This window comes from Staphylococcus sp. URHA0057 (genome assembly GCF_000620265.1).
Classification (GTDB): Bacteria; Bacillota; Bacilli; order Staphylococcales; family Staphylococcaceae; genus Staphylococcus; species Staphylococcus pasteuri.
The window spans coordinates 1-49,470 of sequence record NZ_JHVS01000012.1; the positions used below are offsets into that span (position 1 = coordinate 1).

A 49,470-nucleotide genomic window follows, 5' to 3' on the forward strand; every position below is an offset into this window, starting at 1 on the left:
GAGTGGTGCTTTTGAATCCGGACTTCTCGCGTTGACTCAAAAGACAAAAGGGAGAGAATTTCTTTTAATCTTCTTTGTTTCTATATTAATGGTACTTGGTGGAACACTATGTGGTATAGAAGAAGAAGCTGTAGCCTTCTACCCTATTCTTGTCCCTATATTTATCGCAATGGGATATGATTCTATTGTTTGTGTAGGAGCTATCTTTTTGGCGAGTTCTATGGGATCAACATTCTCAACAATCAATCCATTTTCAGTGGTTATCGCTTCTAATGCAGCTGGCACAACTTTTGCTGAAGGATTGTACTGGCGTGTTGCCGGTTGTATTATCGGAGCCATGTTTGTTATAGGTTACCTCTATTGGTACTGTAAAAAGATTAAAAAGAACCCTGAGGCCTCATATAGTTATGAAGATAAAGATACATTTAATCAACAATGGTCTGTCATGGAGCATGATACTCAGCAACAAACATTTACTACACGTAAGAAATTAATTTTATTACTATTTGTCATACCCTTCCCTGTGATGGTTTGGGGCGTCATGTCTCAAGGTTGGTGGTTCCCAACTATGGCTTCAGCATTTCTAATATTTACCATTATTATTATGTTCTTAGCTGCGACAGGTCCAAAAGGATTGGGAGAACAAGGTGTTGTAGATGAATTTGTTAAAGGGGCATCAAGTTTAGTAGGTGTCTCACTTATTATAGGGTTAGCACGTGGTATCAATTTAGTATTAAATAACGGAAGAATATCAGATACGATTTTACATTTTTCTTCATCACTTGTTGAAAATATTCAAGGTCCATTATTTGTTATCGCATTACTATTTATCTTTTTCTTCCTAGGATTTATTATTCCATCATCATCTGGACTAGCTGTATTAGCGATGCCTATTTTTGCACCATTAGCCGATACGGTGGGTATTCCTAGATATACGATTGTTACGGCGTATCAATTTGGTCAATATGCAATGTTATTCTTAGCCCCAACCGGTTTAGTCATGGCTACATTACAAATGCTTAACATGCGTTATTCTCATTGGTTCCGTTTCGTTTGGCCAGTGGTTGTCTTTGTACTTGTGTTCGGTGGTGGCATGTTAGTAACTCAAGTTTTATTACATTAACTCTATTTTATGAAAAGGGATAATACATCGCCATTGATGTATTATCCCTTTAACTCTATTTATTAATTTCACGTGTTAACCACTCAACAATTTCCCGGAAAATATTTTTATTATATGATGACTCATTAAATATTTCATGTTGAAGGCCGTCATAAATGTGTATTGATTTATGTTTAGAACCAATTTCATTATACAATTCTAGTGAATCTTGATAACTTACTAATCCATCATCTTTGCCATGCAAGATCAATATCGGTTCAGTAAAATATGCTGCATTTTCTTTCAATATCTTAACACCATCTAATAAAGTATAAATTAAACCCATTGATATATCTTCAGCAATTAAATCATCCGTCTCATATATTTGAACTACTTCTTCATCAGAACATAAGCCTTCTCCTAATTCATTAGGTATATACATATCATAAGGGTGATTACTATCAAGGTCTCCAAACAAATTTAAATGATTCCTCGTTAACGCTCCAGAAGTAATAATACCATCAACAAGCCCAGGATGCTTCGTTCCATATAGAGTAACTGCATAACCACCCATACTATGACCAATCAAATAAATGTTACCTGGACAATTTTCCATCACACATTGTACGGTTGCATCCAAATCTTCAATAATTTCATTTTCATTATTATAATATACAGGTTTTCCTTCTGAACGACCATGCCCTCGTTGATCATAACGAATAACATTAAATTGATTATCGTTCAAAAAAGCCGCCAACTCATCATATCTATCAAGATACTCTGCTAAACCATGTACTATAATGACATTAGCTTTTGAGTTATTAACCGTGTTAATTTTACCGTACAAATTTGTACCATCTGCTGATTGTATATATTTTATAAAATTCATGGTCATCGACCCCTTTATATTATTAATACCCCTTTTTCGAACAATCATAACTCATCACTTAATTTCGTTCGGAATGTAAGCTTCTGTTTCACTATCAGGAGGATAATAATATCCGTTAGGAATCGTTTGTAATTCAATTAAACTGCCCCATGGTGTTTTGATATAAACTGTTTGATTATCGTTCGTATCTTCATAACGTGTATTTAAATGTGGTTCTGAAATTGGCTCGCCACCAGCAGATTTAACTTGTTCTACAGCATGCTCAAAGTCATCTACATAAAAAGATATGTGCGTATAGCCAATATCTTGCAATGTCTCTGTTTGACGTTGTGTCGCATCTTTAAACTCAAATAGTTCAATATTAGGCCCATTTCCAAATACCATCATTCTTTTTTTAATAATTTTGGCACCTTGTTGTAGTCCTAAGACACGTTCAACAAATTCTCCTTCTCTAGGGTTGTCGTATTTTGTTTGGCTATCATAAGCAATTTTTCCATCTAAACCTTCTTTAAAAAACTGTGTTGCTTCTTCAATATCAGGAACAGTAAGTCCAATATGATTAATACCTCTTGAAATTGTCATATTTAAACACCTCTTTACTTTTATTTTTCCCGTATTTTAATTTTTCTACTTTTTTATTCTTATCATTTGACACTTTTTGTTAATAAATATACTTTTAAAGTAGAAAAAAACCTAAAACTTTTAGATATTTAAGCATTAAAAAGTTTGCTTTTCTAAAAATAGTGTAGTATATTATTTATATCAAGTACAAATGATATATTAAAAAGAAAACGGAGGAGTTAATTATGACTCAATTTACATTCGATAGCGTACACAGTTCTTTAGAATTCCAAATCAAACACTTAATGGTATCAAAAGTTAAAGGAACATTTGATCAATTTGACGTAAATGTTGAAGGCGACATTAACGACTTAAGTTCTTTAAAAGCAACAGTAACAATCGATCCAAAATCAATCAATACTGCTAATGAAGATCGCGACAATCACTTAAAATCAGGAGATTTCTTCGGTACTGACGAATTCGACAAAATCACTTTCGTAACTAAAGAAATCAGCGAAAACAGTGTTGTTGGTGACTTAACTATTAAAGGTGAAACTCATGAAGAAAAATTCGACGTTGAATTCAATGGCGTAAGTAAAAACCCTATGAACGGCGAACAAGTTACTGGTTTCATCGTAACTGGTAAAATTAACAGAGAACAATACGGCATCAACTTCAACCAAGCATTAGAAACTGGTGGCGTAATGTTAGGTAAAGACGTTAAATTCGAAGCTTCAGCAGAATTCAGCGTACAAGACTAATTTAAATATATTTTTTTAAAACGTCTGGGTATAAACCTAGACGTTTTTTTATTTTATAACTAAAAAGGTTTGCACACTTAAATTAGTATACAAACCTTAATACTTATTTTTCTTAATTATCTACCTTTGGCTTTTTAACAAATAATGAACAAATTAAACCAATGAATGCTAAGACTACTAAATACCAGAATGCTTTTTCTGCTCCATGTTCTATTAATATTGTTTCTGATATTTTTTCATGAGTTTCTGAAAAATGTTTCATTGCAATAGTATATATTGTAATAGCAATTGTGGTACCAGCTGAACCAGCCACTTGTATTAATGTAGTAATCGTTGCAGAACCATCCGGGTATAATTCTTTTGGTAACTGATTTAGTGCATTTGTTTGAGCAGGCATCATAATCATTGTTATTCCTATAAACATTAACATGAAATTACAGATAATCACCCAAACTGGTGTATGCGCTGATATGGTAAAAGCGAAGATTAACATAGAAATAAATAAAATAACAAAACCAAATATACCAAATATTTTCGCCCCAAATTTATCAAATAATTGACCTATTATAGGGGACAAAATTAAATTCATAATATTGCCTGGTAATAAGATAAGGCCCGCCATAATAGCGCTAAACATTAACGATCCCTTGATATATATCGGTAGAATAATACCTGATCCTAGAATACATAATATAACAAGAAAAACCATAAGAGCCCCTAAATTAAACATGCCATATTTAAATACTCTTAAATTTAACATTGGAGATTTAAGTGTAAATTGACGTCTAACAAAGACTATTAATGCAAGAATACCAATCAACAACGGTCCCCAAACAACTATATTCATGAATGGTTGTTCTGCCATCATATTTAATCCAAAAATTATTCCAGAAAATCCAATTGTCGATAAAATAATAGATAATATATCAATTTTCGGTTTCGTAATTTCTGAAACATTCTCTACTTTATTGATAGCTATAATTAAAATAACGACATATAATACTGCACTAATCCAAAAAATATAGTGCCAACTAAGAGATGAAATGATGATACCAGCAATAGTTGGTCCTAAAGCTGGTCCTGCAGTCATTACAAGTCCCATAATCCCCATAACTACCCCTCTTTTTTCAATGGGGAATATAAGCATTAACACTGTAACCATTAACGGCAGAATAATTCCAGTACCTAACGCTTGGACAATACGACCTAATAGTAAAAAGGAAAATGCAGGTGCTATTGCAGCAATTACAACCCCTGTGAGAGATAATATAATACCTGATGTTATCAATTTTTTTGTGCTAAACCATTTAGTTAAATAGACAGATACGGGTACCATACATGCCATCGTTAATAAATATCCTGTAGTCAACCATTGGGCTAAAACAGCACTAACATGGTAATCGCTCATTACATTTGTTAATGCCATGTTTAATGCTGTTTCACTAAACATTCCCATAAATCCACCTATCATTAATACAAAAGCAAACATTTTGGGACTTTTTACTTTTACTTGAGTCGTCATTCTATACCTCTTCCCTTATAACATTCTTTTTTTCAAAGCATTAGCACTAACTTTAGCAAATGCGCCTTATTTTTGTCAACTTAGTTGACAAAAACAAGACGTAAAATAACTGTTGAACTACAATCTGTGTAAATTCAACAGTTTAATTAACAAAAGATATATTCAGTTATTTTTAAACTCCTTTAAGTTCCAATCTTCACTTAAAAGTTTCTTTAAGGTTTTCATATTTTCAGTACCAAGTTGTTTTTCAATATGCGATTCTAATTGTTGATTAATTTTTAAATACTGTTCATAACATTTTTCTCCATATTTAGTGAGCTGTACACTTTTCTCTTTTTTATTACCTTCTACATCTTTTATAACAGCTATTTCTTTATCTTGTAATTTATTTACAACTTTATGAATGGCTTGACGTGATAAATTCACTGATTGATTTAATTCTACAAAACTTAATTGCTTTTTATAAATTCTAAAAATAACGTACCACTCAGAACTTGATAATTTTCTATCTGGTATTTCTTGGTTCGTTAAGTCTTCAACTATCCCTCTTAAATGGCTATGGCGTTCACTCATTAAATCTACAAAATCCAATTTTTCATAGTCTTCATACATATTTTTCACCCGTTAACTTAATCTATTTTCTTATTGAAATTGATAACTGTCATGGCCTTTTGCGAATCCATTAACTGTATACAACATAGAACCGCCACCCATTTCTATATCATTCGCACATATGATTAATTGATTTGTACCAGGGATAAATTGAGGGTGTGTAGAACGTAACATATGACCTTCATCTCGACCTGGCATTAATATTTGTCCAATCGGATAGCCTTTTTTATTAAATACTAATACTCTACCTTGCCCATACATTGCTACATATAAATTATCATCACTATCTATACAACATGAGTCTGGTCCTTCATGACCTGTGAAATAATATGGAATCGTCGCGCCAAATGGTGCAATCGTCACTCCATCTTCTTCTAAGTCTATTCGATGTAGACGATTAGTAGTTGTTTCAGTTACCCAAAGAGTGCGCTCGTCAGTACTTAAAGCAATACCATTAGCAACACTAATATTTTGTATCACAGGTGTTACATGTTGAAAATCTGGTGATACGTAATATACACCGCCTTGAGGATTAGTTGAATACCCTCTAAAATCTGTAAAATAAAATCCACCTTTACTATCAAACACCATATCATCAATACAATATTCAGTAGTTAATTCAGCAATACTTTCTTCAAACTGTTCCCCTTTTTCAGTAGTAGCAAATATTCCGCCAGTTGATTTGAAATCACCTAAATAACAAATAAACAAGCGACCATCTTTATGAATTTTAATTGCTGCTGGATTGTCTTTTTCTGATTGGAATGGACGTGTTACTTCTTTAGATTCGGGATTTACTTTAAAAATATTACCTTTAAAAACATCTAGTAAAAATAATTGACCATCACGATCAAACTGTAGTCCTTCAAGTTGTAGTCCTTTATCGGAAATTTCTACCCATGGTTCAGCCGTAATTGTTTGAAGTTCACTTTCAGAAACAATCGGTGCGACACTTGCTGATTTTCCTTCATATTTTAATGTTGGTAATCCATTTTGTTCCATATCCATACCCCTTCTTTCTTTAATATTAATCACTCCTATTTTATCTGAAATTATTTTTAAAGTCATTGAATGGCTAACTCATTTTAAAATTTAATATATAAAATAATACATAATCATTTTTAATTTATAAGCTGAGATATTGAATCATTTGCTAATTTTGGTACAATATTATAATGGTATAAAAAAATGCACAGACATTAACGAAACAAATGATAAATAATCATATATGATGTAGAAATAATTAGATTAATATTTAGAGGAGAATAAGAATGGATTATAGAGTACTTTTATATTATAAATATACAACTATTGATGACCCCGAAACTTTTGCAGCTGAACATTTAGAGTTTTGTAAAAACAATAACTTAAAAGGTCGTATTTTAGTATCTACAGAAGGTATTAACGGTACATTATCAGGTACAAAAGAAGATACTGATAAATATATGGAACATATGCATGCAGACGAACGTTTTAAAGATATGACATTCAAAGTTGATGAAGCTGAAGGTCATGCTTTCAAAAAAATGCACGTACGTCCTAGAAAAGAAATCGTTGCACTTGATTTAGAAGACGATGTAGATCCACGTGAAACAACTGGTAAATATTACTCACCTAAAGAATTTAAAGAAGCACTTGAAGATGAAAATACAGTCATCTTAGATGCTAGAAATGACTATGAATTTGATTTAGGACACTTCCGTGGTGCAGTACGTCCAGATATTACACGTTTCAGAGACTTACCAGATTGGATTCGTGAAAACAAAGATCAATTAGATGGTAAAAACATCGTGACATATTGTACTGGTGGTATTCGTTGCGAAAAATTCTCTGGTTGGTTAGTTAAAGAAGGCTTTGAAAACGTAGGTCAATTACATGGCGGTATCGCTACTTACGGTAAAGATCCTGAAACTAAAGGCCAATATTGGGATGGCAAAATGTACGTTTTCGATGAACGTATTAGTGTAGATGTTAACCAAGTTGAAAAAACGGTTGTCGGTAAAGAACATTTTGATGGCACACCTTGTGAACGTTACATTAATTGTGCAAATCCAGAATGTAATAAACAAATTCTTGTTTCAGAAGAAAACGAAGAAAAATATTTAGGCGCTTGTTCATATGATTGCGCTAAACATGAACGTAACCGTTATGTAGCAACTCATGACATTAGTGATGAAGAATGGAATCGTCGTTTAGAAAACTTTAAAGACGTACCAGAACACGCTCACGCATAAATAATTATTGATTGGACCCATTTAAAAAAATGTGGTCCTTTTTTATTTTGCAAGTTCATTGAATTAAATGTTTATCAAGAATATAATTGATAATAGTTATCAATTAAAAGATGTGGAGGTTTGCTTAATGTGTACTGGTTTTACGTTTCAGTCTTATCAAAATGAGACTATTTTAGGTCGAACAATGGATTATGATTGGCCTTTAACAGGTCATCCAGCAATACTGCCTCGTCATTATACTTGGGAGTCTCGCGCTGATTATCAAGGTACTACTTTATATGGTTTTGTCGGCATAGGAAGTGACATGGAAGGCTTTATGTTTGGTGATGGCATGAATGAACATGGTCTTGCTATTTCTACACAATACGACAGAGATTATTGCACCTACGCTTCAGAAATACTAGACGATTATATTAATATTTCTCAAAATGATGTATTAATTTGGGTACTTGGATATCATCAAACGATTGAAGAACTCATTCAACATACAAGCAAAGTTAATGTCGTCGCCGTAACACTTAATGATATTAATGACGTCCCACCGCTTCATTATCATGTATCCGACGCAACTGGACGTTCTGCAGAAATCACTTTTGAAGACGGACGTATGGTAGTTCGTGATAATCCAATTGGCGTATTAACGAATCATCCAGACTTAAATTGGCATTATGAGAATCTCAAACAATATATTAATATCACACCTTATCAACCACAATCTCAATTAACCAATGGAGCTACATTACAACCTTTAGGAGCAGAAAGCGGTACACACGGCTTACCTGGTGGTTATACATCAACTGAAAGATTTGTCCGTGCTGCTTATTTAACACGTCATCTTAAACCATCACCAAACGATAATCCTATCTTAGATGCTTTTAGAATTTTAGACACAGTGAGCATTCCAAAAGGAGCTGTGCGTCCTATAGGCAGTGACTTTTACTATACGCTATATCAAACTGTATTTAATTTAAGTACTAAAACGATGTACGTCAAATACTATCAATCTAATCAAATTTTAGAATTACAGCTCAATGAAGATCTTTTAAATCAACATGATTTAATTATTTATGAACCCATACAAGGCATTTCAACAACGTCTTTAAATTAATATATAGCATATATAAAGGCAGTACTGATACGTTTTAATTTGTATCAATACTGCCTAATTTAATATTATTTGTTATTATGCTTTTACATTTTTTGGAATAAGTATGAACGCAGAAATAACACCTAATACCATCATAACTGCACCTGTTAAGAATGAAATCGATGCAGCAGTGGCAACTGGATAAAATTGCGAACAAACAGTAAAGATTGTGGTGTTAATTGCAACACCAAATGCCATACCAAGCGTTGCTCCCATTTTATATAAACCAGTGGCAAAACTTACTTTATCATCAGGCATATTAAATACTGCAACAGTTAGACCAGGTGTAGCAACTAAGCCGTTACCAATGGCACATATCACAAACGCTACCACTACTACTCCAACATACCAATGTGGCACAAAGAACGTCATACTAATTAAAATGATTCCTAATGTTGGGAATAGTGGACCGGCAATTAACATACTTTTACCACCGAAACGTTTAATCGCAAGCTCACCGAAACGAATCATCAGTATCGCCATAATTGTATAAGGTACGATGACTAATCCCGTTTGTGCTTCGTTTAAGCCAAGTTGTTGTTGAGCATAGCTGTTAAATACAACTGTTGTACCTGTACCAGTATTAACAACAAAGTTATTAATCGTTGCTCCTAAAAATGATTTATTTTTTATAATTGAAAAGTCAATAAACGGTACTGTCTTTTTCTTTTCATAAAAATAAAATATTAATAATGCAATGACAATAATAACGACAAGTGTGATTGTGAATTTCCCAATGCCGTATGTATATCCTTGAGTCATTAGAATCATCAATGCCGCGATAAATATGCCAAACAACACCATACCAACATAATCAAATGGTTGATGATTACGTTCTTCTCGAGGTGCTTCTTGTTTATTTCGTAATATTATTAAAGCAATGATTGATAACACGATAGAAACTATAAATATAGATTGCCAGCCTAAGTGACCAGATAACCATCCACCCACATATGATGTAAGTCCTATACCACCTACCGTTGCAATCATTAAATAGCTATATGCTTTACGTAATTGTTGTCCTTTAAAATGATCTGTAACTAACCCTATCGTCGACGGTAATAAAATCGCCGCTGATAAACCTTGAAATGCACGTCCAATAATTAAAAACGCAGTAATATGCGTACTAATCAGACTTAAACAACCAATAATACTAAATAATAGGCCTAATTTCGTCATTCTTAAGTTTCCTATTTTATCGGCAACATCCCCTGCACAAACCATAAATATACCAGTTACAAAGCCTACTAGACTGATAGATAAGTTTTTAGTTGCATCCGTTGTATCAAATGTTTGTTGCACACTAGAACCTATATTGATAAACGATTGTGCGAACATCCAATATGTTAACACTGCAAAGCACGCAGCTAATACGAGACTGCCATCAAATTTATTTACCTTGATAGACACATTTGTCACTCCTTATATTTTAAATGAGAATTATTATCAATTAAGACATAAGTTATTATAGCATGCTTCACTCTCATTAAACATATCTTTTTTATCATTTTTAAAGGTATAAATAACTTGATTACGATATTTATACCTTTTCATCTCATCATGTAAGATTATTCATCATAGTTTTGTTCTAATTTGCGAAGCTCATCGCGAGTTTGTTTTTTTAATCCTTCTCCATAATCCATCATTTTCACTATATCTTTGAATGCAGCATGTGGTATCGCTAATGCATCGAATTCTTCCGGTTGTACGTGTAAATTGATTTGTTCAGGGTGACCTTCTTTTAACTTACTAACAAAATCTGGCTCAGTCACAAATGGTGATGACATACCTACCATATCTGCATTTTGTAATGCGTCTAAAGCTGTTTCAACGGAATTAATACCACCACTAGCAATCATAGGAATTCTACCATTTAAATGTTCATAGACAACTTGATTCACACGTCGTCCAAAGTTCTCGCCAGGTGTACGTGTCGTATTTTGATATATATGACGTCCCCAACTTGCGATAGCTAAATATTGTATATCAGCAACTTCCATTACCCAGTCTAGATGTTGATTAAATTCATCTACCGTGTAGCCTAAGTCACTACCGCGTGTTTCTTCAGGTGTAGCACGATAACCTAATATAAAACCTTCAGGCGCTTCTTCATCTATTACTTGTTGCACAGCTGACATCACTTCTAAACAAAATCGTGTACGGTTTTCCAGTGAATCTACACCATATTTATCATGACGTTGATTGGAAAAGGTAGAAAGGAATGTTTGTAGTAACAATCGTTGTGCTATAGAAATTTCAACACCATCAAAGCCCGCTTGAATAGCTCTTGAAGTCGCATCTGCATATTGTTGAATGACCTCTTGAATTTTTTCTTGTGACATTTCTAATACTTCATGTTTGATGGGTGAATGTAATGTCATAGGGCTTGGACCATATACTTGTCCGTAATTAAGAATAGCTTGATTCGAAAAACGTCCTGCATGAGCTAACTGTATAATTGCTTTGTTGCCTTCTCGTTTCATTGCTTGAGCAACTTTTTTCAAACCTGGAATACACGCATCATCCTGAATGTTAAATTCATATTCAAATAGTTGACCATAAGGTTCGATGTACGCAGCACCCGTCACTTGTAATGCTGCTGAATGTGCACGTCTTTCAGCATATCGTAAGTCTTCATCGGTGATATGTCCTTCTTTCGTTGATGAATTAGTTGTCATCGGTGATAAAACAAATCGATTGTTAAGTTGTAAACCATTAGGTAATTGAATAGGTTGTAACAATGCTGAGTAATCTTCCATGTCGTATCCTCTTCTTTCGTTCACATTTATTAAACTCAACGTATCACTAACATGCCCAATAATCAATTTAAGAAATTGTGTCACCCATTAATATGATTTTTATATTTTAACTATGGCGCTTTTAGTACGAATATACTTTAACAATTATTTTTTATTTTTTAATCCAAAAATTTAACAAATTAGGGCAATGACAGTTACAATAAGGATGGGTATATAAAACGGAAGTAAGATGGAGATGAGTCTTTGGTGGAACTAAGTATTCTTGATTATGCAATGATTGATGAAGGAAAAAATGCACAACAAGCTTTAGATGATACAGTCCGATTAGCTAAACTGGCTGATAAATTAAATTACAAACGTTTTTGGATTACAGAACATCACAATGTGCCTGCCTTTGCATGTAGTAGTCCAGAACTATTAATCATGCAATTGTTAGGACAAACATCACATATTAAGTTAGGGTCTGGTGGCGTAATGCTTCCACACTATAGTCCTTATAAAGTGGCCGAAAACTTTCGTATGTTAGAAAATTTTTATCCTAATCGTGTCGACTTAGGTATTGGTAATAATGTGGGGACGCCTATAGTCAAACGTGCTATGGATGAAGATAAAGCTGATTATCTAGATTATCAACAAAGCATTATCGATATCAGACAATATATAACGGATCAAACAGCGGAACAGCGTTTTCCATCTATTGTTGCACAACCACAAATTACACATCATTCAGATATGTGGTTACTAGCTATGAGTCAACGTTCAGCTAAGATGGCAGCAGAACAAGGTATGGGCTTTGTCTTAGGTACATTTTTATTACCTAACGAAGCTGCTATTCAATCAAGTAAGTTAAGTATTCAAACGTACCATAATCACTTTCAAACAACATCATTACAAATGGAACCAAGAGTCATCATCACTGTTTTCACTATCGTTACTGATACAGAAGAACAAGCTTACAACTTACAACAAGCTTTAGATGTCTGGTTATTAGGAAAGGAAAACTTTTCAGAGTTCGATAAATTCCCTTCTCCTGAAACAGCAGCAGCATATCAATTATCCGACCGTGACCGAACACGAATACAAGATACACATGCTTCGATATTAGCTGGTACAATTGATACTGTTAAACCAAAACTAGATAAAATGGTTGAAGATTTTAATGCAGATGAAGTGTTAATTGTTCCACTTTTACCAGGTATTGATAATCGTTGCCGTACTATCGAATTACTAGCACAAGCATATTTATAAATATTGAAAGGAAGATGCAAAATGGCTAAATTAGCAAATTATATCAAAGTTGAAAAAGAAGGAAATCAATACGTGTACTATATGACTCCAGAATTACAAGATGACGTAGGTACTGTTGGTTATGTAGAATTCATGTCTCCAGATAAAGTCGAGAAAAATGATGAAATTGTAAGTATTGAAGCTTCTAAAACAGTATTAGATGTTCAATCACCTCTTGCAGGAACAATTGTTGAGCGTAACACTAAAGCAGAAGATGAACCTGCTATCTTAAATTCTGAAAAACCTGAAGACAATTGGTTAGTTAAATTAGAAGATGTTGACGAAGACGCATTCAATGCATTACCAGAGGCATAAATGATACAGACACAACAAGAGCGACTACACTATCTCATTCACTATCTGTGGCAAGAAGCACATGGTGATAAGCCTTTTAACATGCCATCTAATGAACAAGACCAATGGGAATTGTTTAGAGGATTAGTGAATGTACGATCACCTAAACCAATTGACGATGAATTTCTTAAAATACAAGATGCGTATTTAAGCACTTTAAATAATGAAAATCCGGTTAACATCAATGAATTATCACCTATTTTAGGAAACAATATTTATTTATGGCAAGGTGACATTACTCGTCTTAAGGTAGATGGTATTGTGAATGCTGCAAACAGTCGTTTATTAGGCTGTATGCAAGCAAATCATAACTGTATAGACAATATCATTCACACTAAAGCAGGTGTACAACTTCGTTTAGCATGTCATGATATTATCGAAGAACAAGGTCGTAAGGAAGGCATGGGCAAAGCCAAAATAACGTCTGCTTATAATCTTCCATCACAGTATGTCTTGCATACAGTTGGACCTCAAGTTCGTAAATTGCCTGTTTCTCAAATGAATAAAGATTTGTTGGCTAATAGTTATCTTAATTGTTTAAAATTAGCTGATAAATACGACATGAAACATATCGCTTTCTGTTGTATATCTACCGGTGTTTTTGGTTTTCCTCAACAGGAAGCGTGTAATATTGCTATTGAAACAGTTTTAGATTATTTAAAAGAATCTCAGTCATCGTTAAAAGTTGTATTCAACGTCTTTACTAATGAAGACCACGCATTATATAAGGAGGCGCTTAGTCATTATGAATCAAACTAATTGGAAAGCGCTCCAACTTGCTCAAAGCGAAGCATCACAATCAAGCATTTTAGCACAAGCCATCGATGAAGCCGATGCAGTGGTTATCGGTATCGGTGCGGGTATGTCCGCATCAGATGGTTTTACATATGTTGGAGAACGTTTCACGTCTAATTTTCCTGATTTTATCGAAAAATATAACTTCTTCGATATGCTTCAAGCCAGTTTATATCCATATGGTAGTTGGCAAGAATATTGGGCGTTTGAAAGTCGCTTTGTCAAACTCAATTATTTAGATCAACCAGTCGGCGCTTCTTATGTAGCACTTAAAAATATATTAAAAGATAAAGACTACCACATCATTACAACAAACGCTGATAATGCTTTTCTCGTAGCTAATTATGATTTAAATAAAGTATTTCATATTCAAGGTGAATATATTTTATGGCAATGTAGTCAACACTGCCATGCACAGACTTATCGTGATGATGATGCCATTCGTGAAATGGTAGCCAAACAAGAAGATATGAAAATTCCTTGGGAACTTATTCCTCATTGTCCTAAATGTGATGCCCCTATGGAAATTAATAAACGTAAAGCAGAAGTTGGCATGGTAGAAGATGCAGATTTCCATGCACAACTAGACCGTTATAATGCTTTCCTTGAAGCACATCAAACGGGTAAAGTATTGTATTTAGAAATTGGTATCGGCTATACGACACCTCAATTTGTGAAACATCCATTCCAACGCATGACACGTCAAAACCCAGACGCTATTTTTATGACTTTAAATAAAAAGGCTTATCGCATTCCAAATACAATTAAAGATAAAACAATTCATTTAACTGAAGATATTTCGACATTAATTACAGATGCACAACAAAAATTAACAACTTAGGAGCTAAAAATATGTATTTAATTGAACCTATTCGAAACGGCGAATACATTGCTGATGGCGCCGTAAATCTTGCGATGCAAGTATATGTAAACCAAAACATTTTCTTAGATGAAGACATTCTATTACCTTATTATTGCAAACCTAAAATAGAGATTGGACGTTTTCAAAATACTGCTGTTGAGTTAAACCAAGACTATGTTGATGATAATAATATTAAAGTCGTACGTAGAGATACTGGTGGTGGCGCTGTTTACGTAGATGAAGGCGCAGTGAATGTATGTTGTATTTTAGAACAAGACACATCTATCTATGGAGACTTTCAAAAATTTTACCGTCCAGCGATTGAAGCATTACATAATTTAGGTGCTACTGATGTTATTCAAAGTGGACGTAATGATTTAGCACTCAATGGTAAAAAAGTTTCTGGTGCGGCAATGACTGTTATTAACAAACGTATTTATGGTGGCTATTCATTACTATTAGATGTTGATTATGAAGCAATGGTTAAATCACTTAACCCTAATCGCAAAAAGATTGAATCAAAAGGTATTCAATCCGTACGCGCTCGTGTAGGTAACATAAGGGACTCACTTTCACCAGAATATCAAAATATCACGATTCAAGACTTTAAAGATCTTATTATTACGCAATTAATGGGTATAGATGATATCAAAGATTCTAAACGTTATGAATTAACAGATGAAGATTGGGCTGGTATTGATCAATTAGTAGCTGAAAAATATGATAATTGGGAATGGAACTATGGTCGTTCTCCACGTTATGAATATAATCGTAACGACCGCTTCGCATGTGGCACGATTGATATTTCTCTATCAATTGCCGGAAATCGTATAGAAGGATGCAGTATCTTTGGTGATTTCTTCGGTCAAGGTGATATTAAGGATGTAGAAGACCAATTGATTGGTACTCGCATGGTCAAAAGTGATTTACTCGATTGTCTTAACAATATTGATTTAAACTTCTATTTCGGTAAAGTAACCGCAGAAGAATTAGTCACATTAATATTGAGTTAGAATAAAAAATTTCGAATATATATCAAAAAATAAAAGCCAGTCAATGAATTTTTTTAATTCATTGACTGGCTTATTTATAATACTTCGTATTATTGGCTCCCATTCCCAGGGTACAGTTTCAGCCAGAAATACTGAACGGATAAATCCGTAAGTATTTCTAAGGTCTTCAACTAGTACTGTTCCCTCGGGAGTCTCGCCATAATACTACGTGTCAGCATGTGAATTAATATGAAAATCACTTTTTTCATTTTTTAAAAGTTGACTACTAAATTAGTTTCTTAAGATTGTTGTTCTAATTTTTTGTCTGACTTACTTTTAATAAATATAGCTAACTCATGTTATGATTTATTAAAATAACTACTTCGATTGGATGGGATATTTTTATGAAAATATTGGTCACTGGATTTGATCCGTTTGAGGGTAATGAAATGAATCCTTCTTGGGAGGCGGTCAACCAATTACCTTCGCAAATCGGGGAGCATGACATCACTAAAATAGAGATTCCTACTGTATTTCATAAAGCTATTGAGGTCATTGAGCAAAAATTAAACTCAGAGCACTATGATGCTGTCGTTGCTATTGGGCAAGCTGGAGGACGCGCAGAAATCACGCCTGAACGTGTTGGAATTAATATTGATGATGCGCGAATTGCAGATAACGATGGGAACCAACCTATAGATATACCTATACGAAAAAATGGAGCTGCCGCTTACTTCTCAAATTTACCTGTTAAGCGTATGACAGAAAGTATAAAAAATAATGGAGTTCCCGCTAAACTTTCGAATACTGCAGGAACATTTGTATGTAATCATATCTTGTATCAATTAGGATATTTAAATGCGACACAATACCCTAATTTATTATTTGGATTTATCCATGTCCCTTATTTACCAGAGCAGGTTACTAACAAACCCGGCACACCTTCCATGTCTTTAAATACAATTGTCCAAGGATTAACCGCTGCTATTAAATCCATCGACCATTCACCTGATTTAAAAATAGCTTTAGGCGAAACACATTAGTGTCACATATAAGAAAAAACCGGAAATGAAAAGCACATTCATTTCCGGTTTTGCTATTTTATATTGTAGGTGGTCCTAACAATGACCATGCTTTTTGACGTCTAACATGATTATCAGCAAAAATATGAAGCATAGCAATACATAATAAAGTATGTTCTTGGAAAAATGAATCTTTTCCCGCTCGAACTTCTGCATAGTCTCCTACTTGCTTCCAACTTGCAATATCTGTATCTAATTTCGCATCTTTAATATATGCATTTTGATTTTCATCGGCATAAATATTCAATATCCTATCATTGAGTTTAATAATGCCATACGTATCTTTACTTCCACTACTCTTTTTATCAAACAATACTTTTTGTTGCGTATTATCGTGATAGTAATCCAATGCAAAATGCTTACTATCTAGCATGGATTTAGCATTTGCTTTAATTATCACATTACCCTCATGATTACGAACTTCATATTTTCTAAAACGTAACGACAACGTTAAAATACTGATTAACCTTTGTATTGGATTATTATAAACTTTTCGAATATAAGCTATGTCTTGATTAGTTTCATCATATACAACAGATGCTTTGGTTGAAAAAGGATTCCTTTTTTTATACTTATACATCAAGTTACCACCTTATAATTCTATTTTAGCTACTTTTCTTAATATCATCTTACTATAAATATCCTACAACTGTACAAGCTTCTAATGCATACAACTTATTAATTACGGGTAAACATTACTGGAATGATAAGTATAATTTTTATACAAAGGAGAATAACTAATATGACTAACACAGTATATGATGTTATAGATACAGGAGTTCATTATTTATTAAATATGTACGAAGATTGGAAAATTGAAGACGTATTAGATAAAGATAGCGACGTATTCCCTAATAATTTACATTGGCAATTGGGTCATGTATTAACTGTTTTCGAAAATGCTTTATCTAAAGGTGACCAAAATGTCGTAGATTTAGATCTTTATAGAAAACTATTTGCGCCAGGTTCTAAACCTGCAGATTGGTCCAACATTGACGGTGACGTTCCTGATATAGAAAGTATCTTAAATGATATTAAAACAATTCCTGAACGTGCAAGAAAATTAACAGATGAACAATTATCTATAGAACTAGATCAACCGATTGCTGGTTTCTCAACTGTTGAAGGTTTATTAATGTTAAATGCCATCCATATTCCACTTCATGCTGGTAAAATGGAAGAAATGGCACGTGTATTAAAAAACAACTAAATTAGACTAAATTTAAGCTGATTTCACAACGGTGTGAAATCAGTTTTTAACGTTTTAGACATATATGCTATATCACTTACCGATTAAATTTAAAATCCCTCTGTACATTAATTTCAATTAGGATTATTCTGATGTTGTACATATGAATTCTCTACAGAAAGAAGGACACTTATTGTGGAAAACTCAATAAAATATAAAAAATTCATTTTACCAATTGTTGTTGGTTTACTGATTTGGGCTTTAACCCCTCTCAAGCCTGACTCATTAGATACACAAGCTTGGTATATGTTTGCGATATTTGTCGCTACGATTATCGCATGTATCACTCAACCTATGCCAATTGGTGCAGTATCAATCATTGGTTTTACATTAACTGTATTAGTTGGCGTAGTCGATATTAAGACGGCTGTGCAAGGCTTTGGGAATACGAGTATATGGCTGATTGCGATGGCTTTCTTCATTTCTAGAGGTTTTGTCAAAACTGGGTTAGGTCGTCGAATTGCACTACAATTCGTAAAATTATTTGGTAAAAAGACGCTTGGTCTAGCATATTCACTTGTAGGTGTTGATTTAATATTAGCTCCGGCAACTCCAAGTAATACTGCTCGTGCTGGTGGCATCATGTTCCCTATTATTAAATCCCTTTCAGAATCATTTGGCTCAACACCAAAAGATGGCACAGAAAGAAAAATGGGTGCTTTCCTGATTTTCACTGAATTCCAAGGAAATCTGATTACTGCTGCAATGTTCTTAACCGCAATGGCTGGGAATCCTCTTGCACAAAACTTAGCTGAAAAAACTGCTCATGTACATATAACATGGATGAATTGGTTTTTAGCAGCACTTGTTCCTGGATTAGTTTCACTCATTGTAGTGCCATTTATTATTTATAAAATGTACCCACCTACAGTCAAAGAAACACCAAATGCTAAAAATTGGGCAGAAAACGAACTAGCAAAAATGGGTTCAGTTTCTCTTGCTGAAAAATTTATGGCAGCTATCTTTGTCATTGCATTAGTGTTATGGATGATAGGAAGTTTTATTAATTTAGATGCTACATTAACAGCATTTATTGCTTTAGGCTTACTTTTACTTACAGGTGTCTTAACTTGGAAAGATGTATTAAATGAAACAGGGGCATGGAATACATTGGTTTGGTTCTCAGTACTTGTATTAATGGCTGATCAATTAAACCAACTTGGATTCATCCCATGGTTAAGTAAAGTAATTGCTCAAAGTTTACATGGCTTAAGTTGGCCAATTGTTATTGTGTTATTAATACTGTTCTTCTTCTACTCACATTATTTATTCGCAAGTTCAACTGCACATGTGAGTGCAATGTATGCAGCATTATTAGGTATTGCCGTAGCAGCCGGAGCGCCACCATTATTCAGTGCATTGATCCTTGGTTTCTTCGGTAACTTAATGGCTTCAACAACACATTATAGTAGTGGTCCTGCACCAATTCTTTTCGGTTCCGGTTACATTACACAAAAACGTTGGTGGACAATGAACATCGTATTAGGCTTTGTTTACTTCATTATATGGATTGGTTTAGGTTCATTATGGATGAAAGTTTTAGGTATATTTTAATCCTTTAAAATAAAGAAAAGTCATCACCTTACTCACTCGAAACAGTGTTAAGGTGATGACTTTTTTATTAAGTAATTGGTCTTCTTTTCATTTTTAAATATTGAGAGATACTATATAAAATAATACCTATCCATATAAAGACAAATGTAATGAGTTGATGAACATCAAATGGTTCATTAAACAAGAATATGCCTAGAACAAACATAATCGTTGGTCCAACATATTGTATAAATCCTGTTAAAGATAATGGGATACGTTTAGCTCCCGCAGAAAATAAAATTAAAGGGATTGCTGTAATGGCACCTGAAAACAGTAACCAGAATGAAGACATATTCATACCAAACGTTAATTGATGTTGTTGCCATAAATAACCTACATAAATTAGTACTGCAGGTGCAGTAACAATACACTCTACCGCAATACTACTAATCGCATCGATATGAACAACTTTTTTAAGTAGTCCATAAATACCAAATGAGAATGCTAACATGAGTGAAACAACTGGAAATTCTCCAACTTTCAATGTCATATAAAGTACGCCGATAAATGCGAATAAAATGGCTAGCCATTCAAATTTATTGAATCTCTCTTTTAAGAAAATCAATGCTAATAAAATACTCACTAACGGATTAATGTAATAGCCTAAACTAGACTGTAATACGTGGCCGTTTGTAACTGCCCATATAAATGTACCCCAGTTAACTGTAATAACGTAACCAGCAACAATAATTGCTAAAAGTTGTATCGGATGTGATACTAACTGATTCACATCTCTCATAAAGGACTGTCTTTGATGCTTTCCTACAATCAAAATTAAAACCATGAATATTGCAGAAAAGATAATTCTAAAAGCTAAAATTTCAAACGCACCGATTTGATCAATCAATTCCCAATAAATCGGTAAAATTCCCCATAATACATATGCGCCTAACGCGAAAAATATCCCTTTTTTATATTCGTTACTCATCAAAGTCCTCCCTTCACTCTTTTAAATAGTAATAATATCAGTCTACTAATAATCACCTAGAAAAAACAATAGTTTGTTTATATTAAAAAGCAGCGTGTATGAATATCATACACGCTACTCAAATATCATATTAAATTTACCCTGTACTTTAAATTTAACCAAAGAATAAATCAACGATATCCATTTTATTATTTTTAGTGTCTTTATAAAATTCAGTGTAACCACAGTTTTTACAAGTAATCGTTTTAAAATTATTATGCTGTAAATCAAATACTTTAGATAGACCTGAGCCTGTCGCAGAGAGTGTCCCTTCTTCTACTTCAGTATGACCACATTTAACACAACCATTTTGTTCAGTCATTTCTCATCTCTCCTTTATTTAAAATGTTTATCAATATTACAATACCTAACTCAATAGTTAGCTAAACGTATAGTCATAGATGTCATTTAATATGCACGATATTTAAAAAATTAATAAATTATATGTATTTTCTCCATAACAGTTTTGTTATACGAATCAATTTTTCTTTGAGGTTATCAATAATCAGAGTATGATTAATTAGCATATTTATTGGAAAGAGGGTATTATTTTGAAATTCATGAATCGACAATCATTAAGTTGGTTGCCATACATAAGTATTGTAATTGCACTTCATATCATTGGGTTTAGCTTTTTGTGGTTTGCAGGTAAAGACCACCATATTTTATTTGGCATGGGTATATTGGCATATACATTAGGTTTGCGTCATGCATTTGATGCTGATCACATTGCAGCAATTGATAATACCGTTAGAAAGTTAATTCAACAGAAACGTGATCCAGTAGGTGTTGGATTTTACTTCTCAATTGGACATTCAACTGTTGTATTTTTAATGGCAGTTTTACTAGGTATTTCCGTAAAATGGGCTAAAAGCGAGCTACCACATTTCCAAGAGATTGGTGGCACAATTGGTACTTTAGTATCAGGATTTTTCCTAGTTTTAATTGGCGTATTAAACCTTATAATTCTAGTGTCTTTAGTTCAACTGTTTATGAAATTGCGAAAACAAAAAGGAGTTAATGACGAAGAAATCAATGATTTATTAGAATCTCGAGGATTTATTACAAGATTTGTTGGTCCTTATTTTAAAGTCATTAGTCGAAGTTGGCATGTATTACCATTAGGATTTTTATTTGGTTTAGGCTTTGATACTGCTAGTGAGATTGCATTACTTGCTTTATCATCAGGTGCTTCTCAACAAGCTATTTCATTTATTGGTATTTTGTCATTACCGATTTTATTTGCAGCAGGAATGAGTTTATTAGACACATTAGACGGTGTCATTATGAAATCAGCGTATAATTGGGCATTTTTCAATCCTATTCGTAAAATTTATTACAATATTACGATTACGACTATTTCAGTAATTGCTGCCTTAATCATTGGTTTAATCGAATTATTACAAATAATGGCTGACAAATTTAAATTATCTGGAGGCTTCTGGTCATTTATTGAATCTATACAATTTGATTATTTAGGCTATATTTTAGTCGCATTATTCTTAATCACATGGTTAATTTCTACATTGATTTGGAAATTTGGTAAAGTTGAACAACGTTGGTCTTAAATCTTTGCGATTCTATCAATAACAAAGTAAACTAAGTTCAATTAAAAAATAGAAACTTGGGGTATTTATTCATGAATCAAAAAGTAGCATTAATTACTGGCGCATCAACTGGATTAGGATTTGAAACATCTATTTTATTAGCTAAAAATGGTTATAAAGTATATGCAACAATGCGTAATCTTGAAAAGCAAGAGGATTTAATTAACAAAGCACAAGAATTAAACTTAGATATATATACTAAACATTTAGATGTCACTAATGTAGACAATATTAATCGAGTTGTGAATGATATTGTTGAAACTGAAGGTCGCATTGATATTCTTGTAAATAATGCAGGTGCAGGTTTTGTCAAAACAACAGAACTCGCTACTGATGAAGAAATTATGTGGCAAGTGAATTTAAATTTAATGGGTGTTATTCGTATGACTAAAGCAGTATTACCTACTATGAGAAGTCAAAGAGATGGTCGTATTATTAACATTTCTTCTGTAGGTGGTTTAGTTGGGCAACCGTTTAATGAAATATACTGTGCAACGAAGTTCGGTGTAGAAGGATACACTGAATCTATGGCGAGTTATGTTCAACCTAAATTTAATATTAAGTTTACCGTTATTGAACCTGGTGGCATTCAATCAGAGTTCACGAATAATGTGATGTCACAACTTCAGTCTACGGGTGGTCTTAAAGACGACGAATACAAACCAATTCTTGATAAATATTTAGGTGGTTTGAAGGAAAATTATGGAACAGGATCTTCTCAGACATCTGAAGAGGTTGCAGAAGTTATCCTTAAAACATTAGAAATGAATGAGCCACCAATTCGTACACGTACTTCTGAATGGTCAGAAACATTTACTCAATTAAAAACAAAAGCCGATCCAGATGGTAAAGAACAACAACAACGTGTTGTTAAATTACTTGGGAAATAAAAAATAGAGAGCAAACATCAAAATGATGTCTGCTCTCTATTTTCTTTGTCTTAATTAAAATAAGTTATATTTCGCCATGCTATCTACTGCTTCTAGTACTGCATCTTCTTGTGAACCAATCGGACGCCAACCAAGAATAGATTTAGCTCGTTCATTACTTATATTTCTATTCATATTTAATAGTAATTTACCCTCTTTAGCTTCTTTGTTGAAATAAGCACCAATATTAATTGCAAAGTTAGGTAAAGTTTTAGTTGATACCTTTTCTGAAAGTTCAGGGCGTTTATTTTTCACTAATTTAGCTATTTCTGCTAAGGTAATTTGACCATCTGCAGAAGCAATAAATCGTTTACCATTAGCATCGTCTGATTTCATTGCTAGAACGTGTAAACGAGCAACGTCTCTGACATCAACTACATTTAAAGGTACATTTGGCACACGTTTCATTGATCCATTCATAATGTTTTTAATCATATCAAAGCTACCAGAGACATGGGAATCCATTGATTTCCCTAACACAGCAACTGGATTAATCGTCGCAAATTCAATTTGGTTGTCTTTATTATTAACAAAATCCCAAGCTGCTTTTTCAGCTAATAGTTTTGATTTTTCATAAGCAGAAAGACCTGGTTCATCTTGATTTGTCCAATTTTCTTCAGTTGTAATAGTTGATTTATCTTTGTTACTGAATCCTACTGCACCAAAGTTAGATGTCATAACTACTTTTTTAACATTTTCTTTTTCAGCTGCTCTTAAGATACGTTGAATACCTTCTATCGCTGGTCGAATGACTTCACTTTCATCTTCAGGAATTTCGAAAAATACTGGAGAAGCCACACTTAATACATATTTACATCCGCGCATTACTTCATTCCAATGTTCATCTTTAGAAAGATCTGCTTCAACAAATTCTAATTTATCAGTATTGATATGGTTATTTTGCAATGTTTTGATTACTTGTTGTTTTTTATCTAATTTACGTACAGTTGTACGTACTTCATAGCCGTCTTTTAATAATTCAGAAATGATACGCATACCTAAAAATCCAGTACCGCCTGTTACTAACACTTTATCATTCATAATTTAACCTCCTCAGGTTATCCAATTGAGATTTTATTATATCAGTTTTAACTATCAACTAACTAATTATATGGTTAATACCTGAATATCGATATTTTTAAATTTTTGTCATCATCTAAACTTATACTTCATTCTAAAAAATGGTATCTTTAAGAAATAAAGGTGATGGAACTAATGTTTAAAAGGAGGTTAAGTATGTATGTTCTTAGCTTGGAATGAAATTAAAAGAAATAAACTCAAATTCAGCTTAATTATCGGGATTCTAGTACTCATAAGTTATTTATTATTCTTACTATCTGGCTTAGCTAACGGTTTAATTAAGATGAATACAGAAGGCATTGAAAAGTGGCATGCAAATGCCATTATTTTGAACAAAGATGCTAATCAAACTGTTGAACAATCAGTATTTGATCGTTCTAAAATAAGTAATGAATTTAATGAAGCAACACCTTTAAAACAACAAGGTGTTATTGTTTCAAATGATAATAAAGAAGAAAATGCTTTACTCTTTGGTGTCACTTCAGATTCATTTTTAATACCCAAATTAGTTGATGGCCGTCAAGTTAATAAAGCAAATGAGGTAATCATAGATCAAACGCTTAAAGATAAAGGTTTTAAAATTGGTGATACATTGTCATTATCACAATCAGATGAAAAATTAAAAGTTGTTGGTGTCTCAGAAAGTGCGAAATATAATGCATCTCCTGTTATTTTTTCCAACAACAAAACTATAGAAGAGATTAATCCAGCTTTATCTAAAGATCAAACGAATGCTGTTGTAGTTAAAGATAAAAATTGGAAAAATCATAAGTTAGATAGTGACCTTGAAGGCGTTTCAATTGATCAATTCATTGAAAATCTACCGGGTTATAAAGCTCAGAATATGACACTTAATTTTATGATTTCTTTCTTATTTGTGATTTCAGCAACTGTGATCGGCGTCTTTTTATATGTTATGACGCTTCAAAAAACGCAGTTATTTGGCGTATTAAAAGCACAAGGGTTTACGAATGGATATTTGGCAAAGATGGTGCTTGCTCAAACATTTATATTATCAGTCATTGGTACTGCAATTGGACTCGTACTCACACTATTAACGAGTACTATTTTACCAGATGCTGTTCCTATACAATTTAATATGGGTACGTTATTAATTTTTGGCTTAGTACTTATCATTATTTCATTATTAGGAAGTCTATTTTCAGTATTATCTATTAGAAAAATCGACCCACTAAAAGCAATTGGATAGAAAGGAGTGTGTGCTATGTTAGAGTTCAAAGGCGTTACAAAGTCCTTCAAAGATGGTAATCATATTATTGAAGCAGTTAAACCGACTGATTTGAAATTTAACCAAGGTGAATTAATCGCAATTGTTGGGCCATCTGGTTCTGGTAAGAGTACGTTTTTAACTATGGCTGGCGCGTTACAAACACCAACATCTGGTGAGATATGGATTAACGATAACAATATTTCTAAATTAAACCAAAAAGCATTATCACGAATCAGAATTAAAGAAATTGGATTTATTTTACAATCGACTAATTTAGTACCTTTTTTAACGGTAAAGCAGCAATTTCAGTTATTAAAAAAATATAAAAGAGACACACTTAATAAAGAAGAATACCAAACATTGTTGGAACAATTGGGATTAGTTGAAATAGAAAATCAATTGCCGAGCGAAATATCAGGTGGACAAAAACAACGTGTTGCTATAGCTAAAGCGATATTTACAGACCCATCACTCATTTTAGCTGATGAGCCAACCGCTTTACTCGATACAGATAACGCTATGGCCGTCATGAAAATATTAGAAAACCAAACAAAACAACGAAACAAAACATGTATCATCGTTACACACGACGAACGTCTCACACAATTTTGCGATAAAGTTTATCATATGAAAGACGGCGTGTTAAAAGAGCAATGATTTAAATAAACCTGTTCCCAACAAATTGAAGTTGAGAACAGGTTTTATATATGGGATGATGATATGGATAAGGAGGGCTTACAATGCGTTACATCAGTTCTAAACATATCCCTACTGAAGAATTACAAAAATTATACAATGATGCCGGTTGGTTCAACTATACTTACGATTTAAATAAACTTAACCAAGCTTTTAGTCATTCACTATATGTGTTATCAGTGTGGGATGACACTGAACTTATAGGATTAATTCGACTAGTTGGTGACGGTATTTCAATCGTATTGATTCAAGATTTACTTGTTAAAACTAAATATCAAAATCAAGGTATTGGTTCTAGCCTGATAGATAAAGTATTAAAACGCTATAAAGATGTTATGCAAATAGTCTGTCTTACTGACAATCAAGAAAATACCAAATCATTTTATAAAAAACGGGGATTATCCCATGTTTCAAATTATAATGTTGTAGCTATGGCAGAAATCAAGCCTCATATTTAGGCAATTGAATAGTGATAGTGAATTCATTATTTAGATAATTGGCAGATATATTGCCCTGTTGTATTTCAACTAATCTTTTCACCATATATAAACCTAATCCTGTACTACCGTTATGTCTACTAAAATCAAGGGTGTGTGATCTTTTGAAAATATTAGTTTGTTCACCAATATTGAAAGACTCATCCGTGTCATTACTTATATCTATTTGAATCGTATTTTGTGCATCATAAACCTCGATTTTTACGTACGATTTACCATATTTAAGTATATTTGATATTAAATTAGTTGATATTCTTTCTAAACATACGTTATCTGCCTTTACGAAATAAGGATGACTTTCTTTAAATATTACATCGATAGATTGACTTTCAAATTGACTGAAATAAGTTAAAAATTGCTCTTTCAATAATTCATTAATATTGATTTCTTTTATATCTAAACTATAATCACCAGAATTTAATTTAGTCATTTCGTGAAATAAATTTATCATGGCAATAAGATTATTAGTTTTATTACTTATTATATTTAAATACTTCTTAATGTCTTCTTGTGAATCGGTATCTTGTAATAAATTAGTATACCCTTTGATGGCAGTTAATGGCGTTCTTAAATCATGAGAAATATTAGTAATTTCTTGATTTAACAGTAATTCATGTTGCTTATATGTAGTCACTTCATTTCTCATTGATGTCAAACTCTCATTAATTTCTTTTATGAGTTTTACAGAATCTTTATGATGCGTATTAGTTCGTACAGTTTGATTTGAAGTGATATGCTTTTTTAAATATTTTAACTGTTTTGTGAGCTGTGAAACATCATACTTTAACAATATATATTTATAAATGATGATGATAAGCGCTACAGCCAATATTATATTAATAATCATCTTCTTACATCCTTAATTTAATCTGTAAATTCTTTATTTTTATAAAATAAATAACCGATTGTTAAAAAAACTAATCCCAGTATTAAGCCGATTATCCAATAATGCATACCCAATTCAACAGACTCATTCACATAGTTTTTGAAATTAGTGTCTAATAGTTCTGTAGGAGAATTGTTATAAATAACATCGAATTTATCACTTGCAATAGTTAATAATTCTATAAACATTGAAGATTGATAGTAAAAAATACTTATAATAATAATAACAATCGCTAAGTTAACACGAAAACTATTTATTGCGTGCGCCAATGCAAGACCACCAAATACTACAGGTGCCATATTTATTAAAGACAACAAATAATTTGTTAGTGCTGTTTGATCATATTCAAAGAAAGCAATCCCTAATATTACAGTTACTATAGCACTAATGATCGTTAAAATAAGAAAAGTAATGATATAAACAACGAACTTTCCCCAATAAATTGATGAAACAGAAGTATCAAAAGAGATTGAAATCTTATTTAATGCTTTGTTCTGTTTACTATTTACTAACATATTCATAGAGGCACCAATAACCATAATAAGCAAACCAGCTGTAACGACGTTAACATAGAAAAATTTAGCATTTCCGTATGGGAAAGTAGGTTCAATTTTATCAAAATAAAATAAAATCACTGCTGCTAAAAGCATAAGTAAATTACAAACAATGATATAAATATAGATACCTTTGCTATGGAATACTCTATATAATTCACTTTTAATGTAATTAATCATTATCACTTCCCCCTTTGCTTAAGAAATAATCTTCTAAGTTTGTTGTTTCCATCTTAAACTCTTCAACTGCAACATCATTGTTAAGTAATAATTTATTAATATAACTACTTTCTACACGAGAGGGATCAATAGCAATTGTTTTATTATGTAGTACCTTATATTTAATATTATCGATATTCTGTTCTAATATTCGTACAGCATCATCAGGACTATCAACTTTTACTATAAGTTGTTGCTTACCTTTGTTAAGCAACTGTTCTTTACTAATATCTTCTATAATCTTTCCATCTTCTATAAATACAAATCTATAGGCAAGTTGTTGTAATTCATTCAGAATATGGCTAGAAATTAATATTGTAATCCCTTGTTCTTTGTTTAATTTTAAAATCAAATCACGAAATTCTTTAATACCTTCAGCGTCTAATCCATTAATGGGTTCATCTAACACTAACAAGTCAGGACCAGTTAACAACGCTAATGCTATACCTAGTCTTTGTTTCATACCCAATGAATATTGTCTTATCTTTTTAGTAACGTTCTTTAAACCTACTTGTGCCAATATATTTTCTATTTTTTCTTTATTCGTTACACCTCGTTGAATACTGAAATAATGTAAATTTTGATATGCATTAAAATTCGGAATAAAGTCAGGTGTTTCAATCATAAATCCTATTCGTTTTCTTCCTTGGCTATTAACTTTATTTCCATCTATGTTAAATAGCTTAATACACCCACCTGTAGGATGAATTTGATTTGCTAATAATTTGAATAAAGTCGATTTCCCTGCACCATTTTTACCAATAATCGCACAGATATCTCCCTCATAAAGTTTAAAATCAGTCGGGTATAATCCATAGTTATGTTTAAACTTTTTAGAAAGTTGATTTACTTCTATAACTGGATTCATGCACTCATCTCCTTCGCTATTTCTAAAATTAATATAACGAAATATGTCTTAAATTCCTTTAAGCAAAATATAAAGAAATCATAAAGATTTTATATGAGCATAAATCCTATTCCCCATACGGTTTGAATATATATATCATTTGTATATTGCGAAATTTTCTTTCTAATATTTGATATATGTACATTAATTGTATTATCGTCTCCTAAATATATCCCTTGTATAGCTTCGTATATTTGTTGTTTTGAAAATGCTTTTTCTGGATAACTCATTAACAATTTCAAAATTTCAAATTCAGAATTAGTAAGGTTGATTTCTATATTTTTATAAAATACTTGATATTTGGATGAATCGAGTGTTAAATCTTTCCATTTTAAATTTTCTTTTTTAGGAGTGTTTTCTAAATTCCTTAATTGTACAGAAACTCTTGCTGAGACTTCTTTAGCATCAAAAGGTTTAGTCATATAATCATCTGCGCCTAACTCTAACATTTTCACTTTTTCATCAACATCTGTTTTGGCTGATATTATAATAACTTTGCTATTTGTTTTTTCTTTAATAGAAGGCAATAAATCTTCGCCGCTCATTTCTGGAAGCATTAAATCTAAAATAACTAAATCATAGTCTTTATTTTGAATTGTTTGTAATGCCTCACTACCAGAATAGTTAATCGTTGTATGTATATCCATTTTTGTAAGAGTTAAAGATAAAATATGAGCTATATCAATATCGTCCTCAATTATTAATGCTGTATGTTTCATATCATTTCTCCTAACTATGTCATTTGATTAAAACATCATCATTGAAAATTTTTAGTAAGAACTACTTTTCAAAATCAACTATATAATAACATTAAAAAGTCTAGAGTTTCCCCTAGACCTTAATTTAATACTCGTTGATATTTTTCTTTTGCTTTTTGGAATAAATAATATTAATAACCAACCAAATTAATTGTACAATTAAAAATGGAAGTAACATAAATACACCTAAAATAGCTATGTTAATTAATTTTAATTGCACTGTTTGAACTGCTCCAGAGGCATCGATTTCTCTCATACATAAAAATGCTGATGCACCCGCAAAAAGAATAAGTTCAAATACTAATACTACCCACCATAGTATCCAGGACAATCTCATTAAATAGTCACTCCTTATAAAAGGTATACTGTATATAAACAATAATATTATAAATATTGTATTTTTACAAAAATCAATAATAATATAAGTGATATACTAAAAATGATTATTAATCCTATTCAATTTAAATTGTAGTTATAACAGGTTTTTGTTTTTATAAAATAGGTAATATTAAAATTAACGTTATATAGTAAATCAGGTGAATAAATGAAGAAAATATTAGCGATGAGTACAATTATTTTAGTTTTACTTGTTAGTTGTTTCTTAATTTATAATCATAATGTAAAACAACATTATGTCGATGTTCAGAAGAAACGAATTGAATTGTATCTTAATTATAATTTGAAGGGATTTAATTTTAAGCATATAACTATTACTAAAACATACTCAAATCCCATGGGAGCAAATATCATTAAAGGTTATATCAATTCTGATAAATCATTATATTTTACTGCATCAATATTCAGTGATACAGAATACCAATTTGACGGTGACATATCTTTAACTGAAAAATTAGATTCTTACTTTTTAAAAGAGGATAAATCTACAAATACTAACGATATTATTAAACAAAAGCATCTTGATAAAAAAGACTACGAAGCCAAACCACCAATGTTTTTTGCACTCTAATTCTTTAAATAGATTGATTGAAAACATTTGGAGAATCTCTATATTTAACTACACAGTTCATAATGATATTATAAGTTTAATGCTTATCGTTCGTTAAATATCCAAAAATCAATGGATTGTGAGGTTTTAATTATGTGGCGTAATTTAGAGATAATTGCTTGTACTATTGTATTTTTATTAGCATTATTTATGATTGTCTGGAACATATTTACTGGTTTTAGTATATCTGTTTCTCTACCAATGATTATCATAGCTTTAATTAGTATTTATTATTTGATTAGAGAATTAAAAGCTAAAAATGAAGAAAATTGATGTTAATATATTGGATTGTGAATTGTAGTTTTTTCTAACTACAATTCTTTTTTTATATACATAAAGAGTTTTTTGCTACAATCTACTTTTCACAATTCATTTTATAAATAAAATCAATAATTTTGTGATATTATTTTTATAATAAGTGACATAGTAAGGGGTGGTCATGTGAGAAGAGAGGAATTGAAACCTTTTCGGAATAAATCAGTGGTTGTTACTGGTAGGCTTGAATATATTGGATACAAAAATAAATTAGATCGTGATTTACCATATAAACGAAATGTACGAATTTTACTTAAAGATGTTCAAATTAATGGCATTTCAATAGATCATTTATGGCTTTTCGAGCGTCAAAAGTATTTTAAAATTGGTTTTTCACTTCTCTATAAAAGAGTAAAATTCAGAGCTATTGTTGTGCCCTATTTAAAACTTGGTGAACGGTTTTATATCGAAGATTATGGCATTCAAAGAAAAAGTTCACTCATGACAGAAGAAGAATATAATGAAAATAAACCATTCAAAAGATAATCAATCGATATACATAAATAATGCGCATGCTATCATAGTACATAACGTACAATCTGATACATGCGCATGTTGTTATTATTTCACATTCAACCCACGATATCGGTTTAATGTTCCTATAAGTTCTTGTTTACGAGGTAATGCTAAATTACCTGGATGACCTTGATGATGTGATATTGCTTCTAGACCTTTATGTTCAATAAGTTGATACACATCATCAACAATATCATTGATTATTTTGTTATTATCTAATTCATGTTGTTGGATATAATCGATCATCATCGCGAGTGTGTTAGTCTGACTATCATCTACTAATTGTTCTAAGCCATTAATATCAATCGTTTCTTTTCCATACATAACTGCATGTTGTCCTTTAGCTTTAAGTCGACTATCTTTTCCTTTTTTATTAAAACTATTTTTAAGAGGTATACGAGACGGAATTTCACCAAATGTCTTATGAGAAGTATCTTCACGTTCATATCCTGCTGTTTGAGCAATTTCCTTAGCTTCTTGAGTCACATCTTTCAATACATATTCATCCATCATTAATACTTGATCAGCAACTTCAAAGTAATCACCAGAACCTCCAACGATTAAAATTGTTGAAACATCATAATCATCATACAGAGGTTTCACTCGATTTGAAAATGGGGTAATCGGTTCTTTCTCAGATGCAATTAACTTCTGCATACGTCCATCGCGAATCATAAAATTCGTTGCCGATGTATCTTCATCAATTAATAATACTTTAGTACGTGCTTCTAATGCTTCCATTACATTGGTCGCTTGTGATGTACTACCACTTGCATTATCAGTTGAAAATTGACTAGTATCTTTCTTACCAGGTAAGTGATCAATAAATGGTCGAATATTCACTTTTTCTACACTTCTACCGTCTTCAGCACGTATTTTCATCGCACTATTATTTGTAATTACATACTCACGACCATCGCCATTGATATGATCATAAACACCTCGTTCGAGTGCTTGTAATAAGGTAGATTTACCATGATAGCCGCCACCAACGATTAAAGTAATACCTTTTGGAATTCCCATACCTACAACAGGCTTACCATATGGTACCTCCATTGTTATTTCACATGATTTTGGACTGGTAAATGCAATAGCTTGAGACATCGGCCAATCTGATACGCCATTTTTTCTAGGTAATATGGAATCATTAGCGACAAATGCGATTAAGTTTTGTTGATCTAGTTGTTGTCTAATATATGTTTGATTGAGTTTCAATTCAATTTGGTGTTTTAAAGCTTGTTGATCCATATGTTGGTATTTGAGCGCTTGATCAACGACTTGTGGTAACACTTGAGTCGTTGTTGATGCTGCAGCTTTCCCTAAAATTTTACGTCCTGTAGCAGGTAGACCTACCTCTAGACGTACCTCTATGACGTCATCATTAATAACTACAGATGTGCGTTGAAGCATCTCTTGACCACAACGATCGATAAAGATTTTATGTTGTCCTTTTGCTTTTGATAATATGCTTTTTAATTTTCGAGCTACATTTCTAGTTAAAAAGTCAGCAACTGCAATACGTTTATCTTTTGTATCTAAAAAGTAATCGGGTATGCCAACTACTTTTCTATCTATAATTAGTCTCATTTTTGAAGGCGGCGCAAAAGGGTCTACTTGGACATGGTCGATAGCTAATCGAAAGTCATCAAATTGATACATCCCTTTTGTACGTTTATAAGCACCATATTTTTGTCCATCTATTTGAATTAACATCTTTTTTAATTCTTGTGCTTGTTTCATTAATCATTCTCCTTAAGAACATGACATCTATCTGTAAACATTACCCGTTTAGCATTTTCAATTAAACGTTCAATCATCAATATAAAAAGCCATTTTTAGCTAATCTAAACTAAATGACCCTTAATCAAACTACATTAATACGTAAATTAAAAATCACTTTGCTATAAACTATAACAAAGTAATTTCTTTAATTAATTTTTAGTTATATGTAGGTTGATAACTTATACTATCTGAAAATTTAACTGTTTCCTTTTGATTGCGTATAAATTCAAACTCAATTGTTTTTACGTCACCAGATTCACCACTTAAATCACCAGAACCTTTTAATATTAATTTAGGTGCTTTATTTGTAGGAATATCATAAGTATCTCTTAATTTCTTAACATTATTGTTCCGATTTGTTAAATGATATTGTAATGAATAATTTGGTACTTCAGGATTAATCTCTATATTTCCATTTTTTAATTTTGATAAGTTTTTAAAATTCCCATATTGAGAAAAGAGTTTAAATTTTTTTATTTTTCTTTCTAAATTCTTATTATCTACTTTTTCGCTTAAATGAATTTTATTATTTTTAAGCTCTACAGGATATGTTTTTTCACTTTCATCATCTTCATAACTGTCAGGATTATTTTTATACCTATTTATAAAATAATAACCTTTTGTTTCTTTTTTATTTCTATTCACTTTCAATAGCATACCCTCTGATATTAAATCTTCATTTTTTCCTTGTGTTGCCATAGATGATTGTAGAATCCATTCACCTTTATCATCTTTATCAAATTCTTCATCTCGATATCCTTCTTTGTCATATAGGTCTTCTAAATTTTTGATTGGATACATGTTCAACGTTTTCGCAAAGCTATCTTTGATTTCATTTTCTTTTTTGAGTTTCCATGAATAATAAATCCCAACTATAATGAGGACAATTGCTAAAGGTATAATGATGACTAACAACCATTTTTTTGATATATTCATTTCTTCACATCTTTCTATAATGATAGTTTTTATCTATTAACAGTTACTATTAATTCGTCACTATAATCAAACTTATAATTTTAGCCCTTCGTCCTTAATGTCATTAATTAAAACAGCTAAATAAAAGAAAGATCTCCCTACTAATATATGTATACACATTAAAAAGATACACCCTACCCAAATGACTCTACCTTCTTCAGAATCTGCCGGAGCTATTATTGATACATAAATTAATCCAATTAAACTAGCTATAACTATTAAAATACCTATCAATTTTAAGAATGTATTTTGTTGATTTCCAAATATCTCAAATTCAGAATAACAAAATAAAAACAAACCTAGTAAAGAAATAAAGATAATAGCACCCAATAATAGCCAGTACTCAAACACACTATCCTTACTACCAGAATAAAAAAATACATATGCAGAACTCATCAAATAAGGAACATTATATCCTGCTAATATATTGATGATAAAATAAATAATTATTCTAGATTTATAGTTATATCTATTAAAATTCGCGAAAATTTTTCCTTTTTCTTGTAAATATAAAATTAACCACAATATTAATGAAATCATTAAGTAAACCTTCATATAAGTAGGAATATGTCCAGCAATTCCTACAACTTTATACATAAACAAATAAAACCCAAAGATAATAAAGTTAACTAATGCAAAACCAATTAAATATGAATTTTTTATGTTATTAATACTTAGAACTTGTAAGTTATCTTTACACATTATTATCTTTCTCCTAATTTAATATAGATTTTTCCATTTTTCCCTACTAGTAATCTGAGTTCAATCTACTATCTCAATAATGCGTATTAGAACAGTTATCTAATGACTATAAAAGCACTCTTTCATTCAATTGATAAATCTAAATCATTACTACTATGTACTTATTAAATCTAATAACTCGAACCTAATATAGTTAAAATTCAAATCAATATTACAATAGAAACAAAAATCCATACTGTTACAACCATAGGTATTAACGATTTAAAAAAGAAAATACCAAATTGTTTCTTTCTATATAAATCTAATATAAGCCAAATTAAAATGATAATAATTCCTATAGGTATAAAAATGGAAACCGTTGATAAACTATCTTCTTTTAAATCTGGAGTAATATAAATTTTAGTAAATACCAAAAGTAAAATAGCTACTGCACCATAATATTTTGACTTAGTTCGTGAAGTTTGTATGTCTAGCTTTTGATATTCTAAGTCTTCCTCTTCTTCTTGTAATTTTTTCCCTACCAAATATTTCACTAATTTAGGTTTAATCCAAAAATTTTTCACAGCATAATACATATAAATATATGATCCAATGAGCGTAAATGCTATGTAATTGCTCAAATCATTACCAGACAATTTCCTTCCGATAATATAAACTATTATTAACATTACAATTATAATAATATCTAGAATCACTGATAAAATCGAAATTCCTTCAGACTTCAATAAAGCATCGAATAGAACTAGATAAAATATAATAAACAATCCAATTAATACAAAATATACCAAGTTCCCAGCTCCTTAATCTTTTTCGAATATACTTCTTTGATTAGGTAAATATACTACATGTATGTTATGAATCGATTTGATAGATAATTGTTGAACACTTTTTTCTCTACTATTCTTCTCATTTTTCCTCTCCTTCAGTTTACTTTGATATCTTTATAATCAGCTTTATGTTCTTTAACATATGTTTCTGCGTCGAAGTTCTTCTTATAATAAATTTTGTCATCTTTAAACACATAAGGGATAAAAAACAGGTTACCACTATTTTTGAATGCTTTATAACCTATTATAATAAGTTTTCCATCATCATATACATAGGAATTCACTTTATCTTTATCAAATTCTGGTATAAATTCATCCTCCTTTTTAACCATTTCTTTATGTGTTTCTTGCTGAATTTCCATAATTTTATTTATTTTACTTTGATATTTGTTTTCCTCTTGATTATCACTACAACCACTATTCAATATACTTATCAATATAACTAAAACACCTAAAATAATTTTTTTCATTATCTTCTCCTTAAAAATCATATTTTTAAATTAATTGTACTAGGCAAATTGAAATTATATTTACAAAAAACAATAGAAAACTCGCTATTATATGTACTGAAATGAAAAACTTTAGATATTTATGTTTAATATATTTTAATGAAAAAGATAATATAAAACTGCCCAAGACAACAATTGCTGATGCAATAGGCGTCCAATATGGAAATAATCCCCAAACAAAAACAATCAACATACTACATACAGTTATCAGTATTACGAAACTGCTCATTATTGTTGATAGAATAGCAATAAGCATTAATATCTTCCGCTTAGTGATTCTTTTCATTTTGTTCACCTTCCGATTGTATTTTTCTTAAGGCATCATTAACAGAATTGGTATTTCTTTCTTTTAATATCTCCTTTACAGATTTTAAATTTCTATTTACTTTCTTCTTTTTTAGATTACCGTTTAAAATATAATCTTCTCCATTAAATTTTGGATTATAGTTACCACATTCAGCATCATAGCTTAATTCTTTATTTTTATCTCCATTAATACGGACGATAATATTGTAACTTCCTAGCGGTGAATCACTATTGCTCTTATATACTGTTGTGCTATTAATATTTTTAAAATTATATTTTAAAAACAATTCAATCCGTTTTTCTTCTTTTTGAATATATTGATGCTGAAAATATAAATGAGTACATAATGCACCTATAAAAATGATAATTTCAACGAGAATCAAAATAGCAAATATTCTCAGTATTAATGCGAACCTTTTCATATTTATCCCCCTGAAGTAATACCTCATAATTAGATATTCCCAAAATTTTTAAACCATTCTATCAATCAACTAAAGTCATTAATCTCATTAAATGATTCCCTTAATGAACGATCCTTTTATTCTATAAACTTTATCAAGCAATGACTCAATTTCATTAACCAAAATTGAATTTAATACTATTAGATACACTGTTTTTAAATTTAAAATAAAAATAATTATAATTTAAAATATAACTGATTATTTTAGTTTTATTCATTCAGGCTATCAATATATTTTAACGTAAATATTTTTAAAATAAAGTATTACTTTAGTAACAATTAAATGCTATACTAATTACCATAAATATTCGTTATTTTATTATTCATTTAATATTAATAAGTGAATATTTTCATTACATACTATTATTTTATAATATTGGGAGGTTTAATTATGAAAAAATTACTAGCGTTACTATTTGCGTCAGTATTAGTATTAGCCGCATGTGGTGGTAAGGATGATTCTTCTAAAGATTCATCAAGTAACGATTCTTCTAACAAATCATCAGAAAGTAAAAAGGATTCAAGTGATACAGATTCTGTAAAAGTTGATTCTTCTTCAGATGATAAAAAGAAATCTGATTCTTCTTTCAAAGATGATAAATTATCAAGTAAAAACTTTGATGTTGAAATTTTAGACACTCAAATTGTCGATGCAAGCAAATATGCAGACGATGATAAACCAAATATTGCTATTGTTTATGGTGTTAAAAAGAAAACTGACAAAGAAGATGTAACAGCATCATCAGCATTTGATATGAGTTTTGAAGCATATCAAGATTCTAAAGATGTTAAGAGAGAATTAAAAACTGGGGACGCTTACGATAGCGAATTAGATAGAAAATACGGTGAAAACGGTACTGATGAAATTAATAAAGGCGGTAAAGTTAAAGCTGTTAAGTTCTATAAATTAAAAGATACAAAAACACCTGTGACATTACAAGTTAAAGATCCAGATGACTACAGCAATGATAACCTTGCTAAAAAAGAAATCAAGTTAAAATAATACCAGTAAAGTGACTGAATAAATTGCTCGCAATTATTTGGTCACTTTTGCTAAATATAGCTATTTTTAATTGGGATAACGTACATTTTGGGAGGATATACAATGTCGAAAAAATTAAAAATCATTTTACCCATAGTAATTGGACTATTACTAGTACTAGGAATTGCTTGGGGTGTTTATGCTTTTATTACGAATACACCAAAAAATTCATATTTATTAAGCGAAAAGAAAACCGCTAAGAACTTAGATTCATATATTAATGATCGTTTCAAAAATGAAATGAAATTCCAAGAAAAATATAATGATAATTCTTTCTTATCTAAATTTGAAGTTACTGCAGATGCACCTAAAGATTACATAGAAGACTTAGGTTTGCCCAAATCCGTAGTCGATGGTTCAAAAATTAAAGGTACTGTCGGACACGATCCAGAAAGTAAAAAGAGTATCGTCAATATAGCACCTACTCTAGTTGATGAAGAAATTGGTAAGTTTCAAGCTAGTGCAGATGATAAAAATCAATATTATGAATCACCTTTCTTCAAAGGTGTTTATAGTGTTAAAAATAATGAAATCATTGATACTTTAGCTGAAATACAAGGAACAGACGCTTCTAAACTGAAAGAACAAGGTTATTCAAATGTAAACTTCAATTTGAATAATCAACTTGGTGTTCTACATACTCGTCAAGACGATATCGATAAAGTAACAAAACGGTATACTGATTTAATCACTGATAAATTAGATGATGATGATTTCAAAAAAGGTGATAAAGAAAAAGTGAAAATTGATGGGGAAACTAAGAAAATCAAACCAGTTACTTTATCAATTAGTAGAGAAAAAGCTAAGAAGATAACAGTAGCAGTTTTGAAAAAAGCAAAAGATGATAAAGAGTTATTGAGACTTTCAAATATGAATGAAAAAGAATACAACAAATCAATTAAAGATGCTTTGAAAGATGCTAAAGACGCACAAGATAAAGATTTCCCTAAAATTAAATCAACTATCTATCAGGAAAAACATCAAATTCTCAAACGTGATATCACAATTACTGATTCCGATGATAAAAAGATGAACATCAAAGGTACAAATAAAATTGATGATAACCTAAAAGTGAATTATAAAGTAACAGGAAATGATAATTCATTTGAAATTAAAGGCTCTTCTAAAAAGAAAGATGATAAGTACAAAGATCAATATACATTAACTAGTAGCATCGATTATGACCGCTATTCACTCGATATCGATAACAAAGAGACTCAAAATGACTCAAAACGTAAAGATGCTGGTACATTAACGATTGATGATGGTACAGATAATTATGATATCGACTATGAAAACAACTTAGACACAGACGCGAAGAACAACCAACAAAAACAAAAGTTAAATGTTGAATTCAAGCTAGATGGCGAACCAATTAATATTATTATTAATGCCAATACTAAACTTAAAGAAAAAATTAAGTTCAATACTGACGGTGCAAAAGACTTCAACGCATTATCTAAAAAAGACAAAGAAAAATTAAGTAAAGAAATGGAGAAAAAAGGTAAGGATACATTTAAAAAAGTAGAAAAAAAATTGGATGACTAATTTCAATTATTTTTGTGTATTTAATGTATTTTTAAATATGTTGGCTAATCGCCCCCTATCCATGTAAATATTCAAGGACAAATCAGCAAGCATAAGGGGTGGGACAGCTGTCCTACCCTCTTTATATTATTATTAGGAGTGGTTATTTGAATTCATTAAAGTTGTTTCATATTTACCACTCTTTTTTATTAAAAAAGTGGTACTTATTTGTGTATTTACTATTAATCATAATTGCACTTATTGTCACTTTAACTACTATTCAACATATCAATAAAAATGAATCTAAGTTTACTATTGGCATTGTAGATAAAGATCAATCCAAAGAAACACAACTTATTTTAGGATCTGTTGGTAAAGGTAGCAATTTAGGAAAGAATGTATCATTGAAAAAATATAATGAAAATGAAGCACATCAATTATTAAAACAACAAAAATTACAAGGTTATTTTGTCTTTGATAAGGGTATGACAAAAGCTTTTTATAAAAATGGTAGGCTTCCTATTTCAGTTTATACATATGACAAACAATCCACTAAAAGTGTAGTGATAAATCAACTCACCCATTCAGTATATGACCGTCTAATGCTATCTATGGGAGGAATACTAAGTTTTTCACATCTTGCTGACAAACCATCAGACCAAGATACATTAATGACTATGACAGACATGTTGTTTACCGGACTTAATCGTACTGGTTCCTTTGATTATGAATCTATCCATATTTATGACACTGGAAGTTATTATGTTGTTACTGGCTATCTACTTTCCATATTTGTTCTTTGTTTATCACTTTTCACCGTTTTGAAAATGAATCAAGAATCAGCACTTAAAGAACGTTTACAAATGTTTCATTTTTCTTTTGAAAAGTTAACACTTGTACGTGGATTCATCTCTTGGTTTTATACCTTGTTGTGGTCAGCAATAGGTTTTGTTTGGATTCAATCTGCTTTGCATAGTGCTTTCAGAACATATAATTGGCCTACGGTAGCCATCCAATTAGTATATTTGGTCACGATTTTGGTCTTATGTCTCATCATTATTGATTTAGTATCAAAATCTTGGTTGAATTTACTCCTAAAAGTTAGTCTAAGCATACTCATTATTGGATTTTCAGGGATTACTATTCCTACTATTTTCTTCCAACATATATTGAATGATGTTTTAATTAGCCAACCGTTTAGTTTAGTAACGAATCAAATGCTAGAAATTACTTTAAACAACTATATTTTAGATTCACATCCAGCGTTCTATTTTAGTTTAATTGTATTAATTTTAGCATTGCTAATCATACTTGCTTGGAGGTATCGTCGATGAAACCGTATATCCAACTCGTTATTAAAAAGCAATGGTTCGCTTATTTTATATTTATTTTGACGATTATGCTGGCATTAGGTGCATTATGGATCGCTCACAAATCTGCAAGTCAAACGTTTAAAATTCCAATTGCAGTCCAAGATATGAGTCACAGTAAAGCATCTAAACAACTGATTCATCAAATGGATTCAAGTCCATACGTAGAAATTCAATATTTATCTAAAGACGATTTTTATATTGATGACTTGGTTAAGAAAAAAGAAGTTATGGTAAGTCTGCAAATCCCCAAAGATTTCAATAGTAAACTAAAAAACAATAATTTAAAATCCTCAATCCCTTTGTATGGACGAGATGATTTTATTGGTAGTATAGCTGTCGAAATTGTGAGTCGTTCTTTATATGAACAACAGATACCATATATCATTCAAGAACACTTAGACGATATGAATCAAACAAAATCTCACTCAGATATCCAAAATCAATATTATAAAGATACACCTAAATCACAATTAACAACGCATTCTATAACTCAAAACGCAAATCAATCTATCTCCATTGGTGTTGTATTTGCATGTGTCATCATGGTTAGTGCCATTCAAATTTTATTACATCAGCGTCTCAAACAAAACGCACCATTACAGCGACTTTTCCTAACTAATCATAGTCAACTTAAACTTTATAGTACGTATGTCGTTACACATGTTTTTATTTTAATAATTATACTCATTGGCATTAGCTTAGTTATTCATCAACCATTAAGCATATTCTTTTATTTAAAATCATTAATCATATTAGTTATTTACGAATTAGGCATTGCTTTATTACTATTTAAAATTAATGTACTGAGTCATCGTATATTTATGGCTATTGTCTATGCCATTGTTATGAGTGTCATTTATCTATGGATTCAATTGTAAAGGAGTGTGAACTAGATGATAAACATTAATGACGTAAGTAAAAGTTATAGAAATAAACATATTTTCGATAAACTCAATATGCAAATTCAAGATAATCAAATTACTATTTTATTAGGAGAAAATGGTGCTGGGAAATCAACTTTATTACGTTTAATTGCTGGTATTGAAAAGGTAGATTCTGGTTCCATACAATATTTTAACCAAACACTAACTAAACGTCATATTAAAGATATGGTCGGTTATGTTCCACAAGATATCGCACTTTTTGAACATATGACAGTTAATGAAAATATTAACTTTTTCAAGTCACTGTGTAATAATCCTGTATCAGAAGAGACAATACAAGATTATTTATCACAGTTAAATTTTAAAGAAACTAAAGTTAAAGTTTCCAATTTATCAGGTGGTAATAAACGTAAAATTAATATTTTAATTGGATTGCTCAGTAATCCTCATATTTTAATACTTGATGAACCAACCGTTGGAATTGATCTTGAGTCAAGATATGATATACACCGCCTATTAGAGCAATTAAAATCACATTGTTTAATTATCATGACTACACATCATTTAGACGAAGTAGAAGTTTTAGCAGATGAAATTAAACTTATTGGACAAAACCCGTTTTATCAAGAAATGCTTGAAGATAAACATTGGCACTATGAAAAATATAATAATGCATTAACTTAAAACATAGTTAAAGGAGAACTTATTATGAAAAAATTAATTAGTGTATTTATTTTAGCCTTAGTATTATGTTTAGCAGGTTGTAGCAATAGTAATAATGATAAAGATTCACATAAAAATGAGGAGAAAAAATCAGAATCTAAAGCTAAAAGTAAAAGTGAACGTTTTAAAGAATACGATGACAATAGTGAAGCGTATGAAGAAGCTACGAAAAAATATAGTAAACAAAAACCAATCTCTATGCTTAATAAACTAGATCCAATTATGACAGATAAAACTTTCACTAATAAAAAAGGAATGCAAGGTTGGAAAGATTATAAGAAATTAATGGATAAAGTAAAGCTTGCTGATTATAAATATACTAAAGAATCTAAGGGTTCTTCATTAAGTGATGTTGATGCATTTTTCAAAGATAAAAAAGATGTAAAACGTCAAAAAATGGATGCTGGCGAAAATGGTATTAAGCAAGTTAATTATTGGTATGTCACTGGATCTGGCAAAAAAGTTGGCAACACAAATTACCCGGAATATTATACTGAAATCATGACTAAATATAAAGAAGGTAAACTTGTTTATGCTTCTGTTGAACCAGGTCTATACCATGTAAGTTTCAGCGATGCTGTAGAAAATAAAGATTTCACTAAAGTTAAAAATCTAAAGCAATTATTAAAACTTAACCAATCAAAACCTATACCATATAGTGTAGCTGAAATGAAATATGAAGCACTTCCAGTTACTAATGTGTCAGTATTAGTTAAAGGTGAAAAGGACAAAGACGAAAAATCCGCTTCTAACTATTTAGCTTATTTTAATTTCTCACCTGTTAAATATGATAAAGATAAAAATCATGAAGTAGTGAGTGTTAATGGCGCTCCGTTTGAAAGTGCACAAGCAGACTTTGGTAACTATGCTTATGTTGCTATGAAAGAGGCACTCAAAGAAGCATTATAAAAATAAAAATATCCTCAACTTGTTTTAACATAATCCCTTGTAACTAGTATGATTCACTAGTTTTGAGAGACTTGTTTTCGAGTTGAGGATTTTCTTTAATCATTAGAAATGTTTTCAAATTATGCTAACTTCGTTAAATCAATCACTTCATCGCATTGGGAAGCGATATTCATATCATGTGTTGCCATTATCAATATATTATTTTTATCTACCAAATTGAATAATAATTGTATAATCAATTTTCCAGTTTCAGGGTCTAAAGCACCTGTTGGTTCATCAGCTAATATAATCGCTGGCTCCTTCAACATCAATCTTATTAAAGCTACGCGTTGTTGTTCGCCACCACTCAAAGTATGAACCTTTCTCTTTTTATTTTCAGTCAGTCCAAATTGACTTAAATACTTCGACTTTAATGCTTCTTTTTCTTTTTTGGACAACTTTTTATAAGCGAGTCCTATGTCTAAATTTTCATCAATAGATAAGTTCTCTACTAAACCATAATTTTGAAATAAATAACCCAGTTGTTCTCTGTAAAATTTAGCATTAAACTTTTGTATTTGGCCATTAAATAATATTTGTTCTTTACCAACTTTTTCAATGCCAGCAATGATGTTTAACAATGTTGATTTACCACATCCGCTTGTTCCGATTAAAGCGTATGATTTTCCATATTCGAATGTTAGATTAACATCATCAAATATACGATAGTTATCTTTGTGAATTGATAGATGATTCAATTGTATTGTCATTGAGATTTAACCTCTTTTGGAACATTCGCTTCTTTAACATATGTGATTTTTCTTACGTATTGTCCTTTATGCATGACTTTCACATATTCTTTATCAGGGGCATATCCATTAAATGTAAGTTTATAATCCAATTTTTTACCATCTTTGTTGAACACGGAAATATTTTCATAATACTGCGTATCTTTAGGTACTTTAGCATAGTCGTCTTCCATTTTGAGTAATGGATTAACACGGTCAATAATTGGATGATGTACAAAAGTGAATACAAGGAATTAAGCGAAGTTTGTTGAGTTGGATTAAAGACATATATATCTTTATTTATCTTCTTATTTTGATAATTAGTAATCACTTTATATATTGCAATATGTTCTTTTTTAGCAAATTTTGTGATTGTATCAAAAATCTCTTTTTTATTATATTGATGATCCCAGTCAGTGACTTCAACTATATATTTACTACTAGGTAACAATTGTTCATTTTCTTTATATGTATATAAGAATAAAAGTGTTGATATTAATAGTAATACCGTGATGTCTAATATTATCTTAAACCATTTCATGTTGTACCTCTTATGCTGTATCGATGTCTATTTTCATTAATGATTTGCCTTCTTTTGATTATACTGAATATTCCGATAATAATAAACGATTTTTTTACGAAAAAAATGGCCTACCTTTAAGTAAGCCACTTTTTTATATTCTTATATTTCTCTCCATTAAAAAACGCTATCCTTAAATGACCTACCAATGATTGACCATTTCATATACATATTTGTTCTCTTTACATAGAAAGTCATAATAAATACATCATTTGAATACATTTTCAAATTCTTTAATAGATGATTGTCTTAATGGTTCGAAATCGAATTCTTTAATATCATATTGATTATATCTATGTTTGTATAATCCGTTATAAATACCTTTAGCATTATTATCAACAATAATAGCTTGATTTTCTTCTAAGTATTGTATCGTTTCTGGAAGATCTACAGTAATTACATCTGTTTTTAATGCTAATGCCTCATAAACGACTAACCCTAATCCTTCATAATTTGAGGATAAAACGAATGCATCACAATGTGATAATAGTGGGTATGGATTATTCATACCACCTAAAATAACAATGCATTCTCTGGCAGATGAGTTTCGTACTCTATTAATCGTTTTACTTTTTAATGGCCCGTGTGGACAAACTAAAACTAAAAATATATTTTGATTCACTTCATATAAATCTTCAAAGGCTTCGATTAACTTATCGTGTCCTTTTTGGTAGTCGTATCTTCCTATATTTATATACACTTTAACATCTTTATTATAAATAGCATTTAACAGTTTCACTTTAGATATTCTAAAATGATTGTAAAAATCAAATATCGGCTTTTTAGATAATTGATTTTCATTTTCTAATACATATTGATTAATATAATCATTTATTTTATCAAATTGTCCTTCAAACAAATCATTAAATTTAGTTGATAAATCTTTTTCTCTCTTTAACGTTTGATAACTATCTAAAATTAACTTTTTAGCATGAGAAGACAATTTGTGGTTCTGTTTATTCACTTCAATATCTTCCTCAGCTTCATCTTCTTCAATAGTACTTATTCTATATTGTTCTAATTTTTCATTTAAATCAGGAAAATCAAAGTGAAGTTCATCTTCTTTGTCTTTAAGCTTAGGTAGTATTTCTTTTTCAAATTCTTCAAAAGCTAGCTTATAAGCTAAATCTTCATTATCATTAAATATATTTTTCAAGTTATTAACTGATTGGTTAATCATTTCTATTTCTTTATTAACCACATGAGTTAAATAATCACTTACTTTATAATCCATACTTAATTCGACAATTTTATCTAATACCAATTGGAAGTTTATATTTTTTCTTATTTTTTACTTCATCTAACAATGTTTGGATATCCTCTTTAAATTGTTCTAGGTACATTTGATTCTTAGATTTATAGGCATTATCATTAAATGAATAATCTACTTTAACACCTTCTAACGAATTAAATAAGCCCTCATTTCCTAGATTACGTGTTCTGTTTTCACCTAAGAAATTATTTACTGTCGTAATTTTGTAGCTAATTCCTTTGATGTTTTTCACTAGATTTTCTTTTAAGTTATTATGCACTAAAACAATTTTATCCACATCTTTGTATGCACCAAATACAATTTTTCGACTGAAATTACTTTTAGCTTTATATTCTTCAAACATATCTGTATGTACCCAAATAGCTGTTTTAGCATCAATATGTCTCATCATTTCTGCCTCTTTACGTTCAAAGCCAGTATAATGAATCATCCAGTCAATTTTCACATCACCAAACAATCTCGTGAACTCTTCTTTATATATTCTTTTTAATTGTTTTTGACGGGCTTTGGCAGAGTATGTTTCATCCCATAAATATTTTTTAACTAATAAACGATCTTGTAAGTTTCCATTTAATTCACCAGTAGTTGGATAAAAAAGAACATTTTCTGGAAGATTTAATAATCTATAATAATGTTCAGGCTTTACTTTAGACTTCTCAAAGAAACATATGTAATTTCGTTTAGTTGTATCAATATTTTCTAAAGTGTTAATTAGAGCAGTAGTTACGCCATTATTCCAAAATCCACCACTTAAAATGGCAACAGTTTCTTTTCCATTATGGATATCGTATTCCAAAATTGAATCATCAGTATAACCATTTAATATATTTTTAGTTATTTTGAAAGAACCTGTGTGATGATCATATTTAGTAAATCTTTGTTTCATATTAGCATAATTAATCTCACTATCTACTTTATTAATAGCTCTTTCTAAATCTTCTAGAGTCTCAGTATTTACAAATGGATACTCAGTTAAATCTTCATACATTCCTCTTGTATTCGCATATTCCTCTAAATCATATGTATACAAAATTACCGGTTTATTTAAATTTAAATAATCATACATTACTGAAGAATAGTCTGTTATCAATGCATCAGTTGCTGTCAAAAATTCATATGTCTCATAATTGTCTGGGAAGAAACGTATATTCCTATAAGTATTCTTTATGCTATTTTTCTCAAAGTCGTGTAACTTAACGTATAATATAGTATTTTCATCTAAGAATTTATCTAAATAATTAAGCATTTTTTCTACTTCGGAAGATTTTCTAACTTTACCTACCGTTCCTCGCCATGTCGGCATATAGCTAATTACTTTTTTATTTACAAGTTCTAAATCTTCCCTAACCTTTTCTCTCAATGCTTTATCAAAAAACACACTATTTCTAGGTGATGGACCTACAACAACTTTACCTGGGTAAACATTTTTTAAATTATGTGATTCAACAAGAACATCTTTTGTATGTTCGTTACTAACAATAATTTTATCTGCCATATAAAAGTTTCTTTGTACATTAGCAACGTCTACCACTATTTCCATATCTTTTCCCATATTCTTCAATGGGGTTCCATGCCAAATTATGTAATATTTTTGATCTTTTCTCTTATTAAAAAATGGATAAAATGTTGTATCATTGATTAAATACTCTGCAACAGCTAATAATTCATAATATTCTTCAGACAAATGTTTAACAATTTGAATATTACTAAAACCTTTTTCTTCAAGGAATTTTTTATGTTTTTCTGGTTGTTTTGATACTACAAAAACTTTACATTTTTCAACTTGTCTTTGAATTTCCTTAATGAGATAAAAAATATGACCACCAACAGAGTCCCCGTGTGTTGACTCTAATACAAAATAATTTTTTTGTATTTTTTTCTTTCTTCTACTTTCTATATAAACAAATTCACCTTTATTTTTTTATAATTATCAACCTTAGTTTTAATATCTATCTTTTTCAATTTTGTTCTCCTAAATTTTATACATTCAATTCTCTAATATATTTTTTTAAATCGTCTTTCATGTCTTTATCTTTTAATGCATATTCGATCGTTGTTTTAACGAATCCTAATTTTTCACCAACGTCGTAACGATCTCCTTCGAAATCATATGCGTACACTTGGCTTTCTGTGTTCATACGTTCGATTGCGTCAGTTAATTGAATTTCATTTCCTGCGCCTTCTTCTTGTGTTTCAAGGTAGTCGAAGATTTCTGGTGTTAACACATAGCGACCCATTATAGCTAAGTTTGATGGTGCTGTACCTTGTTTAGGTTTTTCTACGAATTTTTTAACTTCATAACGTAATCCTGATTGTTCTAATGGATCAATGATACCGTAACGATGTGTATCTTCTGGTGCAACTTCTTGCACACCAATGACAGATTTACCAGTTTCATCATAGACATCCATTAATTGTTTAATCGCAGGCGTTTCTGATTCAACAATATCGTCGCCTAATAACACTGCAAATGGTTCATCGCCAATAAATTGACGTGCTGTGTGAATGGCATGACCTAAACCTTTTTGTTCTTTTTGTCTAACGTAAAAGATATTAGCTAAATCGGTTGAATATTGAACGCGTTCTAATAAATCATTTTTACCTTTTTCTTCTAACACCATTTCTAGTTCTTTTTGGTTATCAAAGTGGTCTTCAATCGCACGTTTATGTTTACCTGTAACGATAATAATGTCTTCGATACCTGCTCTAGATGCTTCTTCAACAATGTATTGAATAGTTGGTTTATCTAGAATTGGAAGCATTTCTTTCGGCATTGCTTTTGTTGCTGGTAAAAATCTAGTACCCAAACCAGCTGCTGGAATAATTGCTTTTTTGACCCTCATTTAATTAACTCCCCTTCAA

52 protein-coding genes and 1 pseudogene are annotated in these 49,470 nt (G+C 30.8%); 26 read left to right on the forward strand and 27 right to left on the reverse strand.

Annotation, left to right across the window (positions count from 1 at the left end):
* Positions 1-1,123: YfcC family protein (locus N524_RS0107990; protein ID WP_029056203.1), on the forward strand; the 1,123-nt coding region annotated here is incomplete at its 5' end.
* 55 nt (positions 1,124-1,178) lie between these two features.
* Here N524_RS0107990 and N524_RS0107995 read toward each other — a convergent pair.
* Positions 1,179-1,991 (reverse strand): alpha/beta hydrolase, encoded by an 813-nt coding sequence (locus N524_RS0107995; protein ID WP_017637281.1) that lies wholly within the window; start codon positions 1,989-1,991, stop codon positions 1,179-1,181.
* Between the two features lie 54 nt (positions 1,992-2,045).
* Positions 2,046-2,573, reverse strand: a complete 528-nt coding sequence (locus tag N524_RS0108000; protein ID WP_029056204.1) for a VOC family protein — start codon at positions 2,571-2,573, stop codon at positions 2,046-2,048.
* 224 nt (positions 2,574-2,797) lie between these two features.
* On the opposite strand from N524_RS0108000, the gene N524_RS0108005 reads away from it, so the two are divergent.
* A complete protein-coding gene (locus N524_RS0108005) occupies positions 2,798-3,313 on the forward strand; it encodes a YceI family protein (RefSeq protein ID WP_017637283.1) in 516 nt (171 codons plus the stop codon).
* Between the two features lie 112 nt (positions 3,314-3,425).
* Here N524_RS0108005 and N524_RS0108010 read toward each other — a convergent pair whose 3' ends face one another.
* The 3 genes from N524_RS0108010 to N524_RS0108020 all read right to left on the reverse strand — a co-directional run bounded on the left by N524_RS0108010 (position 3,426) and on the right by N524_RS0108020 (position 6,449).
* The gene (locus N524_RS0108010; protein WP_029056205.1) at positions 3,426-4,835 is read right to left on the reverse strand and encodes a DHA2 family efflux MFS transporter permease subunit; all 1,410 of its coding nucleotides are present in this window, start codon (positions 4,833-4,835) and stop codon (positions 3,426-3,428) included.
* Positions 4,836-4,997: 162 nt separating this feature from the next.
* On the reverse strand, positions 4,998-5,447 hold the full coding sequence (locus tag N524_RS0108015; RefSeq protein WP_029056206.1) for a MarR family winged helix-turn-helix transcriptional regulator: 450 nt from the start codon (positions 5,445-5,447) through the stop codon (positions 4,998-5,000).
* Between the two features lie 30 nt (positions 5,448-5,477).
* On the reverse strand, positions 5,478-6,449 hold the full coding sequence (locus N524_RS0108020; RefSeq protein ID WP_037555665.1) for an SMP-30/gluconolactonase/LRE family protein: 972 nt from the start codon (positions 6,447-6,449) through the stop codon (positions 5,478-5,480).
* Positions 6,450-6,718: 269 nt separating this feature from the next.
* Between N524_RS0108020 and trhO the strand changes: the two genes are divergently transcribed.
* Positions 6,719-7,681: an oxygen-dependent tRNA uridine(34) hydroxylase TrhO gene (gene trhO / locus N524_RS0108025; RefSeq protein ID WP_029056208.1), complete on the forward strand. Its 963-nt coding sequence runs from the start codon at positions 6,719-6,721 to the stop codon at positions 7,679-7,681.
* A gap of 127 nt (positions 7,682-7,808) precedes the next feature.
* Positions 7,809-8,789: a choloylglycine hydrolase family protein gene (locus N524_RS0108030; protein WP_029056209.1), complete on the forward strand. Its 981-nt coding sequence runs from the start codon at positions 7,809-7,811 to the stop codon at positions 8,787-8,789.
* A gap of 75 nt (positions 8,790-8,864) precedes the next feature.
* Here N524_RS0108030 and N524_RS0108035 read toward each other — a convergent pair whose 3' ends face one another.
* Entirely contained in the window at positions 8,865-10,238 is a 1,374-nt protein-coding gene (locus N524_RS0108035; protein ID WP_029056210.1) for an MFS transporter, read from the reverse strand.
* A gap of 158 nt (positions 10,239-10,396) precedes the next feature.
* A complete protein-coding gene (locus N524_RS0108040; RefSeq protein WP_029056211.1) occupies positions 10,397-11,587 on the reverse strand; it encodes an NADH-dependent flavin oxidoreductase in 1,191 nt (396 codons plus the stop codon).
* A 243-nt stretch (positions 11,588-11,830) separates the two neighbouring features.
* On the opposite strand from N524_RS0108040, the gene N524_RS0108045 reads away from it, so the two are divergent.
* The 6 genes from N524_RS0108045 (at position 11,831) to pcp (ending at position 16,920) form a co-directional block, all read left to right on the forward strand.
* Positions 11,831-12,835 (forward strand): LLM class flavin-dependent oxidoreductase, encoded by a 1,005-nt coding sequence (locus tag N524_RS0108045; protein ID WP_029056212.1) that lies wholly within the window; start codon positions 11,831-11,833, stop codon positions 12,833-12,835.
* Between the two features lie 21 nt (positions 12,836-12,856).
* The gene (locus N524_RS0108050) at positions 12,857-13,189 is read left to right on the forward strand and encodes a glycine cleavage system protein H (protein ID WP_029056213.1); all 333 of its coding nucleotides are present in this window, start codon (positions 12,857-12,859) and stop codon (positions 13,187-13,189) included.
* Complete coding sequence (locus N524_RS0108055; RefSeq protein ID WP_029056214.1) at positions 13,190-13,987, forward strand: protein-ADP-ribose hydrolase; 798 nt, start codon at positions 13,190-13,192, stop codon at positions 13,985-13,987. It begins immediately after the preceding gene.
* Positions 13,974-14,864, forward strand: a complete 891-nt coding sequence (locus tag N524_RS0108060) for an SIR2 family NAD-dependent protein deacylase (RefSeq protein ID WP_017637293.1) — start codon at positions 13,974-13,976, stop codon at positions 14,862-14,864. Before N524_RS0108055 ends, N524_RS0108060 begins: the two co-directional genes overlap by 14 nt.
* 11 nt (positions 14,865-14,875) lie before the next feature.
* A complete protein-coding gene (locus N524_RS0108065; RefSeq protein WP_029056215.1) occupies positions 14,876-15,898 on the forward strand; it encodes a lipoate--protein ligase in 1,023 nt (340 codons plus the stop codon).
* A 383-nt stretch (positions 15,899-16,281) separates the two neighbouring features.
* On the forward strand, positions 16,282-16,920 hold the full coding sequence (gene pcp / locus N524_RS0108070; RefSeq protein ID WP_029056216.1) for a pyroglutamyl-peptidase I: 639 nt from the start codon (positions 16,282-16,284) through the stop codon (positions 16,918-16,920).
* A 58-nt stretch (positions 16,921-16,978) separates the two neighbouring features.
* Here pcp and N524_RS0108075 read toward each other — a convergent pair whose 3' ends face one another.
* The gene (locus tag N524_RS0108075; protein ID WP_017637300.1) at positions 16,979-17,539 is read right to left on the reverse strand and encodes a tubby C-terminal domain-like protein; all 561 of its coding nucleotides are present in this window, start codon (positions 17,537-17,539) and stop codon (positions 16,979-16,981) included.
* Between the two features lie 162 nt (positions 17,540-17,701).
* On the opposite strand from N524_RS0108075, the gene N524_RS0108080 reads away from it, so the two are divergent.
* The gene (locus N524_RS0108080; protein WP_029056217.1) at positions 17,702-18,169 is read left to right on the forward strand and encodes a bacillithiol transferase BstA; all 468 of its coding nucleotides are present in this window, start codon (positions 17,702-17,704) and stop codon (positions 18,167-18,169) included.
* Between the two features lie 174 nt (positions 18,170-18,343).
* On the forward strand, positions 18,344-19,762 hold the full coding sequence (locus tag N524_RS0108085) for an anion permease (RefSeq protein ID WP_029056218.1): 1,419 nt from the start codon (positions 18,344-18,346) through the stop codon (positions 19,760-19,762).
* A 67-nt stretch (positions 19,763-19,829) separates the two neighbouring features.
* Here N524_RS0108085 and rarD read toward each other — a convergent pair whose 3' ends face one another.
* Together rarD and N524_RS0108095 are read right to left on the reverse strand one after the other, a co-directional pair.
* Positions 19,830-20,729: an EamA family transporter RarD gene (gene rarD / locus N524_RS0108090; protein ID WP_029056219.1), complete on the reverse strand. Its 900-nt coding sequence runs from the start codon at positions 20,727-20,729 to the stop codon at positions 19,830-19,832.
* Between the two features lie 154 nt (positions 20,730-20,883).
* Positions 20,884-21,090 carry a zinc ribbon domain-containing protein gene (locus tag N524_RS0108095; protein WP_029056220.1) on the reverse strand — a complete coding sequence of 69 codons (207 nt, stop codon included), beginning with the start codon at positions 21,088-21,090 and terminating at the stop codon, positions 20,884-20,886.
* 238 nt (positions 21,091-21,328) lie between these two features.
* Between N524_RS0108095 and N524_RS0108100 the strand changes: the two genes are divergently transcribed.
* Positions 21,329-22,336 carry a HoxN/HupN/NixA family nickel/cobalt transporter gene (locus tag N524_RS0108100; protein ID WP_037555666.1) on the forward strand — a complete coding sequence of 336 codons (1,008 nt, stop codon included), beginning with the start codon at positions 21,329-21,331 and terminating at the stop codon, positions 22,334-22,336.
* Positions 22,337-22,407: 71 nt separating this feature from the next.
* Positions 22,408-23,265: an SDR family oxidoreductase gene (locus tag N524_RS0108105; protein WP_029056222.1), complete on the forward strand. Its 858-nt coding sequence runs from the start codon at positions 22,408-22,410 to the stop codon at positions 23,263-23,265.
* Positions 23,266-23,319: 54 nt separating this feature from the next.
* On the opposite strand, the gene N524_RS0108110 is transcribed toward N524_RS0108105, so the two are convergent.
* Positions 23,320-24,345 (reverse strand): SDR family oxidoreductase, encoded by a 1,026-nt coding sequence (locus N524_RS0108110; RefSeq protein ID WP_029056223.1) that lies wholly within the window; start codon positions 24,343-24,345, stop codon positions 23,320-23,322.
* 199 nt (positions 24,346-24,544) lie between these two features.
* Between N524_RS0108110 and N524_RS0108115 the strand changes: the two genes are divergently transcribed.
* The 3 genes from N524_RS0108115 (at position 24,545) to N524_RS0108125 (ending at position 26,769) form a co-directional block, all read left to right on the forward strand.
* Positions 24,545-25,594, forward strand: coding sequence for an ABC transporter permease (locus N524_RS0108115; protein ID WP_029056224.1), 1,050 nt, complete (start codon positions 24,545-24,547; stop codon positions 25,592-25,594).
* Between the two features lie 15 nt (positions 25,595-25,609).
* Entirely contained in the window at positions 25,610-26,272 is a 663-nt protein-coding gene (locus N524_RS0108120) for an ABC transporter ATP-binding protein (RefSeq protein WP_029056225.1), read from the forward strand.
* 83 nt (positions 26,273-26,355) lie between these two features.
* Positions 26,356-26,769 carry a GNAT family N-acetyltransferase gene (locus N524_RS0108125; RefSeq protein ID WP_017637310.1) on the forward strand — a complete coding sequence of 138 codons (414 nt, stop codon included), beginning with the start codon at positions 26,356-26,358 and terminating at the stop codon, positions 26,767-26,769.
* Here the strand turns inward: N524_RS0108125 and N524_RS0108130 are convergent.
* The 5 genes from N524_RS0108130 to N524_RS0108150 all read right to left on the reverse strand — a co-directional run bounded on the left by N524_RS0108130 (position 26,753) and on the right by N524_RS0108150 (position 30,469).
* The gene (locus N524_RS0108130; RefSeq protein ID WP_029056226.1) at positions 26,753-27,655 is read right to left on the reverse strand and encodes a sensor histidine kinase; all 903 of its coding nucleotides are present in this window, start codon (positions 27,653-27,655) and stop codon (positions 26,753-26,755) included. The genes N524_RS0108125 and N524_RS0108130 overlap by 17 nt on opposite strands.
* 17 nt (positions 27,656-27,672) lie before the next feature.
* The gene (locus N524_RS0108135; RefSeq protein WP_029056227.1) at positions 27,673-28,428 is read right to left on the reverse strand and encodes an ABC transporter permease; all 756 of its coding nucleotides are present in this window, start codon (positions 28,426-28,428) and stop codon (positions 27,673-27,675) included.
* Entirely contained in the window at positions 28,421-29,335 is a 915-nt protein-coding gene (locus tag N524_RS0108140) for an ABC transporter ATP-binding protein (protein WP_017637893.1), read from the reverse strand. The genes N524_RS0108135 and N524_RS0108140 overlap by 8 nt, the downstream gene beginning before the upstream one ends.
* 89 nt (positions 29,336-29,424) lie before the next feature.
* Positions 29,425-30,093, reverse strand: coding sequence for a response regulator transcription factor (locus N524_RS0108145; RefSeq protein WP_029056228.1), 669 nt, complete (start codon positions 30,091-30,093; stop codon positions 29,425-29,427).
* Positions 30,094-30,217: 124 nt separating this feature from the next.
* On the reverse strand, positions 30,218-30,469 hold the full coding sequence (locus N524_RS0108150; RefSeq protein ID WP_017637895.1) for a DUF3923 family protein: 252 nt from the start codon (positions 30,467-30,469) through the stop codon (positions 30,218-30,220).
* Positions 30,470-30,676: 207 nt separating this feature from the next.
* On the opposite strand from N524_RS0108150, the gene N524_RS0108155 reads away from it, so the two are divergent.
* From N524_RS0108155 to N524_RS0108165, 3 genes are all read left to right on the forward strand, one after another.
* Positions 30,677-31,099 (forward strand): DUF1433 domain-containing protein, encoded by a 423-nt coding sequence (locus N524_RS0108155; protein ID WP_037555661.1) that lies wholly within the window; start codon positions 30,677-30,679, stop codon positions 31,097-31,099.
* Between the two features lie 132 nt (positions 31,100-31,231).
* Positions 31,232-31,411, forward strand: coding sequence for a hypothetical protein (locus N524_RS0108160; RefSeq protein ID WP_017638045.1), 180 nt, complete (start codon positions 31,232-31,234; stop codon positions 31,409-31,411).
* Positions 31,412-31,579: 168 nt separating this feature from the next.
* Positions 31,580-31,939: a hypothetical protein gene (locus N524_RS0108165; RefSeq protein ID WP_017638046.1), complete on the forward strand. Its 360-nt coding sequence runs from the start codon at positions 31,580-31,582 to the stop codon at positions 31,937-31,939.
* Positions 31,940-32,014: 75 nt separating this feature from the next.
* On the opposite strand, the gene N524_RS0108170 is transcribed toward N524_RS0108165, so the two are convergent.
* The 6 genes from N524_RS0108170 to N524_RS0108200 all read right to left on the reverse strand — a co-directional run bounded on the left by N524_RS0108170 (position 32,015) and on the right by N524_RS0108200 (position 37,492).
* Positions 32,015-33,709 (reverse strand): ABC-ATPase domain-containing protein, encoded by a 1,695-nt coding sequence (locus tag N524_RS0108170; protein WP_029056230.1) that lies wholly within the window; start codon positions 33,707-33,709, stop codon positions 32,015-32,017.
* 198 nt (positions 33,710-33,907) lie between these two features.
* Positions 33,908-34,687, reverse strand: coding sequence for a tandem-type lipoprotein (locus N524_RS0108175; RefSeq protein WP_029056231.1), 780 nt, complete (start codon positions 34,685-34,687; stop codon positions 33,908-33,910).
* A gap of 72 nt (positions 34,688-34,759) precedes the next feature.
* A complete protein-coding gene (locus N524_RS0108180) occupies positions 34,760-35,428 on the reverse strand; it encodes a DUF5079 family protein (protein ID WP_029056232.1) in 669 nt (222 codons plus the stop codon).
* A 200-nt stretch (positions 35,429-35,628) separates the two neighbouring features.
* Positions 35,629-36,216, reverse strand: a complete 588-nt coding sequence (locus N524_RS0108185; RefSeq protein ID WP_029056233.1) for a DUF5080 family protein — start codon at positions 36,214-36,216, stop codon at positions 35,629-35,631.
* A 134-nt stretch (positions 36,217-36,350) separates the two neighbouring features.
* A complete protein-coding gene (locus N524_RS0108190) occupies positions 36,351-36,725 on the reverse strand; it encodes a cystatin-like fold lipoprotein (RefSeq protein ID WP_029056234.1) in 375 nt (124 codons plus the stop codon).
* Positions 36,726-37,033: 308 nt separating this feature from the next.
* Complete coding sequence (locus N524_RS0108200; RefSeq protein WP_029056235.1) at positions 37,034-37,492, reverse strand: DUF1433 domain-containing protein; 459 nt, start codon at positions 37,490-37,492, stop codon at positions 37,034-37,036.
* A 429-nt stretch (positions 37,493-37,921) separates the two neighbouring features.
* On the opposite strand from N524_RS0108200, the gene N524_RS0108205 reads away from it, so the two are divergent.
* The 6 genes from N524_RS0108205 (at position 37,922) to N524_RS0108230 (ending at position 43,988) form a co-directional block, all read left to right on the forward strand.
* On the forward strand, positions 37,922-38,533 hold the full coding sequence (locus tag N524_RS0108205; protein ID WP_017637611.1) for a DUF5067 domain-containing protein: 612 nt from the start codon (positions 37,922-37,924) through the stop codon (positions 38,531-38,533).
* Positions 38,534-38,635: 102 nt separating this feature from the next.
* The gene (locus N524_RS0108210; protein WP_029056236.1) at positions 38,636-40,120 is read left to right on the forward strand and encodes a DUF6583 family protein; all 1,485 of its coding nucleotides are present in this window, start codon (positions 38,636-38,638) and stop codon (positions 40,118-40,120) included.
* 146 nt (positions 40,121-40,266) lie between these two features.
* Positions 40,267-41,433, forward strand: a complete 1,167-nt coding sequence (locus tag N524_RS0108215) for an ABC transporter permease (protein WP_029056237.1) — start codon at positions 40,267-40,269, stop codon at positions 41,431-41,433.
* The gene (locus N524_RS0108220; RefSeq protein ID WP_017637614.1) at positions 41,430-42,350 is read left to right on the forward strand and encodes an ABC transporter permease; all 921 of its coding nucleotides are present in this window, start codon (positions 41,430-41,432) and stop codon (positions 42,348-42,350) included. Before N524_RS0108215 ends, N524_RS0108220 begins: the two co-directional genes overlap by 4 nt.
* Before the next feature lie 15 nt (positions 42,351-42,365).
* Positions 42,366-43,040, forward strand: a complete 675-nt coding sequence (locus N524_RS0108225; protein WP_029056238.1) for an ABC transporter ATP-binding protein — start codon at positions 42,366-42,368, stop codon at positions 43,038-43,040.
* Between the two features lie 24 nt (positions 43,041-43,064).
* The gene (locus N524_RS0108230) at positions 43,065-43,988 is read left to right on the forward strand and encodes a hypothetical protein (RefSeq protein ID WP_029056239.1); all 924 of its coding nucleotides are present in this window, start codon (positions 43,065-43,067) and stop codon (positions 43,986-43,988) included.
* Between the two features lie 119 nt (positions 43,989-44,107).
* Here N524_RS0108230 and N524_RS0108235 read toward each other — a convergent pair whose 3' ends face one another.
* From N524_RS0108235 to galU, 5 genes and pseudogenes are all read right to left on the reverse strand, one after another.
* Positions 44,108-44,737 (reverse strand): putative bacteriocin export ABC transporter, encoded by a 630-nt coding sequence (locus N524_RS0108235; protein ID WP_017637617.1) that lies wholly within the window; start codon positions 44,735-44,737, stop codon positions 44,108-44,110.
* A pseudogene (locus N524_RS13205) lies at positions 44,734-45,006 on the reverse strand (YxeA family protein); the annotation flags it as partial. The pseudogene N524_RS13205 and the gene N524_RS0108235, both read right to left, overlap by 4 nt.
* A gap of 537 nt (positions 45,007-45,543) precedes the next feature.
* Positions 45,544-46,569 (reverse strand): glycosyltransferase, encoded by a 1,026-nt coding sequence (locus tag N524_RS13670; RefSeq protein WP_231460197.1) that lies wholly within the window; start codon positions 46,567-46,569, stop codon positions 45,544-45,546.
* 16 nt (positions 46,570-46,585) lie between these two features.
* Complete coding sequence (locus N524_RS13675; RefSeq protein WP_311133133.1) at positions 46,586-48,505, reverse strand: CDP-glycerol glycerophosphotransferase family protein; 1,920 nt, start codon at positions 48,503-48,505, stop codon at positions 46,586-46,588.
* An 82-nt stretch (positions 48,506-48,587) separates the two neighbouring features.
* Positions 48,588-49,451, reverse strand: a complete 864-nt coding sequence (gene galU, locus N524_RS0108250) for a UTP--glucose-1-phosphate uridylyltransferase GalU (protein ID WP_029056241.1) — start codon at positions 49,449-49,451, stop codon at positions 48,588-48,590.
* Between the last annotated feature and the right edge of the window lie 19 nt (positions 49,452-49,470).

Bases quoted from the DNA above. Each gene is read 5' to 3' on its own strand.
- N524_RS0108170 (WP_029056230.1), bottom strand. From the start codon at position 33,709: ATGAAACAAGCACAAGAATTAAAAAAGATGTTAATTCAAATAGATGGA.
- N524_RS0108155 (WP_037555661.1), top strand. From the start codon at position 30,677: ATGAAGAAAATATTAGCGATGAGTACAATTATTTTAGTTTTACTTGTT.
- N524_RS0108235 (WP_017637617.1), bottom strand. From the start codon at position 44,737: ATGACAATACAATTGAATCATCTATCAATTCACAAAGATAACTATCGT.
- rarD (WP_029056219.1), bottom strand. From the start codon at position 20,729: ATGAGTAACGAATATAAAAAAGGGATATTTTTCGCGTTAGGCGCATAT.
- N524_RS0108180 (WP_029056232.1), bottom strand. From the start codon at position 35,428: ATGTGTAAAGATAACTTACAAGTTCTAAGTATTAATAACATAAAAAAT.
- N524_RS0108005 (WP_017637283.1), top strand. From the start codon at position 2,798: ATGACTCAATTTACATTCGATAGCGTACACAGTTCTTTAGAATTCCAA.
- N524_RS0108055 (WP_029056214.1), top strand. From the start codon at position 13,190: ATGATACAGACACAACAAGAGCGACTACACTATCTCATTCACTATCTG.
- galU (WP_029056241.1), bottom strand. From the start codon at position 49,451: ATGAGGGTCAAAAAAGCAATTATTCCAGCAGCTGGTTTGGGTACTAGA.
- pcp (WP_029056216.1), top strand. From the start codon at position 16,282: ATGAAAATATTGGTCACTGGATTTGATCCGTTTGAGGGTAATGAAATG.
- N524_RS0108200 (WP_029056235.1), bottom strand. From the start codon at position 37,492: ATGAAAAGGTTCGCATTAATACTGAGAATATTTGCTATTTTGATTCTC.
- N524_RS0108020 (WP_037555665.1), bottom strand. From the start codon at position 6,449: ATGGAACAAAATGGATTACCAACATTAAAATATGAAGGAAAATCAGCA.
- N524_RS0108115 (WP_029056224.1), top strand. From the start codon at position 24,545: ATGTTCTTAGCTTGGAATGAAATTAAAAGAAATAAACTCAAATTCAGC.
- N524_RS0108095 (WP_029056220.1), bottom strand. From the start codon at position 21,090: ATGACTGAACAAAATGGTTGTGTTAAATGTGGTCATACTGAAGTAGAA.
- N524_RS0108210 (WP_029056236.1), top strand. From the start codon at position 38,636: ATGTCGAAAAAATTAAAAATCATTTTACCCATAGTAATTGGACTATTA.
- N524_RS0108175 (WP_029056231.1), bottom strand. From the start codon at position 34,687: ATGAATATATCAAAAAAATGGTTGTTAGTCATCATTATACCTTTAGCA.
- trhO (WP_029056208.1), top strand. From the start codon at position 6,719: ATGGATTATAGAGTACTTTTATATTATAAATATACAACTATTGATGAC.
- N524_RS0108225 (WP_029056238.1), top strand. From the start codon at position 42,366: ATGATAAACATTAATGACGTAAGTAAAAGTTATAGAAATAAACATATT.
- N524_RS0108150 (WP_017637895.1), bottom strand. From the start codon at position 30,469: ATGAGATTGTCCTGGATACTATGGTGGGTAGTATTAGTATTTGAACTT.
- N524_RS0108230 (WP_029056239.1), top strand. From the start codon at position 43,065: ATGAAAAAATTAATTAGTGTATTTATTTTAGCCTTAGTATTATGTTTA.
- N524_RS0107995 (WP_017637281.1), bottom strand. From the start codon at position 1,991: ATGAATTTTATAAAATATATACAATCAGCAGATGGTACAAATTTGTAC.
- N524_RS0108125 (WP_017637310.1), top strand. From the start codon at position 26,356: ATGCGTTACATCAGTTCTAAACATATCCCTACTGAAGAATTACAAAAA.
- N524_RS0108100 (WP_037555666.1), top strand. From the start codon at position 21,329: ATGAATCGACAATCATTAAGTTGGTTGCCATACATAAGTATTGTAATT.
- N524_RS13670 (WP_231460197.1), bottom strand. From the start codon at position 46,569: ATGGATTATAAAGTAAGTGATTATTTAACTCATGTGGTTAATAAAGAA.
- N524_RS0108000 (WP_029056204.1), bottom strand. From the start codon at position 2,573: ATGACAATTTCAAGAGGTATTAATCATATTGGACTTACTGTTCCTGAT.
- N524_RS0108010 (WP_029056205.1), bottom strand. From the start codon at position 4,835: ATGACGACTCAAGTAAAAGTAAAAAGTCCCAAAATGTTTGCTTTTGTA.
- N524_RS0108015 (WP_029056206.1), bottom strand. From the start codon at position 5,447: ATGTATGAAGACTATGAAAAATTGGATTTTGTAGATTTAATGAGTGAA.
- N524_RS0108140 (WP_017637893.1), bottom strand. From the start codon at position 29,335: ATGAATCCAGTTATAGAAGTAAATCAACTTTCTAAAAAGTTTAAACAT.
- N524_RS0108145 (WP_029056228.1), bottom strand. From the start codon at position 30,093: ATGAAACATACAGCATTAATAATTGAGGACGATATTGATATAGCTCAT.
- N524_RS0108065 (WP_029056215.1), top strand. From the start codon at position 14,876: ATGTATTTAATTGAACCTATTCGAAACGGCGAATACATTGCTGATGGC.
- N524_RS0108080 (WP_029056217.1), top strand. From the start codon at position 17,702: ATGACTAACACAGTATATGATGTTATAGATACAGGAGTTCATTATTTA.
- N524_RS0108040 (WP_029056211.1), bottom strand. From the start codon at position 11,587: ATGGAAGATTACTCAGCATTGTTACAACCTATTCAATTACCTAATGGT.
- N524_RS0108110 (WP_029056223.1), bottom strand. From the start codon at position 24,345: ATGAATGATAAAGTGTTAGTAACAGGCGGTACTGGATTTTTAGGTATG.
- N524_RS0108060 (WP_017637293.1), top strand. From the start codon at position 13,974: ATGAATCAAACTAATTGGAAAGCGCTCCAACTTGCTCAAAGCGAAGCA.
- N524_RS0108220 (WP_017637614.1), top strand. From the start codon at position 41,430: ATGAAACCGTATATCCAACTCGTTATTAAAAAGCAATGGTTCGCTTAT.
- N524_RS0108075 (WP_017637300.1), bottom strand. From the start codon at position 17,539: ATGTATAAGTATAAAAAAAGGAATCCTTTTTCAACCAAAGCATCTGTT.
- N524_RS0108190 (WP_029056234.1), bottom strand. From the start codon at position 36,725: ATGAAAAAAATTATTTTAGGTGTTTTAGTTATATTGATAAGTATATTG.
- N524_RS0108030 (WP_029056209.1), top strand. From the start codon at position 7,809: ATGTGTACTGGTTTTACGTTTCAGTCTTATCAAAATGAGACTATTTTA.
- N524_RS0108105 (WP_029056222.1), top strand. From the start codon at position 22,408: ATGAATCAAAAAGTAGCATTAATTACTGGCGCATCAACTGGATTAGGA.
- N524_RS0108205 (WP_017637611.1), top strand. From the start codon at position 37,922: ATGAAAAAATTACTAGCGTTACTATTTGCGTCAGTATTAGTATTAGCC.
- N524_RS0108135 (WP_029056227.1), bottom strand. From the start codon at position 28,428: ATGATTAATTACATTAAAAGTGAATTATATAGAGTATTCCATAGCAAA.
- N524_RS0108130 (WP_029056226.1), bottom strand. From the start codon at position 27,655: ATGATTATTAATATAATATTGGCTGTAGCGCTTATCATCATCATTTAT.
- N524_RS0108120 (WP_029056225.1), top strand. From the start codon at position 25,610: ATGTTAGAGTTCAAAGGCGTTACAAAGTCCTTCAAAGATGGTAATCAT.
- N524_RS0108160 (WP_017638045.1), top strand. From the start codon at position 31,232: ATGTGGCGTAATTTAGAGATAATTGCTTGTACTATTGTATTTTTATTA.
- N524_RS0108050 (WP_029056213.1), top strand. From the start codon at position 12,857: ATGGCTAAATTAGCAAATTATATCAAAGTTGAAAAAGAAGGAAATCAA.